The 45,577-nt window shown below is 72.0% G+C and carries 44 protein-coding genes and 1 pseudogene (1 of these 45 only partly in view); 26 read left to right on the top strand and 19 right to left on the bottom strand.

Annotated elements, in window-relative coordinates:
* Positions 1–381: 381 nt before the first annotated feature.
* Positions 382–1,023, bottom strand: a complete 642-nt coding sequence (locus F1615_RS24125; protein WP_149551154.1) for a DNA-3-methyladenine glycosylase — start codon at positions 1,021–1,023, stop codon at positions 382–384.
* A gap of 158 nt (positions 1,024–1,181) precedes the next feature.
* Between F1615_RS24125 and F1615_RS24120 the strand changes: the two genes are divergently transcribed.
* The 3 genes from F1615_RS24120 (at position 1,182) to F1615_RS24110 (ending at position 3,263) form a co-directional block, all read left to right on the top strand.
* Complete coding sequence (locus tag F1615_RS24120) at positions 1,182–1,964, top strand: sporulation protein (RefSeq protein WP_149551153.1); 783 nt, start codon at positions 1,182–1,184, stop codon at positions 1,962–1,964.
* Between the two features lie 42 nt (positions 1,965–2,006).
* On the top strand, positions 2,007–2,546 hold the full coding sequence (locus tag F1615_RS24115) for a YbhB/YbcL family Raf kinase inhibitor-like protein (protein ID WP_149551152.1): 540 nt from the start codon (positions 2,007–2,009) through the stop codon (positions 2,544–2,546).
* Between the two features lie 210 nt (positions 2,547–2,756).
* A complete protein-coding gene (locus tag F1615_RS24110) occupies positions 2,757–3,263 on the top strand; it encodes an HNH endonuclease (protein WP_149551151.1) in 507 nt (168 codons plus the stop codon).
* Positions 3,264–3,352: 89 nt separating this feature from the next.
* On the opposite strand, the gene F1615_RS24105 is transcribed toward F1615_RS24110, so the two are convergent.
* From F1615_RS24105 to F1615_RS24095, 3 genes and pseudogenes are all read right to left on the bottom strand, one after another.
* A complete protein-coding gene (locus F1615_RS24105; RefSeq protein ID WP_149551150.1) occupies positions 3,353–4,300 on the bottom strand; it encodes an SPFH domain-containing protein in 948 nt (315 codons plus the stop codon).
* Positions 4,301–4,448: 148 nt separating this feature from the next.
* Positions 4,449–4,880 carry an NfeD family protein gene (locus tag F1615_RS24100; RefSeq protein ID WP_149551149.1) on the bottom strand — a complete coding sequence of 144 codons (432 nt, stop codon included), beginning with the start codon at positions 4,878–4,880 and terminating at the stop codon, positions 4,449–4,451.
* Positions 4,881–5,241: 361 nt separating this feature from the next.
* Positions 5,242–5,772 (bottom strand): annotated as a pseudogene (locus tag F1615_RS24095) (ABC transporter ATP-binding protein); the annotation flags it as partial.
* 162 nt (positions 5,773–5,934) lie between these two features.
* Between F1615_RS24095 and F1615_RS24090 the strand changes: the two are divergent.
* Positions 5,935–6,717 (top strand): hypothetical protein, encoded by a 783-nt coding sequence (locus tag F1615_RS24090; protein ID WP_149551147.1) that lies wholly within the window; start codon positions 5,935–5,937, stop codon positions 6,715–6,717.
* A gap of 276 nt (positions 6,718–6,993) precedes the next feature.
* Here F1615_RS24090 and F1615_RS24085 read toward each other — a convergent pair whose 3' ends face one another.
* From F1615_RS24085 to F1615_RS24075, 3 genes are all read right to left on the bottom strand, one after another.
* Complete coding sequence (locus tag F1615_RS24085) at positions 6,994–7,239, bottom strand: chaplin (protein WP_030833995.1); 246 nt, start codon at positions 7,237–7,239, stop codon at positions 6,994–6,996.
* A 158-nt stretch (positions 7,240–7,397) separates the two neighbouring features.
* Complete coding sequence (locus tag F1615_RS24080; RefSeq protein ID WP_149551146.1) at positions 7,398–8,039, bottom strand: response regulator; 642 nt, start codon at positions 8,037–8,039, stop codon at positions 7,398–7,400.
* On the bottom strand, positions 8,032–9,177 hold the full coding sequence (locus tag F1615_RS24075) for a GAF domain-containing sensor histidine kinase (protein WP_149551145.1): 1,146 nt from the start codon (positions 9,175–9,177) through the stop codon (positions 8,032–8,034). Before F1615_RS24075 ends, F1615_RS24080 begins: the two co-directional genes overlap by 8 nt.
* A 245-nt stretch (positions 9,178–9,422) precedes the next feature.
* Here F1615_RS24075 and F1615_RS24070 point away from each other — a divergent pair, with 245 nt between their 5' ends.
* The 3 genes from F1615_RS24070 (at position 9,423) to F1615_RS24060 (ending at position 12,268) form a co-directional block, all read left to right on the top strand.
* Positions 9,423–10,121, top strand: coding sequence for an SDR family NAD(P)-dependent oxidoreductase (locus F1615_RS24070; protein ID WP_149551144.1), 699 nt, complete (start codon positions 9,423–9,425; stop codon positions 10,119–10,121).
* Positions 10,118–11,161 (top strand): S-adenosylmethionine:tRNA ribosyltransferase-isomerase, encoded by a 1,044-nt coding sequence (locus F1615_RS24065; protein ID WP_149551143.1) that lies wholly within the window; start codon positions 10,118–10,120, stop codon positions 11,159–11,161. Before F1615_RS24070 ends, F1615_RS24065 begins: the two co-directional genes overlap by 4 nt.
* Before the next feature lie 360 nt (positions 11,162–11,521).
* On the top strand, positions 11,522–12,268 hold the full coding sequence (locus F1615_RS24060; protein WP_149551166.1) for a transglycosylase SLT domain-containing protein: 747 nt from the start codon (positions 11,522–11,524) through the stop codon (positions 12,266–12,268).
* A 90-nt stretch (positions 12,269–12,358) separates the two neighbouring features.
* Here the strand turns inward: F1615_RS24060 and F1615_RS24055 are convergent, their stop codons facing one another.
* Positions 12,359–14,872: an FHA domain-containing protein gene (locus F1615_RS24055; RefSeq protein WP_208818390.1), complete on the bottom strand. Its 2,514-nt coding sequence runs from the start codon at positions 14,870–14,872 to the stop codon at positions 12,359–12,361.
* Between the two features lie 240 nt (positions 14,873–15,112).
* On the opposite strand from F1615_RS24055, the gene F1615_RS24050 reads away from it, so the two are divergent.
* The gene (locus F1615_RS24050) at positions 15,113–16,930 is read left to right on the top strand and encodes a streptophobe family protein (protein WP_167533836.1); all 1,818 of its coding nucleotides are present in this window, start codon (positions 15,113–15,115) and stop codon (positions 16,928–16,930) included.
* Positions 16,931–17,303: 373 nt separating this feature from the next.
* Entirely contained in the window at positions 17,304–18,512 is a 1,209-nt protein-coding gene (serB, locus tag F1615_RS24045) for a phosphoserine phosphatase SerB (protein WP_149551140.1), read from the top strand.
* A gap of 110 nt (positions 18,513–18,622) precedes the next feature.
* Here the strand turns inward: serB and F1615_RS24040 are convergent, their stop codons facing one another.
* From F1615_RS24040 to F1615_RS24025, 4 genes are all read right to left on the bottom strand, one after another.
* Complete coding sequence (locus tag F1615_RS24040; RefSeq protein ID WP_149551139.1) at positions 18,623–19,141, bottom strand: SixA phosphatase family protein; 519 nt, start codon at positions 19,139–19,141, stop codon at positions 18,623–18,625.
* 65 nt (positions 19,142–19,206) lie between these two features.
* On the bottom strand, positions 19,207–19,413 hold the full coding sequence (locus tag F1615_RS24035) for a hypothetical protein (protein WP_149551138.1): 207 nt from the start codon (positions 19,411–19,413) through the stop codon (positions 19,207–19,209).
* A 177-nt stretch (positions 19,414–19,590) separates the two neighbouring features.
* A complete protein-coding gene (locus F1615_RS36885; RefSeq protein ID WP_006132620.1) occupies positions 19,591–19,707 on the bottom strand; it encodes an SGM_5486 family transporter-associated protein in 117 nt (38 codons plus the stop codon).
* 210 nt (positions 19,708–19,917) lie between these two features.
* Positions 19,918–21,228 (bottom strand): CynX/NimT family MFS transporter, encoded by a 1,311-nt coding sequence (locus F1615_RS24025; protein ID WP_149551137.1) that lies wholly within the window; start codon positions 21,226–21,228, stop codon positions 19,918–19,920.
* A gap of 70 nt (positions 21,229–21,298) precedes the next feature.
* Here F1615_RS24025 and F1615_RS24020 point away from each other — a divergent pair, with 70 nt between their 5' ends.
* A complete protein-coding gene (locus F1615_RS24020) occupies positions 21,299–21,991 on the top strand; it encodes a FadR/GntR family transcriptional regulator (RefSeq protein WP_149551136.1) in 693 nt (230 codons plus the stop codon).
* Here F1615_RS24020 and F1615_RS24015 read toward each other — a convergent pair.
* The 3 genes from F1615_RS24015 to fabG all read right to left on the bottom strand — a co-directional run bounded on the left by F1615_RS24015 (position 21,969) and on the right by fabG (position 23,959).
* On the bottom strand, positions 21,969–22,316 hold the full coding sequence (locus F1615_RS24015; RefSeq protein WP_149551135.1) for a hypothetical protein: 348 nt from the start codon (positions 22,314–22,316) through the stop codon (positions 21,969–21,971). The genes F1615_RS24020 and F1615_RS24015 overlap by 23 nt on opposite strands.
* A gap of 164 nt (positions 22,317–22,480) precedes the next feature.
* Positions 22,481–23,248: an enoyl-ACP reductase FabI gene (gene fabI, locus F1615_RS24010; RefSeq protein WP_149551134.1), complete on the bottom strand. Its 768-nt coding sequence runs from the start codon at positions 23,246–23,248 to the stop codon at positions 22,481–22,483.
* Positions 23,249–23,254: 6 nt separating this feature from the next.
* Complete coding sequence (fabG, locus tag F1615_RS24005; RefSeq protein ID WP_149551133.1) at positions 23,255–23,959, bottom strand: 3-oxoacyl-[acyl-carrier-protein] reductase; 705 nt, start codon at positions 23,957–23,959, stop codon at positions 23,255–23,257.
* 292 nt (positions 23,960–24,251) lie between these two features.
* Between fabG and F1615_RS24000 the strand changes: the two genes are divergently transcribed.
* The 3 genes from F1615_RS24000 to tyrS all read left to right on the top strand — a co-directional run bounded on the left by F1615_RS24000 (position 24,252) and on the right by tyrS (position 28,587).
* Positions 24,252–25,775 (top strand): TldD/PmbA family protein, encoded by a 1,524-nt coding sequence (locus F1615_RS24000; protein ID WP_149551132.1) that lies wholly within the window; start codon positions 24,252–24,254, stop codon positions 25,773–25,775.
* Positions 25,776–25,857: 82 nt separating this feature from the next.
* Positions 25,858–27,252: a metallopeptidase TldD-related protein gene (locus tag F1615_RS23995; protein WP_149551131.1), complete on the top strand. Its 1,395-nt coding sequence runs from the start codon at positions 25,858–25,860 to the stop codon at positions 27,250–27,252.
* 66 nt (positions 27,253–27,318) lie between these two features.
* Complete coding sequence (gene tyrS, locus F1615_RS23990) at positions 27,319–28,587, top strand: tyrosine--tRNA ligase (protein WP_149551130.1); 1,269 nt, start codon at positions 27,319–27,321, stop codon at positions 28,585–28,587.
* 71 nt (positions 28,588–28,658) lie between these two features.
* Here tyrS and F1615_RS23985 read toward each other — a convergent pair whose 3' ends face one another.
* Positions 28,659–28,943 (bottom strand): GlsB/YeaQ/YmgE family stress response membrane protein, encoded by a 285-nt coding sequence (locus tag F1615_RS23985; RefSeq protein ID WP_149551129.1) that lies wholly within the window; start codon positions 28,941–28,943, stop codon positions 28,659–28,661.
* A gap of 246 nt (positions 28,944–29,189) precedes the next feature.
* Between F1615_RS23985 and F1615_RS23980 the strand changes: the two genes are divergently transcribed.
* Both F1615_RS23980 and F1615_RS23975 read left to right on the top strand, forming a co-directional pair.
* A complete protein-coding gene (locus F1615_RS23980) occupies positions 29,190–29,588 on the top strand; it encodes a DUF3099 domain-containing protein (protein WP_149551128.1) in 399 nt (132 codons plus the stop codon).
* Between the two features lie 245 nt (positions 29,589–29,833).
* Positions 29,834–30,058, top strand: coding sequence for a hypothetical protein (locus F1615_RS23975; RefSeq protein ID WP_149551165.1), 225 nt, complete (start codon positions 29,834–29,836; stop codon positions 30,056–30,058).
* 21 nt (positions 30,059–30,079) lie between these two features.
* On the opposite strand, the gene moaA is transcribed toward F1615_RS23975, so the two are convergent.
* From moaA to F1615_RS23960, 3 genes are all read right to left on the bottom strand, one after another.
* A complete protein-coding gene (gene moaA / locus F1615_RS23970) occupies positions 30,080–31,069 on the bottom strand; it encodes a GTP 3',8-cyclase MoaA (RefSeq protein ID WP_149551127.1) in 990 nt (329 codons plus the stop codon).
* A 158-nt stretch (positions 31,070–31,227) separates the two neighbouring features.
* The gene (locus F1615_RS23965) at positions 31,228–32,856 is read right to left on the bottom strand and encodes a solute symporter family protein (RefSeq protein WP_149551126.1); all 1,629 of its coding nucleotides are present in this window, start codon (positions 32,854–32,856) and stop codon (positions 31,228–31,230) included.
* Positions 32,853–33,209: a DUF485 domain-containing protein gene (locus F1615_RS23960; RefSeq protein ID WP_149551125.1), complete on the bottom strand. Its 357-nt coding sequence runs from the start codon at positions 33,207–33,209 to the stop codon at positions 32,853–32,855. Before F1615_RS23960 ends, F1615_RS23965 begins: the two co-directional genes overlap by 4 nt.
* 267 nt (positions 33,210–33,476) lie before the next feature.
* Here F1615_RS23960 and F1615_RS23955 point away from each other — a divergent pair, with 267 nt between their 5' ends.
* From F1615_RS23955 to F1615_RS23905, 11 genes are all read left to right on the top strand, one after another.
* Entirely contained in the window at positions 33,477–35,006 is a 1,530-nt protein-coding gene (locus F1615_RS23955) for a S8 family serine peptidase (RefSeq protein WP_149551124.1), read from the top strand.
* A gap of 59 nt (positions 35,007–35,065) precedes the next feature.
* Positions 35,066–36,604 carry a S8 family peptidase gene (locus tag F1615_RS23950; RefSeq protein WP_149551123.1) on the top strand — a complete coding sequence of 513 codons (1,539 nt, stop codon included), beginning with the start codon at positions 35,066–35,068 and terminating at the stop codon, positions 36,602–36,604.
* A gap of 119 nt (positions 36,605–36,723) precedes the next feature.
* A complete protein-coding gene (locus F1615_RS23945; RefSeq protein WP_149551122.1) occupies positions 36,724–38,100 on the top strand; it encodes a CoA transferase in 1,377 nt (458 codons plus the stop codon).
* 86 nt (positions 38,101–38,186) lie between these two features.
* A complete protein-coding gene (locus F1615_RS23940; protein WP_149551121.1) occupies positions 38,187–39,194 on the top strand; it encodes a CopD family protein in 1,008 nt (335 codons plus the stop codon).
* Positions 39,195–39,313: 119 nt separating this feature from the next.
* Complete coding sequence (locus F1615_RS23935; protein WP_149551120.1) at positions 39,314–40,297, top strand: DEDDh family exonuclease; 984 nt, start codon at positions 39,314–39,316, stop codon at positions 40,295–40,297.
* Between the two features lie 91 nt (positions 40,298–40,388).
* Positions 40,389–40,622 carry a hypothetical protein gene (locus tag F1615_RS23930; protein ID WP_149551119.1) on the top strand — a complete coding sequence of 78 codons (234 nt, stop codon included), beginning with the start codon at positions 40,389–40,391 and terminating at the stop codon, positions 40,620–40,622.
* A gap of 51 nt (positions 40,623–40,673) precedes the next feature.
* Positions 40,674–41,510, top strand: a complete 837-nt coding sequence (locus F1615_RS23925) for an SURF1 family protein (RefSeq protein ID WP_208818389.1) — start codon at positions 40,674–40,676, stop codon at positions 41,508–41,510.
* A 188-nt stretch (positions 41,511–41,698) separates the two neighbouring features.
* Positions 41,699–43,255, top strand: a complete 1,557-nt coding sequence (locus tag F1615_RS23920; protein ID WP_149551117.1) for a sodium:solute symporter family protein — start codon at positions 41,699–41,701, stop codon at positions 43,253–43,255.
* Positions 43,252–43,857: a sigma-70 family RNA polymerase sigma factor gene (locus tag F1615_RS23915; RefSeq protein WP_388238879.1), complete on the top strand. Its 606-nt coding sequence runs from the start codon at positions 43,252–43,254 to the stop codon at positions 43,855–43,857. Before F1615_RS23920 ends, F1615_RS23915 begins: the two co-directional genes overlap by 4 nt.
* Positions 43,854–44,219 (top strand): hypothetical protein, encoded by a 366-nt coding sequence (locus tag F1615_RS23910; protein ID WP_149551116.1) that lies wholly within the window; start codon positions 43,854–43,856, stop codon positions 44,217–44,219. The genes F1615_RS23915 and F1615_RS23910 overlap by 4 nt, the downstream gene beginning before the upstream one ends.
* Before the next feature lie 33 nt (positions 44,220–44,252).
* Positions 44,253–45,577: the 5' portion of a glycoside hydrolase family 15 protein gene (locus F1615_RS23905; RefSeq protein WP_149551115.1), read on the top strand. The gene runs 457 nt beyond the window's last position; only the first 1,325 of its 1,782 coding nucleotides appear in the window; its start codon is at positions 44,253–44,255; its stop codon lies beyond the right edge, outside the window.

The raw sequence follows: 45,577 nt of genomic DNA, 5'->3' as shown, positions 1-45,577 counted from the left end.
GGCGTTGACTTTTGGCACGCTGTTGAGTTCTCAAGGAACGGACGCTTCCTTCGTACTCACCCTCTCGGGCTTTCCTCCGGGCGCTTCCCTTCGGTGTTTCCGACTCTATCAGATCCTTTCGGCCCTGATTCCCAGTCGGCGGGTTTTGTCGTCGAGCCTGTGGCTTTCGCCTGTCGGCCTTTCGACATTCACTACGTTAGCCGATTCCCCCGCTCGATTCATAATCGAGCTAGGCGGTTCTGAATTCAGACATGAGGACACGCCGAATTCAACCCCGCTGAGGGGTGATCGTAGGTAGTGGGTTGGCCGCTTCCGGCTGCAGGCGATCGCCGTACCCGGTTCAAGCGGCTCGGGCCACATTACGCACCTTCCAAGGTCGAGTCAACTCCGTCGACGCCGCGGAGCGTGGGCCCGGTACGGGCTCACCGTGGCGTCGTTGGCGACCCAGTAGCGCCACGGGTGCACGGCTCCCTCGCCGGAGACTCCGGTGCGCGGGCCGTTGCTCACCTGGTCGGAGCGGACGGGGGTCCCGGTGAGGACGCGGAGCGGGGTGTCGGCTGCGGCGCAGGCGTCCGTACCGTTGAGCGAGCGGTCGACGCCGAGGGCCGTCGCCAGACGGGCCGGGCCTTTGGCCAGTTCCTTGTCGTTGCGGGCCGAGAGGCGACGGGTGCGGGCGAGCTCGGCGCCCTCGATGATCTCGCCGGCCCGGAGCAGCACGGCGCTCGCCCGGCCCTCGGGACCGCACACCAGGTTCATGCAGAACCACATGCCGTAGGTGAAGTAGACGTACACGTGGCCGGGCGAGCCGAACATCACCTCGTTGCGGGCCGTGCGGCCGCGGTAGGCGTGGGAGCCCGGGTCGTTCGGTCCGTCGTAGGCCTCGACCTCGGTCAGGCGGAGGGCGATCGGACCGTCCGGGGTGCTGCGGACCAGGATCCGGCCGAGGAGATCGGGTGCGACCTCGAGGACGGGCCGGTCGAAGAACTTCCTGGGCAGGGGCGTACGGTCGGGGGTCGCGATCATGCCGTCCGAGGGTACTGGAGACGGGGCGTGCCACGGGGTGGTCACCGGGCGCCGTACTCGTCAGGGTGTGGAGGACGGAACCGGCCACGGCCGGATCGCGTTGATAGGGATCAGCGGTCCTTACGCAGAAGCGATGGCAGGACGACAGAGGGAGAGACATGGCGTTCAAGAAGCTGCTGGCGAGTCTGGGAGCCGGCGGAGCCTCGGTCGAGACGGAGCTGCACGAGGTCAACGTCGTTCCGGGCGGGGTCGTCCAGGGCGAGGTGAGGATCCAGGGCGGGTCCGTGAACCAGCAGATCGAGGGTCTGTCGGTCGGGCTGCAGGCCAAGGTCGAGGTGGAGAGCGGCGACCAGGAGTACCGGCAGGACATCGAGTTCACGAAGTCGCGGCTGGGTGGCGCCTTCGAGCTCCAGGCGGGTGCGGTGCACGCGGTGCAGTTCGGCCTGGAGATCCCGTGGGAGACGCCGATCACGATGATCGACGGGCAGGCGCTGCGCGGGATGAACATCGGTGTGACCACCGAGCTGGAGATCGCGCGAGCCGTGGACTCGGGTGACCTGGACCCGATCAACGTGCACCCGCTGCCGGCGCAGAAGGCGATCCTGGACGCGTTCATCCAGTTGGGCTTCCGGTTCAAGAGCGCCGACATGGAGCGCGGCCACATCCGGGGCACCCGGCAGAAGCTGCCCTTCTACCAGGAGATCGAGTTCCTCCCGCCGCAGCAGTACCGGGGTCTGCACCAGGTCGAGCTGAGCTTCGTGGCCGACGAGCAGGCCATGGACGTGGTGCTGGAGATGGACAAGAAGCCGGGTCTGTTCAGCGAGGGCAGTGACACCTTCCGGTCCTTCAAGGTCGGCCTGAACGACTATCAGGGGACCGACTGGACGGCGTACCTCAACCAGTGGCTGTCGGAGGTCGGCAGCAGGCGCAACTGGTTCTAGGCTCGGTTCGGACCGAACGCTGAACGATCAGGAGGTACCGAGGTGACCGAGCTCAAGCGGCGGCCGCTCCCCCACGACTTCCATCCGCCCGTGCCGTCGTTCACGGTGACGAGCGACGACGTGAAGGAAGGGGCCACGCTCAGGGACGCTCAGGTTCACGCGGCCGGCAACACCTCACCGCACCTGCGCTGGGAGGGCTTCCCGCCGGAGGCCAGGAGCTTCGCCGTGACCTGCTACGACCCGGACGCCCCGACGGGCAGCGGGTTCTGGCACTGGGTGGTGTTCGACATCCCGGCCTCGGTGACCGAGCTGCCGGCGGGCGCGGGCAGCGGCACGTTCGAGGGATTGCCGGAGGGCGCCGTACAGGTGCGCAACGACTACGGCAGCAAGGACTTCGGCGGTGCCGCGCCGCCGCCCGGGGACGGGCCGCACCGGTACGTGTTCACGGTGTACGCCGTGGACCAGGAGAAGCTGGGTCCCGACGCGGACGCGTCTCCTGCCGTGGTGGGCTTCAACCTGCGGTTCCACACGATCGCCCGCGCCCAGCTGATCGGTGAGTACGAGGTGCCCGCGGAGTCCTGAGCCCGGTCCGGGCGGCCCCGGCCGTTCACGGAACGTTTGCCCGCCCCTGGTCTTGGAATTGATCAGGGGCGGGCAGTTTTGTTGCCGGGGGTCGCGGGGGTCACCTCCCGCGGGAGCAGCAGATATTGCGTTGTCCATCCCGGCGTGCCCGGCCAGAGTTGATCCCAGCCCGCCGAGGGGTGGGCCGGTGCACACGGGAGGTGGGCTGGTATGCGGGACACGCTGGTGCTGAACGCGAGCTTCGAGCCGTTGTCGACGGTGACGCTGAACCGAGCCGTCGTTCTGGTGCTTCAGGACAAGGCCGTCGTCGAGCAGGCCCACCCCGAACTGCGGATGCGTGGAGCCGCGGTCGACATACCGGCGCCCCGGGTGATCAGGCTCTGCCAGTACGTGAGGGTGCCGTTCCGAAGACAAGCGCCCTGGTCGAGGCGGGGTGTCCTGGTGCGGGACCGGCACCGGTGCGCGTACTGCGGGCGGCGGGCGACGACCGTGGACCACGTGGTGCCGCGGTCGCACGGGGGTCAGGACACGTGGCTGAACACGGTGGCGTCGTGTGCGGAGGACAACCACCGGAAGGCGAACCGGACGCCCGAGCAGGCGGGGATGCCGCTGCTGCGTGAGCCGTTCGAGCCGACGCCGGCCGATGCGATGCTGCTGGCGCTGCGCGCCGAGGAGTTCGAGGCGTTGCCTGAGTGGTTGGCGTCGGACGCGGCGTGAACGGCTCCGCCGTAGGGGCGTGGGTCGCTGCTCGACTGCGGGTGCATGGTGGCCTGTCGTGCAGTTCCCCGCGCCCCTGAGGGAGTTGCCTAGTCGATGGACGGGTTCTCGCGGCGTTCCTGGGCGGGGACGTTGGCCGGGGCCGAGTTGCCGTTGCCGCCCATCGCGCCGAAGTTGCCCATCGCCCCGGACAGGCCCTTGAGGGCGTCACCGATCTCGCTGGGGACGATCCAGAGCTTGTTCGCGTCGCCCTCGGCGATCTTCGGGAGCATCTGGAGGTACTGGTAGGAGAGCAGCTTCTGGTCCGGGTCTCCGGCGTGGATCGCCTCGAAGACCGTCCGGACGGCCTGGGCCTCGCCCTCGGCGCGCAGGGCCGCCGCCTTGGCCTCGCCCTCGGCGCGCAGGATCTGGGACTGCTTCTCACCCTCGGCGCGCAGGATCTCGGACTGCCGGACACCTTCGGCCTGGAGGATCGCGGCGCGCTTGTCCCGGTCGGCGCGCATCTGCTTCTCCATCGAGTCCTGGATGGAGGTGGGCGGTTCGATCGCCTTGAGTTCGACGCGGTTGACGCGGATGCCCCACTTGCCGGTGGCCTCGTCGAGGACGCCGCGCAGGGCCGCGTTGATCTCCTCGCGGGAGGTGAGGGTCCGCTCGAGGTCCATGCCGCCGATGATGTTGCGGAGTGTGGTGACGGTGAGCTGCTCGATCGCCTGGATGTAGCTGGCGACCTCGTAGGTGGCGGCGCGGGCGTCGGTCACCTGGTAGTAGATGACGGTGTCGATGTTGACGACCAGGTTGTCCTGGGTGATCACCGGCTGGGGCGGGAACGGGACGACCTGTTCGCGCAGGTCGATGCGGTTGCGGATGGTGTCGATGAACGGGACCACGATGTTGAGGCCCGCGTTGAGTGTCCGCGTGTAGCGGCCGAAGCGCTCGACGATGGCGGCGCTGGCCTGTGGGATGACTTGGATCGTCTTGATCAGGGCGATGAAGACCAACACCACCAGGATGATCAGGACGATGATGATCGGTTCCATCGTCGGTTCCCCGAACCCTTCTTAGCCTCGGCGCCTACGGCAGATCGTGTACCTGTGGACGATCTCGCAGTTGAAGATCTTGCTGGTCGAGTCTGTCAGACCATCGGTGCAACTGGGGGCTTGTTCGCCCCAGTTGTGTCGTGGCGGGTCACATGACGATCGCCGTGGCTCCCTCGATGTCCACGACGTCCACTTCCTCGCCTGCTTCATAGGCGCGGCCGGTGTCGAGGGCGCGTGCCGACCAGACCTCGCCGGCCAGCTTGATCCGGCCGCCCGCTCCGTCGACACGCTCGAGCACCACGGCCTGTTTGCCCTTCAGGGCGTCCACGCCGGTGGCGTGTTGGGGCCGCTGGGCCCGGTGTCTGCTGGCGATGGGCCGTACGACGGCGATGAGCGCGGTCGAGACGACGGCGAAGACCGCGACCTGGGCGACCGCGCCGCCGCCGAAGATGCCCGAGACCACTGCCGCGGCGACGGCACCCACCGCGAGCATGCCGAGTTCGGGCATCGCGGTGATCACGAGAGCGATGCCGAGTGCCGCCGCGCCGATCAACCACCACAGCCATGCGTCGATGTCCACCTGGCCATGGTAGGACCGCGCACCCGGTCACCGACAGGGCACCGATCAGTTTGAACGCGCCGCGTGGCTCCGGGTTTTGCCCATCGGGGAGGGTTCAGGACATCGGGAGGCCCTGGGCGGTCCAGCGGTCGCCGACCTGCTCGACGACGAGCGGGAGGCCGAAGCAGAGGGAGAGGTTGCGGGAGGTGAGTTCGAGTTCCAGCGGGCCGGCCGCGAGGACCCTGCCCTGGCGGATCATCAGCACGTGGGTGAAGCCGGGGGCGATCTCCTCCACGTGGTGCGTGACCATGATCATGGAGGGGGCGATCGGGTCGCGGGCGAGCCGGCCGAGACGGCGTACGAGGTCCTCCCGGCCGCCGAGGTCGAGGCCGGCGGCGGGCTCGTCGAGGAGCAGCAGCTCGGGGTCGGTCATCAGGGCGCGGGCGATGAGGGTGCGCTTGCGCTCGCCCTCGGAGAGGGTTCCGAACCTGCGGTCCAGGTACTCGGACATGCCGAGGCGGTCGAGGAAGGCGCGGGCGCGCTGCTCGTCGATGTCCTCGTACTCCTCCTGCCAGCCGGCGGTCATGCCGTAGGCGGCGGTGAGCACGGTCTGCAGGACGGTCTGCTGCTTGGGCAGCTTGTCGGCCATGGCGATCCCGGCCATGCCGATGCGGGGGCGCAGCTCGAAGACGTCGGTGCCGGGGGTGCCGAGGGTCTCGCCGAGGATGGTGGCGGTGCCCTTGCTGGGGTAGAGATAGCTGGAGGCAACGTTGAGGAGGGTGGTCTTGCCGGCGCCGTTGGGGCCGAGGATGACCCAGCGCTCGCCCTCCTTGACCGACCAGGAGACCTGGTCCACCAGAGCCCGGCCCTCACGGACCACGGATACGTCCTGAAGCTCCAGAACATCGCTCATGAGCGCGTTGTCTCCCCTTGCAGTGTGGCCGGTCTCGGCTGTCGCGTACGCCTGTGCGTCGGTCCGCCGCACCCGTGGGCGCAGCCCTCCATGAAATCTACGCCACTGGTCGCGCCGGGCATTCCATCGGTCCGGTTCTCGGGCGCTGTCTAGGCTGGGGGCATGCTCTCGGAACCTCGCTCTGGACGCCTTGCCGCATGGGGAAATGCCCTTCTCGCCGGACTTGTCTCGCCGGATGACGCCGTGCTCGCCGTCGTCGCGGAGGACGCGGTGCACCGGGTGGAGGGGCTGCCGGGCGAGTCCGCGCCCGTGGGGCTCACTCTGGCGCTGGGGCGGCTGCGGGCGCTCGGGGTGACCGGCCTGCGGGTGGCGCTGCCGGCGCCGGGGCATCCGCTGGGGCTGAGCGGGCCGCCGGAGTTCAATGCGCGGGCGCTGGAGGCGGAGGAGGCGGTGGTCTGTTCCGGGGCCGCGTGGGGGCTGGTGCCGGAGGTGTCCGAGGCCGGGCCCTCGGGTGATGCGCATGTCGAGGTGGTCTGGCACTGTCTGCCGGTCCGGGAGGCGCCGCCGGCCGATGTGCCCTCGCTGGGGGAGGCGGAGCGGGAGCTGGCGGAGGCGCTGCGGGAGGCGACCGAGGTGCTGACGCGGCTGGATGTGGCCGGGTCGGGGCCGGTGGCGGAGGCGGCGATCGATGCGTACCGGGCACGGGCGCTGCGGGGGCGGGAGGTGCTGGCGCCGGGGTATCCGCCGCGGGCGGTGCGGGTGCTGGAGTTGGCGCAGCGGGTGGGCGCGTTGGTGTCGCTGGCGGGGGCTCATGGGCACGGGGGTGCGGTGAGTGCGTCGGAGATGTCGGCGCGGGCTGTTGCCTTGCGGCCGGTGGAGCGTACGGCTCGGCGGGCGCAGGTCGCTGCGTACAACTCCGTTGTGGAGGAGCGGGGAGTGGGGTGAGGTTGCCCCCGGGGGACGTCCGGCGTGTGGGGGTGCGCAGGCCCGGTGCCCGCAGGGTGCCCGGCGTAGGTACTGGCCGGGGGGTTGCGCAGCCCGGCGCTTTCGGGGTGCCGTCGCGCCCACCCGTGCCGCCCTGGGGGTACCTCCCAGGCCTTTGAGGCACTGGGGGAGGCACGACTGCCCGCGGGAACGCGGGAACGGGGGTGGGCGGGAGCGGGGGTGGGTGGGCCCCGGCGCTCGGTGGGGCGGGCGGCCGGGGCTGTGCCGGGGTGGGCGTCAGTGGTTGACGGCGGTGTTGCCGAAGGCCGGGTTCAGCAGGCCGATGACGTTGACGCTGTTGCCGGACACGTTGACCGGGACGTCGACCGGGACCTGGACGACGTTGCCGGAGACGACACCCGGGGAGCCCACGGCCGTGCCGTCGGCGTGGCTGCCGTCGGTCGCGGAGGCCATTCCGGTGCCGGCGGCGAGCAGTCCACCGGCCACCATCGTCACGGCCGCTGCCTTCTTCAGGTTCTTCACTTTCCGAGCCCTCCTCGCGGTGACTGCGGCAGGCGCCGCAGCGTGCACTGGAGAACGGCCGGCGCGGACGATGGATACGGCCGTCCGGGGGACATTCCCACTACGGTATGAATCTCGGATCGGAGGGGAACCTTCCGCCCGGTCGGGGGCGTCCCGGGTCAGTCGCTGAGACCGTGGCGCACGGCCCACAGGGCGGCCTGGGTACGGTCCGCCAGGTCGAGTTTCATCAGGATGTTCGACACGTGGGTCTTCACGGTCTTCTCGGACAGCACCAGGGCGCGGGCGATCTCCCGGTTGGCGCGGCCGTCCGCTATCAGGCCGAGCACCTCGCGCTCCCGTTCGGTGAGTGACCCGGCGCGCCCCTGGCCGGAGTTGCCCTCCTCCTGGGACAGCAGCGCGCCGGCCACCTCCGCCTGGAGGAGGACGTGCCCGGCGTGCACGGAGCGGATGGCTCCGGCGAGCGCGTCGGGGTCGACGTCCTTGTACACGTAGCCGGCGGCGCCCGCCCGCAGGGCCGGGACCACCGTGCGCCGTTCGGTGAAGCTGGTGACGATCAGTACGCGCGCGGGGTGGTCGAGTTCACGGAGCCGGCGCAGCGCGTCGACGCCGTCCATGCCCGGCATCCTGACGTCCATGAGGATGACGTCGGGCGCCAACTCCCCTGCCAGGGCGACTCCTTCCGCGCCGTCCGCGGCCTCGCCGACGACCTCGATGTCGTCCTGCACCTCCAGGAAGGTGCGCAGGCCCCGGCGTACCACCTGGTGATCGTCGACCAGCAGCACCTTGATCGGTTCAGCCACCGGGGACCTCCATCTCGATCGTGGTGCCCTTGCCGGGCGCCGATTCCACGGTCAGCGTGCCGCCGACCCCGCTCGCCCTGTCCCGCATGGAGACCAGGCCCAGATGTCGGCCGGCGCGGCGGACGATCCCCGGGTCGAACCCGCTGCCGTCGTCGCTGACCCGCAGGACGGCTCCGCCGCCACGGCGGTCCAGGGTGACGTCCACGTGGTCACCGCCGGAGTGCCGCAGGGCGTTGTGCAGCGCCTCCTGGGCGACCCGCAGCACCGCCTCCTCCTGGGCGGCGGGCAGGGCGCGTACGCCGTGGCCGGTGAAGGTCACGCGCGCGGTGTGGGCGCGGTCCAGGACCTGTATCTGTGTGCGGAGGGTGGCGACCAGGCCGTCCTCGTCGAGGGCCGCGGGGCGCAGCTCGACGACGGCCGCGCGCAGTTCGTCGGCGGCCTCGGCGGCCAGGGCCGCCACCTGCTGGAGCTCGCCCTTGGCGCGGGAGGGGTCGCGGTCGACCAGGCGGGCGGCGGCCTGGGCGGTGAGCCGCAGGGAGAACAGTTTCTGGCTGACGGCGTCGTGGAGCTCGTGGGCGAGGCGCGAGCGTTCCTCGGCGATGGTCAGTTCACGGCTGCGTTCGTAGAGCCGGGCGTTGGTGAGGGCGATGGCGGCGTGCTGGGCGAAGATGCCGAGCAGTTCCTCGTCGTCCTCGGTGAAGCCGCAGGTGCCCTCGGGTCTGGAGCACCGCTTGTTGGCGAGGAACAGGGCGCCGATGACCTCGTCGCCGTCGCGGATGGGCAGGCCGAGGAAGTCGGCCAGCTCGGGGTGGGCATGGGGCCAGCCCTCGAAGCGGGGGTCGCGGCGCACGTCGGCGAGGCGCTGCGGCGCGGCCTCGTTCAGCATCGCGGCGAGGATGCCGTGCTGGCGCGGGAGGGGGCCGATGGCCTTCCACTGGTCTTCGCTGACGCCGTCGACCACGAACTGGGCGAAGCCGCCGTGATCGTCGGGCACGCCGAGGGCGGCGTACTCGGCGTCGAGGAGTTCGCGGGCCGAGGCGACGATCGTCTTGAGGACGTCGCGCACCTCGAGGTGCCTGCTCATGGCCAGCAACGCGGAGCTCACCGCGGCGAGGCCGGACCGGGGACCGTGGCTCATGTCCTCACGGTACCGGCGGGTTCTGACAGCACGGATCGGGCAGCCGGTGGCCGTCGGCCGGGCGATGGTCCTAGGTCCCGGGTCCGGTGTCGTGTGCGGTGGCGTAGGACCGGGGCCCCGGGTCGGCGCCGTAGGCCGAACGGACCCGGTCGGCTGCGTCCCTGGCCCGAGGCGACGGCGGCCGGCCGGTCCCTACGTTGAGGGGACGCCGATCACGCGGCGTCGACGACGAGGGGACGGTTGCCATGCCGGTTGCGATCATCACGGGGGCTTCGAAAGGGCTCGGGGAGGCGCTGGCCCTGGCGCTGGCGGAGCGTGGCTGGGATCTGGTGCTGGACGCCCGGGGGCCGGTTCCCCTGGCGGAGGCGGCGGGGCTGGTGTCGGCGCACGGCACGCGCGTGACCGCGCTGCCCGGGGACGTCACGGACGCCGGGCACCGCGCGGAGCTGGTGGCCGCGGCGTGGCGGCTGGGCGGGGTGGACCTGGTGGTGCACAACGCCAGCGCGCTGGGCGCCGAGCCGCTCGTACGCCTGGAGGACCTGCCGCTGGAGGGGCTGCGGCGGGCGCTGGAGGTGAACGTGGTGGCGGCGCTGGGGCTGGTGCAGGAGGCGCTGCCGCTGCTGCGGGCCGCGCCGGCGGGCGCGGTGCTCGTGGTCAGCTCGGACGCCGCGGCCGAGGCGTATCCGACCTGGGGCGGGTACGGGGCGTCCAAGGCGGGCCTGGACCAGCTGGCGGCGGTGCTGGCGGCGGAGGAGCCGGGACTGCGGGTGTGGGCGGTCGATCCCGGCGACATGGCGACGGACCTGTATGCGGCGGCCGTACCGGACGACGACGATCCGCGGCCGGAGCCGGCCGCCGTGGTGCCCGCCTTCCTGCGGCTGCTGGACGAGCGGCCGCCGAGCGGTCGCTACGGTGCTCCGGCGCTGCTGGAGGAGCGGCGGTGACGCTGACCGTTCGGGTGCCGGAGGAGCTGTCCGCGCGGGTGCCGGTGGAGCAGCGCGGGCCGGGTCTCGACCGGGACTCGGTGCGGCTGCTGGTGTCGCGGGGGACGGAGGTGTCGCACCACGCCTTCGTGGAGCTGCCGCGGCTGCTGCGGGCGGGGGATCTGCTGGTGGTGAACACCTCCCCCACGCTGGCCGCGGCCGTGGACGGGTGGACCGGGCACGCGCGCGTGGTGGTGCACTTCTCCACGCGCGGCGACGACGGGCGCTGGGCGGTCGAGCTGCGCGATCCCGACGGGCACGGCACCACGCGTGCGCGCGCGGGTGCGCCCGCGGGTACTGAGGTGCGCCTGGCCGGGGGTGCGCGGCTGGTGCTGGAGGAGCCGCTGGACGGGCGGGGCGAGCGGCTGTGGTGGGCACGCGTGTCGCGGGACGTGTTCGGGGTGCTGCGGGAGCACGGGCGGGCCATCCGGTACGCCTACACGGAGCGGGACCAGCCGTTGTCGGCGTACCAGACGGTGTTCGCGCTGCCGTCGCCGGACGGTGCGGGGAGTGCGGAGATGCCGAGTGCGGGGCGTCCGTTCACGGCGCGGATGGTGGCGGAGCTGGTGAGCCGCGGGGTGCAGTTCGCGCCGGTCACGCTGCACACCGGGGTGGCTTCGGCGGAGGCGCACGAGCCGCCGTATCCGGAGCGGTACGTGGTGCCGGAGCCGTCGGCGCGGCTCATCGGCGCGGTGCGGGCGGGGGGTGGCCGGGTGATCGCGGTGGGGACGACGGCCGTACGGGCGGTGGAGTCGGCGGCCGGGGCGGACGGGGTGGTGCGGGCCCGGGCGGGGTGGACCGACCTGGTGGTGACGCCGGAGCGGGGGGTGCGGGTGGTGGACGGGCTGCTGACCGGGCTGCACGAGCCGGAGGCCTCGCATCTGCTGATGCTGGAGGCGGTCGCGGGGCGGGCGGCGATCGGCCGCGGGTACGAGGAGGCCCTGCGCGGGCGCTATCTGTGGCACGAGTTCGGGGATGTGCACCTGGTTCTTCCGCAGTGACCCGGCCCTCCTCACGCTGAGCATTGCTCACGCAACCAAGGGTGAGACGGAGGGGTCTCCGATGTGAGGCCGGGCATAGGGCGCACATCACGTACGAAGGGGAGTAGGAGAGACATACCGCCCGCATGAGCGGCGCGTACTGCCCAATCTGCCCCGATTTGTCCCTCCCTGATCCACTACCCGGCTTCGTACGTCACACCTTTGCCCCGCCATTTTGCGGCCGCTAAGAATGGCTCCGTCGCTCAGCGCCGTGGGTTTCGAATCCTTCGAATCCGCGGCGTTTGTGCCGGAAGAACCGAGTCCCCACCGGACGTGAGCGACCTCCGCGCTATTCGAAGAGGTCCGTCCCGCATGTCTCACATGTACAAGAACTTCCTCACCCGTGGTCACAGTCGTGCCCTGACCCGTCACCACAAGCTCGCCGCCGCCGGTGTCGCCGCCTTCGGTGCCGCCGCCATCGGTCTCTCGGCCGTTCCGAGCGACGCGTCCACGACCACCACGACCGAGACGGCCGCCGCCCCCACCGCGAAGGTCGCCTACAGCACCGAGCGGATCCAGGACGTCAAGGCCGACGTCACCGACCAGCTCGCCGGCGCCAGCCTCAAGGCCGAGCAGATCGCGGCGAAGAAGCAGGCCGCGGCCGAGGCCGCCGCCAAGAGGAAGGCCGCCGCTGCCGCCGCGAAGGCCAAGGCCGAGGCCAGGGCCGAGAAGGCCCGCCAGGCCGAGGAGGCCGCCAGCCGTGCCGCCGAGCGCGCCGAGGTGAAGAAGGCCGCTCCCAAGACCTACGGCAACGACCTGGACGGCTGGATCCGCGAGTCCCTGGCCATCATGAAGAAGCACGGCATCCCCGGCTCCTACGAGGGCATCCACCGCAACATCATGCGGGAGTCCTCCGGCAACCCGAAGGCGATCAACCTCTGGGACATCAACGCCCAGAACGGCATCCCGTCCAAGGGTCTGCTGCAGGTGATCCCGCCCACGTTCGCGGCCTACCACGTCCCGGGCACGTCGAAGAACATCTACGACCCGGTGGCCAACATCACCGCCGCCTGCAACTACGCGGCGGACAAGTACGGCACCATGGACAACGTCGACAGCGCGTACTGAGGTCGGCGCGGACCTCTTCACGCGAACACAGACGCCGAAGGGCGGCACCCTCCTGACGGGGTGCCGCCCTTCGGGGCCGTACGGGGCGGACTACTTGCGCATGACCTCCGGCTCGTGGCGGCGCAGGAAGCGGGCCACGAAGAAGCCGCAGATCACGCCGAGGACGAGCAGCGCGCCCATGTCCATCGCCCAGGCCCCGACCGTGTGCTCCCACAGCGGGTCGGTGTCGCCGGCCGTCTCCGGCGGGCTGATCCTGTTGAAGTCCAGCGTGGCGCCCGAGGCGGCGACCGCCCAGCGCGACGGCATCAGGAACGAGAACTGGTTGACGCCGATCGAGCCGTGCAGCGCGAAGAGACAGCCGGTGAACACGACCTGGATGATCGCGAACATCACCAGCAGCGGCATGGTCTTCTCGGCGGTCTTCACCAGCGAGGAGATGATCAGGCCGAACATCATCGAGGTGAAGCCGAGCGCCATGATCGGCACGGAGAGCTCCAGCATCGTGAAGCCGCCGAAGACCAGCCCCTCCTCCGGGATCTCCCGGCTGGAGAAGCCGATCACGCCGACCAGCAGACCCTGCAGCACGGTGATCATGCCGAGCACGAACACCTTGGACATCAGGTACGCCGAGCGGGACAGGCCGGTGGCGCGCTCCCGCTCGTAGATGACCCGTTCCTTGATCAGCTCACGCACGGAGTTCGCGGCGCCCGCGAAGCAGGCGCCCACCGCGAGGATCAGCAGGACCGTGGTCGCCGTGCCGTTCGGGATGATCCGCCCGGTCTGCGGGTTGGGCGGGTTGGGCAGCAGGCCCTTGTCCGCGTCGATGAGCAGGCTGACCGCGCCGAGGACCGCGGGCAGGATCACCATCAGGGCCAGGAAGCCCTTGTCGGAGGCGATCACCGAGACGTAACGGCGCACCAGTGTGAGGAACTGCGACATCCAGCCCTGCGGCTTCGGCGGCTTCATCGCCTGCATCGCCGGGACCTGTACGGACTGCGGAGCGACCGCGTCGATGTCCGCGGCGTACATCTGGTAGTGCTGCGAACCCTTCCAGCGGCCCGCCCAGTCGTAGTCGCGGTAGTTCTCGAAGGCGGAGAAGACGTCGGCCCAGGTGTCGTAGCCGAAGAAGTTCAGCGCCTCCTCGGGCGGGCCGAAGTAGGCGACCGAGCCGCCCGGCGCCATCACCAGAAGCTTGTCGCAGATCGCCAGCTCGGCCACCGAGTGCGTCACGACGAGGACGGTGCGGCCGTCGTCGGCCAGACCGCGCAGCAGCTGCATGACGTCGCGGTCCATGCCCGGGTCGAGGCCGGAGGTCGGCTCGTCCAGGAAGATCAGCGACGGCTTGGTGAGCAGCTCCAGGGCCACGGAGACACGCTTGCGCTGGCCGCCGGACAGGGACGTGACCTTCTTGTCCTTGTGGATGTCCAGCTTGAGCTCGCGGAGCACCTCGTCGATGCGGGACTGGCGCTCGGCGGCCGTGGTGTCGGCGGGGAAGCGGAGCTTGGCCGCGTACGTGAGGGCCTTCTTGACGGTCAGCTCCTTGTGCAGGATGTCGTCCTGCGGGACCAGACCTATGCGCTGGCGCAGCTCGGCGAACTGCTTGTAGAGGTTGCGGTTGTCGTAGAGGACCTCGCCCTGGTTGGCGGGGCGGTAGCCGGTGAGCGCCTTGAGCAGGGTGGACTTGCCGGAGCCGGACGGGCCGATGACCGCGATCAGCGACTTCTCGGGAACGCCGAAGGAGACGTCCTTGAGGATCTGCTTGCCGCCGTCGACCGTGACGGTCAGGTGGCGGGCGGAGAAGGACACCTCACCGGTGTCGACGAACTCCTCGAGCCGGTCGCCGACGATCCGGAACGTCGAGTGGCCGACGCCCACGATGTCGGTGGGGCCGAGCAGCTGCGAGCCGCCCTTGGCGATCGGCAGACCGTTGACGTACGTGCCGTTGTGCGAGCCGAGGTCGCGGATCTCCATGCGCCCGTCGGGCGTCGAGTGGAACTCGGCGTGGTTGCGGGAGACCTGGAGGTCGGAGACGACCAGGTCGTTCTCCAGCGCACGGCCGATGCGCATCACGCGGCCGAGGGAGAACTGGTGGAACGTGGTGGGGCTGCGGTCGCCGTAGACCGGCGGCGCCCCCGCGCCGCCGCCGGGCCCCTGCTGCTGCGGGATGTGCGGCGCCGGCTGCTGCGGTGCCGCCTGCTGCGGCTGCTGCCAGCCGGGCTGCTGCTGCGGTGCCTGCTGGGCCCAGCCGGCGTTCGCGCCCTGGGCGGCGTACGGCTGCTGCTGCGGCTGGGCCTGCGGCGTGGCGCCGGCGCCGGCGCCGGACAGCGTCACGCGCGGCCCGTCGGTCGCGTTGCCCAGGTTCAGCACCGTGTCGGAGCCGAACTCCAGGTGGTGGATGCGTTGCCCCTGCACGAACGTGCCGTTGGTGCTGCCGTGGTCCTCGATGACCCAACTGCGCCCGTTGAAGCTGATCGTGGCGTGACGCCAGGAGACCCTGGCGTCGTCGAGCACGACGTCCCCCTGCGGATCGCGTCCGAGGGTGTAGGCCCTGGACGGATCGAGCGTCCAGGTCCGTCCGTTTGATTCCAGTACGAGTTCCGGCACTCCATGCCCCACTGAGTTGTCCCCCGATTTTCCCCCATCGCAGGGAGTCTAGGGATGTCGAACATCGGGGGGAACTATTTCAGGCTCGGCCCTCTGACCGAAAGTCGGGCCTTGTCACGAGCGCGCGACAAGGCGTCGACGGTGTGCGCCGGCGGGGTTGAAACCGGCCCGGTAGGTGGTAAACCACGCGAGGGGGACATGCGCGGCCTTCTCACCGCGCCGCGGATCGGGGGGTCTGCCATGAGTACTGCGACGGGTGCCGGCGCCGAGGGGCCCGGCGCGCGCGTGCCGTGGGCCGACGTGGTGATGTCCGCGGTCGCCGCGGTGAGCTGGTCGTTGATCGGGATGGCGGGGACCGCGGCGCTCGGGCTGCGCCTGCTGGAGGCGGACGCGGCCGGTTCGCTGGGTCCGATGACCGCCGCGGTGGTGGCGCTGGGGGCCGGGGGGTCGGTCACGCCGTCCGGCGACGTGTCCGCCTTCGGGCTGTCGGGCGCGGAGGCCGGCACGGCCGTACAGGTCGCTCCCCTGGGCGTGGGCCTGGTGGGGGCGCTGCTGCTGTCGCACTTCTTCCTGCGGTCCCTGCGGGCGGCGGGAGTTGTGGTCTCCCCCGGCGAAATCCTCGCCCGCGCGGGCGCGGTGGTGGCGCTGTTCGTGGCGATGACGGGCGGACTGGTCCGGGCGGGGCACGACGTCGTCACCATCGACGGGGGTTCCCTGGGGCTGGACGACCTGCCGGGCGCGGGCGGAGGAGGGATTCCCGGTCTGGGCGACGTCGGAGGACTGCTGCCGGACCGGGTCGGTGACCTCGTCGACGCCCGGGCGGCGGTCGGATTCACCGTCGACACGGTGCCGACGCTGCTGGGCGGCCTCGCCTGGTCGGCCGGTGTGCTGCTCGTCGCGCTGCTGGCGTCCCGCCGTACGCCCCTGCCGCGGGGCTGGGACGCCGTGCACCGTGCCGTACGGCCGGCGGTCTCCGCCGTGGTCACGGTGCTGCTGGTGGCGGTGGCGGCCGGCCTCGCGGCGGCGGGGTACGCGGCGATCGGCGACGACCACCCCCGGCGGATCGCGGGCGCGGCGCTGCTGGGGGCGCCGAACGGGGTGTGGCTCGGGCTGCCGATCGGTCTGTTCGTCCCCTGGGACGGGCGGGCGAGCGGGGTTCTGCTCGGTGTACTGCCCCACCCCGTGGACGACCTGCTGCGGGCCGGCTCCGGGCAGCCCGTCACGCTGGGGCGGCTGGCCGGACTCGACGGGCGGGTGTGGCTGCTGGGGGTGGCCGCCGCGCTGATGATGCTGCTGGCGGGGGTGCTGACGGCGGTGCGGACGCCGGTGGCGGCGGGGCAGCCGGGAGCGGCGGGCTTCGCCGGACGGTGTGCGCTGCGGCTGGGCGCCGCCACGGCGGTGGCGCTGCCGCTGCTGGTCCGGCTGACGGAGGTGTCCGCGAACGCGTCTCTGTCCGTGCTGGGCTTCGACGCGTTCGGCGCCGGGATCGAGCTGCGCGGGCATCCGGGCACGGCGCTGCTGCTGGGCGCGGTGTGGGGTGCGGGCGCGGGCGCGGCGGGGGCGCTGGCGGCATGGGCGAGCGGGGCGGCGGGGGCCCGGGCGGCGCCCCTGGCACGGGGTGACAGGAAGGACGGGGAGCCGGTACGCGGGACGACGCGTGAGGACACGGTGTGGGAGTTGGGGCGGCGGGAGGACGGACGCGGTGCGCCGGCGGGGCCGTACGCGCCGGGGGCTCCCCACCGGCCGCCGGATCCGGACACCAACCCGTACCTGCGGGTGCCGCCCGGGTCGCTGAGCGGCCCCGGGGATTCCCTGCCGCCGGGACCGACTCCTCACGGTGGTGGGCGTGGGAACCCCGAGGACGTCTCCGGTGCGCCCACCGTGATCGGGCCCGTCGGACTGCCCGGGCCGCCCGGACGCCGGCCACGACGGGGCCCCGGGCCTCGGGGTGGGAACGGGCCGGCGGGCGGAGGACGTCCGCCGTTGTGGCCGGACGAAGGACCCCCGCCGCCCCCACCGCCCCCACCGGCACCGCGCGGGCCGGACGGCGGCCGCTGACCCGTGCCCGTCCCGCGGCACCGTGCACGGGGGGAGCGGCCGAGTGAAGCGGCCGGTCGACGGCCCGCGGACACGGACGCCGGGCGAACGGCGGACGGACAGCGGACGGACAGTGACGGGCGGCCGGCCGACGGAGGTGGCCGGTGGGCACCGGGCCGACGACAATGACGGAGGGGCCCGCTGACGGCCGTCCGCGGCCGGTGCGCACCGGTGTACCGCCGGGTCGGCGGACGGGCGAGAGGGGTGAAGCGCGGGTGCTGCATGAGCGGCTCGTGGGTGCGCCGGCGGCGGGAACGCCGGAGCCGTGTGCGCTGTCCGGCTGGCGGACCTCGGAGGCGGGGGGCACTGCGTGCCGGATACGGTGGGAGGCACCATGAGCGCATCGCAGACCTCCGACGTCCCCACTCTGCTTGTCAAGATCTTCGGCAAGGACAGGCCGGGCATCACGGCCGGCCTCTTCGACACCCTCGCCGCCTACTCGGTCGACGTGGTCGACATCGAGCAGGTCGTCACCCGTGGCCGCATCGTGCTGTGCGCGCTCGTGAGCGAGCCGCCCGAGGGGCTGGAGGGGGACCTGCGGGCGACCGTCCACAGCTGGGCGGAGTCGATGAAGATGCAGGCGGAGATCATCTCGGGCAGGGGCGACAACCGTCCGCGCGGGCTCGGCCGTTCCCTGGTGACCGTGCTGGGCCACCCGCTCACCTCGGAGGCGACGGCGGCGATCGCCGCCCGGATCACCAAGGCCGGCGGCAACATCGACCGCATCTTCCGGCTCGCCAAGTACCCGGTGACGGCCGTGGAGTTCGCGGTGTCCGGCGTGGAGACGGAGCCGCTGCGGACCGCGCTGGTGACCGACGCGGCGCGCCTCGGCGTCGACATCGCCGTGGTCGGGGCGGGGCTGTACCGGCGGGCGCAGCGCCTGGTCGTCATGGACGTGGACTCCACGCTGATCCAGGACGAGGTGATCGAGCTCTTCGCCGCGCACGCCGGCTGCGAGGACGAGGTCGCCGAGGTGACGGCGGCCGCGATGCGCGGGGAGCTGGACTTCGAGCAGTCGCTGCACGCGCGCGTGGCGCTGCTGGAAGGGCTGGACGCCTCCGTGGTGGACAAGGTGCGCAGCGAGGTACGGCTGACGCCGGGCGCGCGCACGCTGATCCGTACGCTGAAGCGCCTCGGCTATCAAGTGGGTGTGGTCTCGGGTGGTTTCACCCAGGTCACCGATGATCTGAAGGAGCGGCTGGGGCTGGACTTCGCCCAGGCGAACACCCTGGAGATCGTCGACGGGAAGCTGACCGGCCGGGTGACGGGCGAGATCGTGGACCGGGCGGGCAAGGCCCGGCTGCTGCGCCGGTTCGCGGCCGAGGCGGGGGTGCCGCTGTCGCAGACGGTGGCGATCGGTGACGGTGCGAACGACCTGGACATGCTGAACGCGGCGGGTCTGGGTGTCGCCTTCAACGCCAAGCCGGTGGTGCGCGAGGCCGCGCACACGGCGGTGAACTTCCCCTTCCTGGACACCGTCCTCTATCTGCTGGGTGTCACGCGCGAAGAGGTCGAGGCGGCGGACACGCTCGGCGTGGACTGAGCCGCGGGACCGGCCCGGCCACGGGTCGTGCGCGGGCCCGGCACCGACGGACGCCGATGGTGCCGGGCCCCTGCCGTGCCGGGTGGGTCACCCGGCCGGGGCGCCGGGTGTCACTCGGACGGTGCCCAGTAGTCGGCCAGGGTGGCGACGCCGGGCTCGACGGACTTCCAGGAGCCGGTGAAGGTCAGCACGGCGAAGGCGGCGGCCGGGTAGCCGCGGCGGCTCATGCGCTCGCGGGCGTCGCCCTCGGCCGCGCCGGCCAGGATGTCGGCGAGTCCCTGGATGCCCGGGTTGTGACCGACCAGGAGGACGTTCTGCGCGTCGTCGGGGGTCTCGTTGAGCAGGGCGATCAGATCGCCGGGCGAGGCCTCGTAGATCCGCTCCTCGTAGACGGTCTTCGGTCGCTGCGGGAACTCGTGGACCGCGAGCTTCCAGGTCTCACGGGTCCGGACCGAGGTGGAGCACAGGGCCAGATCGAAGGCGATGCCGGTATCGGCGAGCCTGCGTCCGGCGACCGCGGCATCCGTACGGCCCCGCTCGGCGAGGGGGCGCTCGTGGTCGGACACCGGGGGCCAGTCGGCTTTCGCATGCCGGAAAAGGACAATCCTGCGGGGTTCTGCGACGCTCATGCACCCCAGCTTCGCACGAAACAGGCCACGGGGCGCAGGGAGTTGACCGGCGCTTCCGGGGGCGTTCAGCGGGCCATGAGCTGCTGCGCGCGCTCGACGAGGTGGGCGATCCCGGGCTCGCCTGCGGCGGCGTGGGCGTCGGAGGGGTTGAGGACGAGGGTCAGCAGCGCCACGAAGGCCAGCGTGGGCAGGGCCAGGGCCCACCACGGCAGGCGGGTGTCGACGCCGCCCCGGGGGGCCGGGTGGGGCCGGGTGTGCGTGTGCGCCGGCATGGGGGCCTCCGCTCTTCGTGTGGTCCGTGGTCCGCCCGTACGCGGCCACATCTCGAAGGTACGGATCGTCCGGGCCTCAACCCATCCGGTGATCCACCCACTTGACCCTGAGCCTGGCCCCCTAGGGGATGGGGGTGCCAGCACCACCATGGGCCCCGGGCGGGGCGGCGGAGGCCGTCACGGCGCGAGGACGGTGGCGATCACTCCGATGACGATGAAGATGGCGAAGAACGCGCCGAAGACGAGCAGCATCTTCTTCTGGCCGTTCTGCGGATTCGGGTCGAGGACTGGCATGCGGCAAGTTTCGCACCCTTCTCGCCTGCGGCGGGCCTCGGGGGCACGGGTGGGGGGTCACGGCGGGTGGGCCGGCCGTATGTCGCCCCGCCGCCCCTTCCCGTCCCGTCCCTGGGGGCTCCGCCCCCGGAACCCCGTTCGCGCCCGCGCGGCGGAGCCGCACATCGGCACAGCCCCGCGCCCCTGGGGAGGCGGGGGTGGCCGGGGTGGTCAGGGGGCTGTCGCCTCGTCCTCCACCGTGCGGTCGCGGCCCGCCAGGACGCCCACGGCCATCTGCGGGATCATCAGGCCGGCCATGAGGGCGATCGGCAGCCCCCAGCCGCCGCTGTGCTGGTAGAGCACGCCCACCAGGAGCGGTCCGGGGATGGAGATCAGGTAGCCGGTGCTCTGCGCGAAGGCCGACAGCTGGGCCACGCCCGCGCTGGTCCTGGCGCGCATCCCGACCATGGTGAGCGCCAGGGGGAAGGCGCAGTTGGCGATGCCCAGCAGGACGGCCCACGCCCAGGCGCCCGCGGCCGGCGCGAGGTACAGACCCGCGTATCCCACGAGGCCGCTGACGCCCAGCGCGAGCACGATGGGGCCCTGGTGGGGCAGCCGGGTGGCGAGGCGGGGTATGACGAAGGCCAGCGGTACGCCCATCACCATGGTGACGGCGAGGAGCAGCCCGGCCGTGCCCGCGGGGACGCCCGCGTCCCGGAAGATCTGCGCCATCCAGCCCATGGTGATGTAGGCGGCGGTGGCCTGGAGGCCGAAGAAGACGGCCAGCGCCCACGCGGTGCGGCTGCGGGTGATGCGCAGCGCGGGCGTCCCGGGCCCGTCCCCGTCCCGCGCGGGTGTGCGATCGGCCGCCGCCCCGCGCCGGTCCCGTACGAAGGGGATCCACGGCAGTACGGCGGCGGCCGCCAGGGCCGCCCACAGGGCGAGCCCGGACCGCCAGTGCCCGCCCAGCGCGCCGGTCAGCGGCACGGTGACCGCCGCCGCCGTGGCGGTGCCCATGGCGAGGGCCATGGAGTACAGGCCGGTCATGGTACCGACCCGGTCGGGGAACCAGCGCTTGACGATGACCGGCATCAGGACGTTGCTGACGGCGATGCCCATCAGGGCGAGGGCGGTGGCCGCGAGGAAGGCCGCCGTGCCGCCGGTGTACGGGCGTATCAGCAGGCCGGCGCCGATGGCGGCCATGCCGGCGCACACCACGGCCCCGGCCCCGAAGCGGCGGGCCAGGCGGGGGGCGGTGACGCCGAAGACGGCGAAGCACAGCGGGGGCACGGAGGTGAGCAGTCCGGCGACGCTCCCGCTCATGCCGAGTCCGTCGCGGACCTCCTCGAGCAGGGCGCCCAGGCTGGTGATGGCGGGGCGGAGGTTCAGCGCGGCCAGCACGATGCCGACGACGAGCAGCCGCGTCCGCCACGGGCGCGTGGTGTCGTCGCCGGGGGCGTTCCTGCCTCCGGGCGCGGCCGGCGTGCGTGCGGTCGTGGACGTGAGCGTCCGGGTTTCCTCGCGAGCCATGAGGTCCATCATAGAATCATGGGATGATTGGTTGTCCATGCCGAGGTCGCCGTGCGGCGCCCCTGCCGTGCGAAGGTGTGTCATGCCCCTGAGTCATCCGCGCCGTTCGGCGCTCTCCGAGCAGGTCATCGCCGCCCTGCGGGCGCAGATCACCTCGGGCGAGTGGCCGGTCGGCGCGCGCATCCCCACCGAGCCGGAGCTGGTCGAGCAGCTCGGGGTGGCCCGCAACACGGTCCGGGAGGCCGTCCGCGCGCTGGCGCACAACGGGCTGCTGGACATCCGCCAGGGTTCGGGCACCTATGTGGTCGCCACGAGTGAGCTGGCCGGCGTGATGCACCGCCGCTTCGCCGACGCCGACCCCCGGCACATCGCCGAGCTGCGTTCGACCCTGGAGTCGGCCGCGGCCCGGCTGGCCGCCGAGCGCCGTACGGAGAAGGACCTCAAGCAGCTGGAGACCCTGCTGATGCGCCGGGAGGAGGCCTGGGAGTCGGGCGAGGCGGAGGCGTTCGTGGCCGCGGACGCGACGTTCCACCTGGCCGTCGTCGCCGCCTCGCACAACGACGTGATGACCGCGATGTACGCGGACCTGAGCGAGGTGCTGCGGGACTGGCTGCGCGACGACGTGGGCGGCGACATGTCCCCCGAGACGCACATGGACCACGGGCGACTGGTGGACGCGATCCGCGCGAGGGACGCGGCGACGGCGGCCGAGGAGGCCGCCGCCTATCCGTTCGCGTGCCGTCCGGGGCGGCTCAGTCCGCCCTCCGGTGGCTGACCCACGCCGAGCCGACGTCGCTCCAGCAGCGTCCGGTCAGCTCCACGGTCTGCGCGGGCCCGGCGTCCACCGGGGAGCCGTCACTGTCCAGGTCCCACCAGCGGGCGCATTCGACGTGCAGGGTGACTTGGTCGGTGGCCGGATAGGGGTTGTGGCAGTACGCGGTCACGCGGGAGCCGTCGACGCGGATCCGGCACGAGGCGCCGAACAGCTCACCGGGATCCGCATCGGCGGGGTGCACGCGCGCGTGCGGTGTCGCCTCGTGCGGCAGGACCAGCACGAGGGCGGCCGCAGCGGCCGCCGGGGCCAGGCGGAACAGGCGCACAAGGGGACCTCCTCGGCCGGGCTGGGGAGGGGGGACACGCGGTGGACGCGTACTCCACAGTGCCCCGCCGGCCTCCCGCCCCGCCCGCGCTGCTGAGCCGATCGGGTGACACGCCGAAGGGCCCGCGCCCCCTCCTGGGACGCGGGCCCTCGTCAGGCGTCCGGTCAGGCGCCGATGGCGTGCAGACCGCCGTCCACGTGGACGATCTCGCCCGTGGTCTTCGGGAACCAGTCGCTCAGCAGGGCGACGACACCGCGGCCGGCCGGCTCCGGGTCCTTGAGGTCCCACTCCAGCGGCGCGCGGCTGTCCCACACGGAGGCCAGCTCGCTGAAGCCCGGGATGGACTTGGCGGCCATCGAGCCGAGCGGGCCGGCCGAGACCAGGTTGCAGCGGATGTTCTGCTTGCCCAGGTCGCGCGCCATGTAGCGGCTGGTGGCCTCCAGGGCGGCCTTGGCCGGGCCCATCCAGTCGTACTGCGGCCAGGCGTACTGCGCGTCGAAGGTGAGGCCGACGACCGAGCCGCCGTTCTGCATCAGCGGCAGGCAGGCCATGGTCAGCGACTTCAGGGAGAACGCCGAGACGTGCATGGCCGTGGCGACCGACTCGAACGGCGTGTTGAGGAAGTTGCCGCCGAGCGCGTCCTGCGGCGCGAAACCGATGGAGTGCACGACGCCGTCGAGGCCGCCGAGCTCCTCGCCGACCACGTCGGCCAGGCGGCCCAGGTGCTCCTCGTTGGTGACGTCGAGCTCGATGACCTTGGCGGGCTTGGGGAGCTTCCTGGCGATGCGCTCGGTCAGGGTGGGCCGCGGGAACGCGGTCAGGATGACCTCAGCGCCCTGCTCCTGGGCCAGCTTGGCGGTGTGGAAGGCGATGGACGCCTCCGTCAGCACACCGGTGATCAGGACGCGCTTGCCCTCGAGAATTCCGCTCATGGTGTTTCAGTGACCCATTCCCAGTCCGCCGTCAACGGGAATGACGGCTCCAGTGATGTACGAGGCCTCTTCCGAGGCGAGGAACCGCACCGTCGCGGCGATCTCCTCGGGCTGCGCGTACCGGGCGAGCGGCACCTGCGCGAGGATCTTCGTCTGCTGCTCCTCGGTGAGCTCCCGGGTCATGTCGGTGTCGACGAAGCCGGGCGCGACGACGTTGAAGGTGATGTTGCGCGAGCCGAGCTCACGGGCGAGGGAGCGCGCGAAGCCGACCAGGCCGGCCTTGGAGGCCGCGTAGTTGGCCTGACCCGCGGAGCCCAGCAGCCCGACGACCGACGAGATCAGTACGACGCGGCCCTTCTTGGCCCGCAGCATGCCGCGGTTGGCGCGCTTGACGACCCGGAAGGTGCCGGTGAGGTTGGTGTCGACGACCGAGGTGAAGTCCTCCTCGGACATGCGCATCAGGAGCTGGTCCTTGGTGACGCCGGCGTTGGCCACGAGGACCTCGACGGTGCCGTGCGCCTCCTCGATCTCCTTGTAGGCCTGCTCCACCTGCTCGGGGTCGGTGATGTCGCACCGGACGGCGAGGAAGCCCTCCGGCGGCTCCCCCGAGCGGTACGTGATGGCGACCTTGTCGCCGGCGTCGGCGAACGCGCGGGCGATGGCGAGGCCGATGCCCCGGTTGCCTCCGGTGACGAGAACCGAGCGGCTCAACGGATCACCCTTTCGATAGCGGTCTGGTTCACCCGCCCGGACACCCTCATGACAGGCGGCTTCCCCGAAAACCTATCGGTCCGGGCCCGCCGCGGGACATTGGGGCACCGACAGTGGCCGACGGGAGTCACTGTCGGGTCCCTACAGAAGGCGCCGGGCTCCCGGCGGAAACATGTGGTCCGGCACCGGCCGACGCGACATGATGCGCACCGGCCGCCTTGCGGATCCCGAGAACCGGACACTGAAGCCGAACACTGAACCGAACATCGAAAGCCGACAGGAAGAGACGTAGGTGCCTCATAGCATTGACGAAGCCTTCACTGCCCTGCCCCTGCGCGCCCTCGCCGACGCCGCGCTCGCGCGGGCGCGGGCGCTCGGGGCGGAGCACGCGGACTTCCGCCTGGAGCGGGTACGCAGCGCGTCCTGGCGGTTCCGGGACGCCAAGCCGGCCGGGTCGTCGGACACCACCGACCTCGGATACGCGGTCCGCGTGGTGCACGGAGGGACCTGGGGGTTCGCGTCCGGGGTGGACCTGACCCTCGACGCCGCCGCCAGGGTCGCCTCGCAGGCGGTGGCGATGGCGAAGCTGTCCGCGCAGGTCATCCGGGCGGCCGGGTCGGACGAGAGGGTGGAACTGGCCGGTGAGCCGGTGCACTCCGAGAAGACCTGGGTGTCCTCGTACGAGATCGATCCCTTCACCGTGCCCGACGAGGAGAAGGCGGGCCTGCTGGCCGAGTGGAGCGCGCGCCTGATGGCGGCGGGCGGGGTGGACCACGTCGACGCCTCGCTGCTCACCGTGCACGAGAACAAGTTCTACGCCGACACCGCCGGGACCGTGACGACGCAGCAGCGGGTCCGGCTGCACCCGGTCTTCACGGCGGTGTCCGTGGACGACTCCAGCGGTGAGTTCGACTCCATGCGCACGGTCGCGCCGCCCGTGGGCCGTGGCTGGGAGTACCTGCGGGGCACCGGCTGGGACTGGGACGAGGAGCTGGGGCGGATCCCGGAGCTGCTCGCCGAGAAGATGCGGGCGCCGAGCGTCGAGGCGGGGCTGTACGACCTGGTGGTGGACCCGTCCAACCTGTGGCTGACCATCCACGAGTCCATCGGGCACGCCACCGAGCTGGACCGCGCCCTCGGCTACGAGGCGGCCTACGCCGGCACCTCGTTCGCCACCTTCGACCTGCTGGGCAGGCTGAAGTACGGCTCAGAGCTGATGAACGTCACCGGTGACCGCACCGCCGAGCACGGGCTGGCCACGGTCGGCTACGACGACGAGGGCGTCGAGGCGCAGTCCTGGGACCTGGTGAAGGACGGCACGCTGGTCGGCTACCAGCTCGACCGGCGGATCGCGAGGCTGACCGGCTTCGAGCGGTCGAACGGGTGCGCGTTCGCGGACTCCCCCGGCCATGTTCCGGTGCAGCGCATGGCCAACGTGTCGCTGCGGCCGGACCCGGCCGGGATGTCGACGGAGGACCTGATCGGGGGCGTCGACCGGGGCATCTACGTGGTCGGTGACCGGTCGTGGTCGATCGACATGCAGCGGTACAACTTCCAGTTCACCGGGCAGCGGTTCTACCGGATCGAGAACGGGCGGCTGGCGGGGCAGCTGCGGGACGTCGCGTACCAGGCCACGACCACCGACTTCTGGGGTTCCATGGCCGCCGTCGGCGGTCCGCAGACGTACGTCCTGGGCGGTGCCTTCAACTGCGGCAAGGCCCAGCCGGGGCAGGTCGCGGCGGTCTCGCACGGCTGCCCGTCCGCCCTCTTCAAGGGGGTCAACATTCTGAACACCACGCAGGAGGCCGGTCGATGAGCGTCAGCACCGGGATCGGCCGGGGGTCCGGGGGTCGTCCCCCGGGAAAGCACAGTCTGAACACCACGCAGGAGGCCGGTCGATGAGCGCGCGTACCCACCAACCGCACGAGATCGTCGAGCGCGCTCTCGAACTGTCCCGGGCCGACGGCTGTGTCGTGATCGCCGACGAGGAGTCCACCGCCAACCTGCGCTGGGCCGGCAACGCGCTCACCACGAACGGCGTCACGCGCGGGCGCACGCTCACCGTGATCGCCACGGTGGACGGCGCCCGGGGCACGGCCTCCGGGGTGGTGTCCCGGTCCGCGGTGACGGTCGACGAGCTGGAGCCCCTGGTACGGGCCGCCGAGGCCGCCGCGCGGGGTGCCGGTCCGGCCGAGGACGCGCAGCCGCTGGTCACGGGGGTGGAGCCGTCACCCGACTTCACCGAGGCGCCCGCGGAGACCTCCTCCGCCGTGTTCGCCGACTTCGCCCCGGCGCTGGGCGAGGCGTTCGCCCGCGCACGGGCCGGCGGCCGGGAGCTGTACGGCTTCGCCAACCACGAGCTGGTCTCCAGCTACCTCGGCACGTCGGCGGGGCTGCGGCTGCGGCACGACCAGCCGAACGGCACGCTGGAGCTGAACGCCAAGTCGCCGGACCGTACGCGGTCGGCGTGGGCGGGGCGGTCCACGCGGGACTTCAAGGACGTCGACCCGGCGGAGCTCGACGCCGAGCTGGCCGTACGGCTGGGCTGGGCCGAGCGGCGTCTCGAGCTGCCCGCGGGCCGGTACGAGACGCTGCTGCCGCCGACCGCGGTGGCGGATCTGCTGATCTACCAGCTGTGGTCGGCCTCCGGGCGGGACGCGGCCGAGGGGCGCACCGTGTTCTCGAAGCCGGGCGGCGGCACCCGGGTCGGCGAGAAGCTGACCGACCTGCCGCTGACCCTGCGCAGCGACCCGAACGCGCCGGGTCTGCAGTCGGCACCGTTCGTGATCGCGCACTCCTCCGGCGGCGACCAGTCGGTGTTCGACAACGGGCTGCCGCTGAACGCCACCGAGTGGATCCGCGCGGGCGAGCTGGCGCACCTGACCACCAGCCGGCACAGCGCGGGCCTGACCGGCCTGCCCGTGGCACCCGGGATCGACAACCTGATCCTGGACGGGGGCGAGGACCGCTCGCTGGAGGAGATGGTCGCGGCCACCGAGCGGGGGCTGCTGCTGACCTGCCTGTGGTACATCCGCGAGGTCGATCCGGCGACGCTGCTGCTCACGGGGCTGACCCGGGACGGCGTCTACCTCGTCGAGAACGGCGAGGTCACCGGCGAGGTCAACAACTTCCGGTTCAACGAGTCGCCGGTGGACCTCCTCGGGCGGGCCACCGAGGCGGGCCGTACGGAGAAGACCCTGCCCAGGGAGTGGGGTGACTGGTTCACCAGGGCGGCGATGCCCGCGCTGCGCGTGCCCGATTTCAACATGAGCTCTGTCAGCCAGGGCGTATAACCTCGTAGGCGTTCGCTCCCGGCCCTCACCCGGCCGGCCGAAGATCATCAAGGAGACACGAGAACCGTGACGGACATCGTCGACGAGCTGAAGTGGCGTGGCGTGATCGCCCTGTCCACTGACGAGGACGCATTGCGCAAGGCGCTCGCGGACGGTCCCGTCACGTTCTATTGCGGTTTCGACCCGACCGCGGCCAGCCTGCACGTCGGCCACCTGGTCCAGGTCCTCACCATGCGCCGCCTCCAGCGGGCGGGCCTGCGCCCGCTGGCGCTGGTCGGCGGCGCCACGGGCCAGATCGGCGACCCGCGCCCGACGGCCGAGCGCACGCTGAACGACCCGGAGACGGTCGCGAACTGGGTGACCCGGCTGCGCGCGCAGATCGAGCCCTTCCTGTCCTTCGAGGGCGACAACGCCGCGACGATGGTGAACAACCTCGACTGGACCGCCGGCATGTCGGCCATCGAGTTCCTGCGGGACATCGGCAAGCACTTCCGCGTCAACAAGATGCTGACGAAGGACTCGGTCGCGCGGCGCCTGGAGTCCGCCGAGGGCATCAGCTACACGGAGTTCAGCTACCAGCTGCTGCAGGGCATGGACTTCCTGGAGCTCTACCGGCGCCACGGCTGCACGCTCCAGCAGGGCGGCAGCGACCAGTGGGGCAACCTCACGGCGGGCCTGGACCTGATTCACCGGCTCGAGCCGCACGCCGGCGTGCACGCGCTGGCGACCCCGCTGATGACCAAGGCGGACGGCACCAAGTTCGGCAAGACCGAGGGCGGCGCCGTCTGGCTCGACCCGGAGATGACGACGCCGTACGCGTTCTACCAGTTCTGGCTGAACGCGGACGACCGTGACATCTCGTCGTACATGCGGATCCTGTCCTTCAAGTCCCGCGAGGAGCTGGAGGAGCTGGAGAAGCAGACGCGGGAGCGTCCGCAGGCCCGGGCGGCGCAGCGCGCGCTGGCGGAGGAGCTGACGACGCTGGTGCACGGCGCCGGCCAGACGGCCGCCGTGATCGCCGCGTCCAGGGCCCTGTTCGGCCAGGGCGAGCTGGCGGAGCTGGACGACCGGACGCTGGCGGCCGCACTGTCCGAGGTGCCGCACGTCGAGGTGGCCGAGCTCGGTCCGGTGGTCGACCTGTTCGCCGAGGTCGGCCTGGTGCCGAGCAAGTCGGCCGCGCGGCGCACGGTGAAGGAGGGCGGCGCCTACGTGAACAACGTCAAGGTCACCGCCGAGGACGCCGTCCCCGGCAAGGAGGACCTGCTGCACGGGCGGTGGCTGGTGCTGCGCCGCGGCAAGAAGAACCTGGCGGCGGTGGAGGTCTCGGCCGGCTGAGCCGGCGGCTTCGTCCAGGGGCGGTCTCCGGCGGGCGCCGAGGCCGTCCCTTCGCCCTCACCCGGCGACGGTCAGACCCGTTGCCCTCCGTGCTTCCTGCGCTTCATCGTGGTGTACAGCATGTCCACGAAGAAGACGATCACGATTGCCGCGACCAGCTGGAAGATGTGCCGGCTCCAGTCGATGCCGCTCGTCTCCTCCACCCCGAAACCCCGCGCGATGGCGTTGCCCGCGACGGCTCCGATCATGCCGCAGATGGTGGCCAGCCACAGCGGGATGTGCTGTTTGCCGGGGATCACGGCCTTGGCGATCAGGCCGAGCACGAATCCCACGATGATCGCCCACAACCAGCCCATGGATGCCTCCTCGTACGGCTTGACGCGAGCATTGTGACCAGTGTCGGACGAGACGTCCTACGCCGCATGTCGGGTTCGGGTGTACACGCCGCGGCGCAGGCCGTGGGCCGGGGCGGGGGCCGCCCCGGGCTCGTGACCCGCGCGGGGGCGGCGTACCGTGGAGCTGTCCGGGCCCGATGTCCCCGACCGGGTCGCGGGACGGTCAGCGGGCGGGAAGAGTCCGATGGGGTCGGGTGGTGGAATGTGATGCGGAAGCACCAGGACAGTGGCAGCGGCCAGGTTTTCCGGATCACCGGTGCCCGGGCGGGCCTCCAGGAGGATGTACGGGCGCGGCAGCGCCGTTATGTGATCTCGATGACCGTCCGCACCATCTCGGTCATCCTCGCGGCGACGCTGTGGAACGTGGAACGGCACGTCGCGATCGTGGCGCTGGTGCTCGGGGCGGTCCTGCCGTACGTCGCGGTGGTGATCGCCAACGCCGGGCGCGAGAACGCGCCGTCGCTGCCGTCGACCTTCGTGACGACACCGATGAAGCCGACGATCGCACCGCCGCGGACGAATGACGGTTCGGCGGAAGCCGATGCGGAAGATGTGGCGTCGGAGCACGTGCCGGGCGCACGAACGGAGCGGCCCGAGCGGTCGTGAAGATCGGGGCGTGAGGGGAAACGGGGTCAAGCGGAAGACGCTTACCCGCCAAGCTCAAGAAAAGCTCAGATCAATCATGTGCTTCCGGTGCCGGGGGCGGGGTGACCCGTGACATACTTCGTACGCGCTCCGCATCCCCCGTCGGAGCGACGGACCGACGCCGGGCAGCTCCCCCCGTGGCTGCTCGGCGTCGCCTTTTCCCCGGCACGTCGTACTGCGCCGATCGGGTTAGGGTCGGCGGTGTGATGACGCCCGGTCCCGAGACCCCGATCTGTTCCGCCAAGGGCTGCCGTGCCGCTGCCGCCTGGGTGCTGGCGTGGAACAACCCGAAGCTGCACACGCCCGAGCGGCGCAAGACGTGGCTCGCCTGCGAGGAGCACCGCGAGCATCTGTCGCAGTTCCTGGGCGTGCGGGGGTTCCTGAAGGACGTCGTCCCGTTCGCGGAGTGGGAGGCCCCCGAAGGGGCCTGAGTCCCTGTCGTCCCGGTCCGTTCAGCCGCCGATGGCGGACATGGGGCGGTCCGGCTGGACGAAGGCCGGGTCGTCCAGGCCCGCGCCCGCCTTCTTGCCCCACATGGCGTGTTTCCAGATGCGGGCGATCTCCTCGTCGGGGGCGCCGGAGCGCAGGGCCGCGCGCAGGTCCGTCTCCTCGGTGGCGAACAGGCAGGTGCGTATCTGTCCGTCGGCGGTGAGACGGGTTCGGTCGCAGGCGGCGCAGAAGGGGCGGGTGACGGAGGCGATGACACCGACCCGGTGCGGGCCGCCGTCGACCAGCCAGCGCTCGGCCGGTGCGCTGCCGCGCTCCTCGTCTCCCTCGGGGGTCAGTTCGAAGCGGGTGCGCAGGGAGGCCAGGATGTCCCCGGCGGTGATCATGCCGTCGCGCTTCCAGCCGTGCTGGGCGTCCAGGGGCATCTGCTCGATGAAGCGCAGCTCGTAGTCCTGCTCCACGGCCCAGGCGAGGAGGTCGGGGGCCTCGTCGTCGTTGAGCCCCGGCATCAGGACCGAGTTGACCTTGACGGGGGTCAGGCCGGCCTCACGGGCCGCGTGGAGGCCGTCGATGACGTCCCGGTGGCGGTCGCGGCGGGTGAGGGTCTTGAAGACGTCGGGACGCAGCGTGTCCAGGGAGACGTTGACCCGGTCCAGGCCGGCCGCCTTCAGGGCGGCCGCGGTGCGCCGCAGGCCGATGCCGTTGGTGGTGAGGGACGTCTGCGGGCGGGGTTCCAGCGCGGCGACCCGCTCGACGATGCCGACGAGGCCGGGGCGGAGCAGGGGCTCGCCGCCGGTGAAGCGGACCTCTTCGACACCGAGGGAGGTGACGGCGATGCCGACGAGGCGGACGATCTCGTCGTCGGTGAGCAGATCCGGCTTGGCCAGCCACTGCAGCCCCTCCTCGGGCATGCAGTACGTGCAGCGCAGATTGCACCGGTCGGTCAGTGAGACCCTCAGGTCGGTGGCCACTCGGCCGTAGGTGTCGATGAGCACGTGGGCCCCCTCCCTCGACGCGGATCACTCCTGTCTCGCACCTGCGAGCCTACGTGACGCCACCGACAACCCGCGTCGACCCGATGCGACGAGATGCCGGACGGCCGCGTCGTACGGACCTGCAGGGGTCCCGCGACGCGGCCGTCCGGAGGGCTGGATCAGTGGGCGCCGGTGCCGGTCAGCGACCGGACCTCCAGCTCCGCGTACTTCTTGGCGTCCGGCTCCTCCTTGGACAGGACGGTGCCGAGCCAGCCCATCAGGAAGCCGAAGGGGATGGAGATGATGCCGGGGTTCTTCAGCGGGAACCAGGCGAAGTCGACGTCCGGGAACATCGCCTTGGGGTCGCCGGAGACCACGGGCGAGAAGAGCACCAGGCCGACGGCCACGATGAGACCGCCGTAGATCGACCACAGGGCGCCCTGGGTGGTGAACCGCTTCCAGAACAGGCTGTAGAGGATGGTCGGCAGGTTGGCGGAGGCGGCGACCGCGAAGGCCAGCGCGACCAGGCCGGCCACGTTCAGGTCACGGGCGAGGGCGCCGAGCGCGATGGAGACCACACCGATGAGGACGGTCGCCCAGCGGGCCGCCCTCATCTCCTCCTTCTCCGTGGCCTGCCCCTTGCGGATGACGTTGGCGTAGATGTCGTGCGCGAAGGAGGACGACGAGGCGAGGGTGAGGCCGGCGACCACGGCGAGGATCGTCGCGAAGGCGACCGCAGAGATGGTGGCGAGCAGGATGGCGCCCCAGGCCGAGTCGACGCCGCCGAGGTGCAGGGCGAGCAGCGGGGCGGCCGTGTTCCCGGACGGGTTGGACGCGATGATCTCCTCCTGGGAGATCAGGGCGGCGGCGCCGAAGCCGAGGGCGATGGTCATCAGGTAGAAGCCGCCGATGATGCCGATGGCCCAGTTCACGGACTTACGGGCGGCCTTGGCGTTGGGCACCGTGTAGAAGCGGATCAGGATGTGCGGCAGACCGGCGGTGCCGAGCACCAGGGCGATGCCGAGGGAGATGAAGTCCAGCTTGGTGGTGCCGTCGGCGCCGTACTGCAGGCCGGGCTCGAGGAAGGCCTCGCCCTTGCCGCTGTTCTCGGCGGCGCTGCCCAGCAGGTCGGAGATGTTGAAGTTGAACTTCAGCAGGACCAGGAACGTAATGAGGATCGTGCCGCCGATGAGCAGCACGGCCTTGACCATCTGGACCCAGGTGGTGCCCTTCATGCCGCCGATGGAGACGTACACGATCATCAGGACACCGACGAGCGCGACGATGAGGATCTTGCCGGCGTCGGAGGTGATGCCGAGCAGCAGCGAGACGAGGACGCCCGCGCCCGCCATCTGGGCCAGCAGGTAGAAGATCGACACGACGATGGTGGAGGTGCCGGCGGCGGTGCGCACGGGGCGCTGGCGCATGCGGTAGGCGAGGACGTCGCCCATCGTGTAGCGGCCGGAGTTGCGCAGTGGCTCGGCGACCAGGAGGAGGGCGACCAGCCAGGCGACCAGGAAGCCGATGGAGTACAGGAAGCCGTCGTAGCCGAACAGGGCGATGGCGCCCGCGATGCCGAGGAAGGACGCGGCCGACATGTAGTCGCCGGAGACCGCGAGTCCGTTCTGGAAGGCGCTGAACTGGCGTCCGCCGGCGTAGAAGTCGGCGGCGTCCTTGGTCTGCCGGCCCGCCCAGATGGTGATGCCGAGGGTGGCGACGACGAACAGCGCGAACAACGTGATGATCAGGGCGCGGTGTTCGCTCGCCTCGTTCGCGGCGAGGGTGACATGGGTGATCGAGGGGCTCATGCGCCGCCCTCCATACGGGTCTTGATGGCCTCGGCCTTGGGGTCGAGCTTGGCGGCGGCGTGCCGGGAGTACCACCAGGCGATGAGGAACGTGGTGACGAACTGCAGGACGCCGAAGACGAAGGCGACGTTGATGTTGCCGAACAGCTTGGTGCCCATGAAGCCGCCCGCGTAGTTGGAGAGCAGGACGTACAGCAGGTACCAGATGATGAAGGCGATGGTCAGCGGGAAGGCGAAGGAGCGGTAGGAGCGGCGCAGTTCACCGAACTCAGCGCTCTCCTGCACCTCGGTGAACTCCTCGGGCGTGGGGAGTTTGTGTTGTTCTGTCGAGGGGGGCGGTGCTTCGGCGGCCACGGAGTCTCCTCGCGTTGCGGTTGGGGTCGGGCGGGGACGAAAGGCGAGTGTCCTCGCGCTTCCTGTCCAAGGGCACGGCGCCACGCGAGGACCGGTTCAACGGACGGCGGTTCTTTTCCGGGACCGTTTTCCGAAGTCGTTGCCGCAAATGATTGCTGGCCAGCGAGCGCGCGGGATAGCTTCACCCTGCACCACCCCGTCATGTACCTGCCCGAGCACCACCCCGTGTCTCGGGCCGGTTTCGTTTCCGGATGATGTGGAGATCCCATGGCTCATCTGCGTTCCAGACGCCGGCTCGCCCTCGCCGTACCCGTCGTGCTGTCCCTGACCGCCTCGCTCGGCTTCCTGCCGGCGGCGGCCACGGCGGCCCCCCAGACGGCGTCGGCCGAGCAGGCGGCGGACGCGCCCACCTTGGCGTACGTCGTCAACACCGAGGTGGACCGCCGCACGATCGCCTCGGTGAAGCGGGCGATCGCCGCGGCCGGCGGTACCGTCGTGATCTCGTACGACAAGATCGGTGTGATCGTCGTCCACTCGGCGAACCCCGGCTTCGGCGGTGAGATCCGCGAGGCGCGCGGGGTCGTGTCGGCCGGCGCCACCCGCACCGCGCCCCTGACCCGTGCCGGGACGACGGACGAGGGCGCCGCCGACTACGTGACGGCCGCCGAGGCCGCGCGGACCGAGGCCGCCTCCGCGCAGACCCCCGGCAGCGAGCCGCTCGAGGCCGACCAGTGGGACCTGCGGGCCATAGGCGCGGACAAGGCCGCGAAGATCAACCCGGGCAGCGGCAAGGTGACCGTCGCCGTGATCGACACCGGTGTCGACGACACCCACCCGGACCTCGCCCCGAACTTCTCCGCGTCCCAGTCGGCCAACTGCGTCGGCGGCAAGGCGGACACCAGCGAGGGCGCGTGGCGGCCGTACACGGACGACGACTACCACGGCACCCATGTGGCCGGTGAGATCGCCGCGGCCCGCAACGGCATCGGCGTCGCCGGTGTCGCGCCGGGTGTGAAGGTCTCGGGCATCAAGGTCAGCGATCCCGACAACGGCCTGTTCTACCCGGAGAACGTCGTCTGCGCGTTCGTGTTCGCCGCCGACCACGGCGTGGAGATCACGAACAACAGCTACTACGTGGACCCGTGGCTGTACAACTGCATGGACGACCCGGACCAGAAGGCGATCGTCGACGCGGTCAACCGGGCCCAGCTCTACGCGCAGCGCAAGGGCACCCTGCACCTCGCCTCGGCCGGCAACTCCAACCACGACCTTGACTCCGACGCCATCGTCGACGACTCCAGCCCCGACGACTCCACGCCGGTGACGCGGACCATCGACCCGCACGAGTGCTTCGACGTGCCGACCCAGCTGCCGGGCATCGTCACGGTCAGCGCGACGGGCGTGCACAACCTCAAGTCGTACTACTCCACGTACGGCAAGGGCGTCGTCGACGTCGCGGCGCCGGGCGGCGACCGCCGCTACCAGCTGCCGGACACGCCGTCGAAGGACGGCCGCATCCTGTCCACCATGCCGAACGGCGAATACGCCTTCCTGCAGGGCACCTCGATGGCCTCGCCGCACGCCGCCGGTGTCGCCGCGCTGCTGAAGTCCAAGCACCCGTGGGCCTCCCCTGCGGTGCTGCAGACGCTGCTCAAGGCGCAGGCGAACAACCCGGGCTGCCCGGAGTCGTACGACCAGGACGGTGACGGCACGCAGGACGCGACGTGCGAGGGCGGCGACCGGGTCAACGGTTTCTACGGCTTCGGCATCGTCGACGCGCTGCGCGCCGTCAAGTGAGCCCGCGGTCCCGCACTCACCGCCCGTCCGCCCGCACCTGTGAACGAACTGGAGACTTCATGACAGCGCCTCACCCGCGCCACCGCCGTGCGCTCGTCATCCCGGCCGGGATGGCCATGGCGACCGCACTCGCGTTCCTGCCGAACACCGCGGCCACCGCGGCCCCGGCCGACGGCCGGCCGGCCGCGGCCGCGGCCGACGCCGACGGGACCCCGCTCAGCTACGTGGTCAACGTCCGGGGCGGGCACGGCGCGCCGGCGCACGTGAAGAAGGCGATCGCCGAGGCTGGCGGCACGATCGTGACGTCGTACGACAAGATCGGCGTCATCGTCGTCCACTCCTCGAACCCCGACTTCGCGAAGACCGTCCGCGAGGCGCGCGGCGTGCAGTCGGCCGGTGCCACCCGCCACGCGCCGCTGCCGTCGGCGGCCACCACGGACATGGGCACCCCGAAGGTGCTCAGCGCCTCCGAGGTCGCCGAGGCGAAGGCCGAGGCCGCCGAGGGCCAGGACCCGCTCCAGGGACTCCAGTGGGACCTGCCCGCCATCAAGGCGGACCAGGCGCACGAGAAGTCGCTGGGCAGTTCGAAGGTCACCGTCGCCGTCATCGACACCGGCGTCGACGACACCCACCCGGACATCGCACCCAACTTCGACCGGGACGCCTCGGTCAACTGCGTGGCGGGCAAGCCGGACACGAGCGAGGGCGCCTGGCGGCCGAGCGCGGAGGAGAGCCCGCACGGCACGCACGTCGCGGGTGAGATCGCCGCCGCCAAGAACGGCGTCGGCATGACCGGTGTCGCGCCCGGCGTGAAGGTCTCGGGCATCAAGGTGTCCAACCCGGACGGCTACTTCTACACCGAGGCCGTGGTGTGCGGCTTCATGTGGGCGGCCGAGCACGGGGTCGAGGTCACCAACAACAGCTATTACACCGACCCGTGGTACTTCAACTGCAAGAACGACCCGGACCAGAAGGCGCTCCTCGAGGCCGTCACCCGGGCCTCGCGGTACGCGGAGCGCAAGGGCGCGGTCAATGTGGCCGCGGCCGGCAACGAGAACTACGACCTCGCGGCCGACGAGATCACCGACCCGGTCTCCCCGAACGACGGCACGCCCTCGGACCGGGTGATCGACCCGTCCGAGTGCCTCGACATCCCGACGCAGCTGCCGGGCGTGGTGACGGTCGCGGCGACCGGCGCCAAGGGTCTGAAGTCGTCCTTCTCCAACTACGGCCGGGGTGTCGTCGACATCGCCGCGCCCGGCGGCGACTCGACGAAGTACCAGACTCCGGCCCCGCCCGCCACGAGCGGACTGATCCTGGGCACGCTGCCCGGTGGCAAGTGGGGCTACATGGCGGGTACGTCGATGGCGTCCCCGCACGTCGCGGGTGTCGCCGCGCTGATCAAGTCGACGCACCCGTACGCGCCGCCGGCGCTGGTGAAGGCGCTGCTGTACGCGCAGGCCGACGCGACCGCGTGCACGGACCCGTACGACATCGACGGCGACGGAAAGGTCGACGCGGTGTGCGAGGGCCCGAAGAACCGCAACGGCTTCTACGGCTGGGGCACCGCGGACGCGCTGGACGCGGTGACGCGGTGACGCGGTGACGTCACGTCAGTCGTGACAGCGAGGGCCGGGCGGATGCGCCCGGCCCTTTCCGCTGTCCGGGGTCCGCCCCGGACATGAGGGAGATCGAACCGGTGCCGCATAGTGTGATCATGACCGATACCGCGTCCGTCTGGTCCGCCCTGGGCGGCGATCCCGCGCTCCTCCAACGCCTGACGGCCGTGGAACGGCCCGGTGTGCTGGGTGCCCGGCTCCCGGTACGGGAGGCGGCGCGCGCCTGTGCGGGCGCGTGCGCGCTGGCCGCCGCCGAGCTGGGAGCCCGGCGGACGGACGGCGGCGGGGTGCCGGCGGTGCGCGTGGACGACGGGGCGGTGGCCACGGCGTTCACCAGCGAGCGGCACCTGCGGATCGACGGGCGGACTCCGGAGACCTTCGCCCCGCTGTCGCGGTTCTGGCGCACGGCCGACGGGTGGGTGCGCACGCACGCCAACTATCCGCACCACCGGGCCCGGCTGCTCGCCGCGCTGGGCGTGGCGGAGGACCCGGACGCGGTGGCGGCGGCGCTCGCGGAACGCTCCGCGGCCGAGATCGAGGAGACGGTGTCCGCTGCGGGAGGCCTCGCCGTCGCCCTGCGTACGCCCGGGGAGTGGGCGGCGCACGGCCAGGGGGCGGCGGTGCGGGGCCGCCCTCTGGTGGAGCGCGCGCGGCTGGACTCGGCGCCCGCGCGGGTGCTCACCCGGGTGGGCCGGGATCCCCTGCTGCCCGCGGCCGGGCTGCGGGTGCTGGACCTCACCCGGGTCATCGCGGGACCGGTCGCCACCCGCACGCTCGCGCTGCTGGGCGCCGACGTCCTGCGCGTGGACTCCCCCGGGCTGCCCGAAATCCCCGACCAGCACGCCGACACGGGCTTCGGGAAGCGGTCGGCGCTGCTGGACCTGGGCGCGGACCGGGAGACCCTGGAGGAGTTGCTCGGGTCGGCGGACGTGGTGGTCACCGGGTACCGTCCGGGCGCCCTGGACCGCTTCGGGCTGACCCCCGGGGCGCTGGCCGCGCGGCGGCCCGGAGTGGTGGTGGCCGAGCTGTCGGCGTGGGGGGCGTACGGGCCCTGGGGCGGCCGGCGCGGATTCGACAGCCTGGTTCAGGTGGCCACGGGCATCGCCGTGTTCGAGGGGGCGCAGGGGCGGCCGGGCGCGCTGCCGGCGCAGGCGCTCGACCACGGTACGGGCTATCTGCTGGCGGCCGGTGTGCTGCGGGCGCTGACCGAACAGACGGACGAGGGCGGGAGCAGGCTCGTCCGGGTGGCGCTGGCGCGCACGGCGGGGTGGCTGCTGGAGGAGGCGGGGCGCGAGGGCGCCGCGGGTGGGCGGAGGGCCGGTGACGACCTGGACCCCGGGCCGTGGCTCGCGGAGGCGGACGGCCCGCTGGGCAGGCTGCGTTACGCCCTTTCGCCGGTGACGTTCGCCGACGGTCCGCGCGACTGGGCGCGGCCGCCGGGGGGTTGGGGCACGGATACGGCACGGTGGCGCTGACGAACCGGCGCGGCGAAACGGGAGCGCAAGGGTCCCATGGGGGCCCACACTTGCCCCGAACTGTCAGATCTTGTGAAGATCCTGGGGTGACTCTGACGAAACCGAGGTCCGGGGCGACCGGTGCGCACAGGGGCGCCCGGCGTCCCGGCACCGGGCGGGCCGTTGCCGTGCTCGTGCTGGTCGCGCTGGGCGCGCTGATACCGCTCCTCGGCCCGTCCCCCGCACTGCACGGCACCGGGGAGGCCGACGCGCCCGGCACCGGGGGCATAGCCCTGCTGCGCACGGTGCTGTTCGCGGCGCTGTCCGTCCCCGTCGGCGAGCTGTTCGTACGGCGGCTGGTCCGCTCCGTGCCCGGCGCTCCGGCCGCGCTGCCCCGCAGTTGGTCCACGGCCGCGAACTCCGCCGGCTTCGTGGCCGCCCTGGGACTCGCCTCCGTCGTGGCCACCGGCAACCTGGTGCCCGACGGCCTCGCCGACATCGACGTCGGCGGCCTCTACGACTCCCGGGACGGCAAGCTCGCCCTCCTGGAGGTCAACGGCTTCCTCGCGGCGGCCCTGTGCGCCGCGTCCGGGCGTCCCGGCACACAGGTGTGGCCCCTGGCCGCGATCGTCGTCGCGGAGGCGCTGCGTGCCCATCCGACGACCGAGTACGGCCCGATGACCGGCTCCGGGCTGACGCTGGTGCACCTGACCTGCGCGTCGCTCTGGGTGGGCGGTCTGCTGTACGCGCTGCGCACGCTGAGGCTGTGGCAGAAGGGGGAGGCGGGCGCCGCGCTGCTGGGGCGCTACGCGCGCGTGGCGGCCGTGCTGCTCGCCGCCATCACCGCGACGGGGGTGAGCAGTTCGCTGCGCCGGATGCCGCCGGAGACGGTCCTGGAGCAGCTGACGGACACGGCGTACGGGCGTGTCCTGCTCGCCAAGGTGATCCTGATGGCCGGTGTCGCCGCGCTCGCCCTGTGGGCCCGGATCCGGCTGGCCCGCGCGGCCGACCCGCTGAGCGCGAGTTCGCCCGCGCGGGCGGAGGTGTACGTACTCGCCCTGGTGGTCGCCGTGTCGGGACTGCTGACGGCGCTTCCGGTGCCGATCCGCTGGTGACCGGGCGCCGGTGACCGGCTTCGGGGTCCCGTCCGGACATGTCCGGAATCCGAACGGGCGCCCCGCGCGGGGCACCTGACGGACAGGAGTGTCAGTCGCGGCCCGTATCCTCGTGAACCATGCTCGAAGACCTCACCGCCGCAGCCTCCTCCCCCACCGCGTGGCCGGCCGCGTATCCCCGGGGATACGCGGTCGTCGACGTGGAGACCACGGGGCTGGCCCGGGACGACCGCATCATCTCCGCGGCCGTCTACCGGCTGGACGCGCGCGGCGAGGTCGAGGACCACTGGTACACGGTGGTCAACCCGGAGCGGGACCCGGGCCCGGTGTGGATCCACGGCCTGACGAGCGACGTGCTCGAAGGGGCACCCCTCTTCCGGGACGTCGCCGCGGAGTTCGCGACCCGACTGGAGGGCCGGGTGCTCGTCGCCCACAACGCCGTCTTCGACTGGCAGATGATCGCCCGGGAGTACGCCCGCGCGCGCGGCGAGGCACCGGTGAAGCAGCGGCTGTGCACCATCGCCCTCTCCAAGGAGCTGGGGCTTCCGCTGCCCAACCACAAGCTGGAGTCGCTCGCCGCGCACTTCGGTGTCGTGCAGCAGCGGGCGCACCACGCGCTGGACGACGCGCGCGTGCTGGCGGAGGCGTTCCGGCCCAGCCTGCGGGCCGCGGCGGCGGGCGGCGTGCGGCTGCCCCTGCACGAGTGCCGGCCGCTGACCGAGTGGACGGACCGGCCCCGCATCGGGCACCAGGCGGGCCCCGGGGGTTACCGGCCGGCCAGTTGGCGCCCCTCCCGCAAGCGGCCCGCGTGCCCCTACCCCAACCCCGGACGGTACGAACCGGGCAAGCGACTCAAACAGGGCATGCGTGTGGCGTTCTCCGGGGACACCTCCGTCGAGCGGGACCTGCTGGAGGACCGCGCGACCGAGGCCGGGCTGCATGTCGCCGGCAGCCTGTCCCGGCTCACGAGCCTCCTCGTCACCAACGACCCGGACTCGGGCACGTCGAAGGTGGTCAAGGCCCGGCAGTACGGCACGCCGGTCGTCGACGAGGCGGCGTTCGGCCAGTTGCTGGGGGATGTCGAACCCGCGTCGGAGGGCTGAGCGGGACACCGACCGTACGGACGGGTGATTGGCGGGCGACTCGCCCGCCGCCCGCTCGCCCGCGCCGGGCCGACGGCTCACCCTGTGGCGCATGGCGACATGCGAAGTCTGCGGCAACAGCTACGGAATGACCTTCGAGGTGCACGCGCAGGGCGCGGTGCACGTCTTCGACTGCTTCTCCTGTGCGATCCACCGCATGGCCCCGATCTGCGAGCACTGCCGGGTGCAGATCATCGGCCAGGGCGTCGAGGCCGACGGCCACTGGTACTGCGGCGCCCACTGCGCCCGCGCGGAGGGAAAGGCGGGGATCATCGACCGGGTCTGAAAGGACGTACCCGCCTGAATGCACCCCGCGACCGAGTTGTACGGTCGTGGGGTGCACCGCTTTCTGTTGTCCCGCCAATGGGTGATCATCACACTGGTGGCCCTGATCCTCGTCCCCACGATGATCTGGCTGGGCACCTGGCAGATGGACCGCTACGGGGAACGCTCCGCCCGGAACCAGCTCGTGGCCGACGCGCTGGCCGCCGATCCGGTGCCGGTGGAGCGGCTGGCCGCGCCGGGAGACGCCGTGACCCGCGCCGAGCGGTACCGCACCGTGACCGCCGAGGGCCGCTTCGACACGGACGACGAGGTCGTCGTCCGCCGCCGCACCAACGCCGACGACAAGGTCGGCTTCCACGTCCTCACCCCCTTCGTCCTGGACGACGGCAGGGTGCTGCTCGTCAACCGCGGCTGGATCCCCGCGGACGGGCCGAGCCAGACCGCGTTCCCCGAGGTCCCCGCACCGCCGCGCGGCGAGATCACGATCAAGGGCCGGCTCATGCCCGACGAGACGACCGAGGCGAGCGGCATCAAGAACCTCGAGGGCCTGCCCGAGCGTCAGATCATGCTGATCAACAGCGAGCGGGAGGCGCAGCGCCTCGGTGCCCGGGTGCTCGGCGGCTATGTGGCGCAGACGGCGCCCGAGCCCCGGGGCGGCACCCCCGAGCGGCTGGGTGACCCGGGCAAGGAGAACGCGGCGCTGAACTACGCGTACGCCGTCCAGTGGTGGCTGTTCGCGGCGGCCGTGCCGGTCGGCTGGGTGGTCCTGGTCCGCCGGGAGGCCCGGGAGCGGGCGCGGGCGGCGGCCGGGGAGACGGACGCCGGGGAGAGCGAACCGGAGGCGGTGCGCAACCCCTCCGCCGCCCCCGACCGGGCACACGCGCCGTAGCCGGGAACGTCCGCAGCGTGCTGTGACCTGCGCCGCTCTCCCGATGTGCGGCGTTCTGTGCGAGAGTGGCGCACCGGCCGGACGGGGTGCGCCGCGTTCCGGACGGATGTCCCGCCGGTCGCTGTCATCCGGACGGGCCGTCCGCGCAACTCTCCCCCGAGGGCACAGCACACCAAGGACGGTGACTCATGGCCGACGGCGCCATGACCGCGACGTTCCTCGCCGTGATCGGCGGGGCGTCGCTGCTCGCCGTCACCGCGCGACGGCTCCGGCCGAGCGACAGGCTGCCCTCGCTGGAGGGCTGGGCGCTCGCCGACCGGAGCCTCGGGGGCGGCTGGACCTGGCTGCTGCTCGGCGGGACGATCTACACGGCGTACACGTTCACCGCCGTCCCGGGTCTGGCGTACGGCAACGGCGCGCCCGCCTTCTTCGCGGTGCCGTACACGGTGATCGTCTGCCCGCTCGCGTTCGTGCTGCTCAGCCGGCTGTGGAGCGTGGCCCGGCGGCACGGCTACATCACCGCCGCCGACTTCGTGCGCGGCCGGTACGGCTCGCCGCCGCTGGCGCTGGTCGTCGCGCTCACCGGCATCCTGGCGACGATGCCGTACCTGGCGCTCCAGTTGCTCGGCATCCGCGCGGTGCTCACCGCGGGCGGGCTGTATCCGAGCGGTGCCACCGGGGACCTGGTGATGGTGGCCGTGTTCGCGGGGCTGGCCGTCGCCACCTACCGGCACGGACTGCGGGCGCCCACGGTGATCTCCGCGCTGAAGGCGGTGGCGGTGTTCGTCTCGCTCACCGCCGTGTGCTGGCTGGTGCTGAGCCGGTTCGACGGCTTCGGCGCGGTCTTCGACGGGGCCGCGCGCGCCCTCGGCGGCACGGACGCGGCGCACTCCCCGCTGCTGCTGTCACCGCGGCAGCAGCCCGCCTACGCCACACTCGCGCTCGGCTCCGCGCTGGCCCTGCTGATGTATCCGCACGTGCTCACCGCCGGGTTCGCCGCCGACGGTCCGCGCACCCTGCGCAAGGTGTCGGCGGGACTGCCCGCCTGGACCGCGCTGCTCGCCCTGTTCGGGTTCCTCGGCATCGCGGCCCTGGCGGCCGGGGTGCGGGCCCCCGAGGGCGGCGCCGAGGCGGCGGTGCCGATGCTGGTCGACCGGCTGATGCCGGGCCCGCTGGCCGGGCTGGTGTTCGGCGCGATCGTGGTGGGCGCGCTGGTGCCGGCGGCGGTGATGTCGATCGCCGCGGCGACCAGCTTCGTACGGAACGTGTACGTCGAGTACGTCCATCCGACGGCCACGCCGAAACGGCAGGTGCGGGTCGCCAAGGCGGTGTCGCTGACCGCCAAGCTCGGGGCCGTGGCGTTCGTGTTCGGGCTGCGCGACCAGGACGCGATCAACCTCCAGCTGCTCGGCGGGGTGTGGATCCTGCAGATCTTCCCGGCGGTGGCGGTCGGGCTGTACACGCGGTGGCTGCATCCGCGGGCGCTCCTCGCCGGGTGGGCCGTGGGCATGGTCGCCGGGACCCATCTGGTGGTGCGGGAGGGGTTCTCCTCGATCGTGCCGCTCGGCACCGGCACGCTGGAGATCTACGCCGGGGTCGCCGCCCTGCTGCTGAACCTGATCGTCGCGGTGGCGGGCACCGCGGCCCTCGCCCGCCTCGGCGTCCCGCGCGGCGCCGACGCCACCGACCTGCCGTCCCGCCTGATGGCCGGGCGGCGTCCGGAGACGGGAGCGAACAACACGTGAGACGCAGACAACAGCACCGGACCACTCTGCCGCTTGCCCCGGCGCCGCCCCCGCCTCCGGCCGCGGCCGGGCCGCTGGGCCCGGCCGTCACCGACCCGGCCGACCTGGAACGGGAGGCCGGGGTCGCCCGCCTCTTCGAGCTGCACTACTCCTCGATGCTGCGGCTCGCCGTGCTGCTCGGCGCCGACGACCCGGAGAACGTGGTGGCCGAGGCGTACTACCAGATCTACCGCAAGTGGCGGCGGCTGAAGGACGTGGCGGCGGCGGAGGCGTATCTGCGCTCCACCGTCTGCAATCTGACCCGGATGCGGATCCGCCACCTCCAGGTCGCCCGCCGGCACGAGGAACATCCGCAGGGCCCGTCCGACGAGACCGTGGCCTCCGCGGAGAACACCGCGCTGCTCCACGACGACCAGCGGGTGCTGATCGACGCGCTCCAGCACCTGCCGGCCCGGCAGCGCGAGGCGCTGGTGCTGCGGCACTGGCTCGGGCTGAAGGAGAGCGAGATAGCCGCCGCGATGGGGATCTCCCGTGGTTCCGTCAAGACGCACACCTCGCGCGGCATCGCCGCGCTGACCCAGGCGATGGAGGCCCGGCGATGACGCATCAAGACGCGACTCCGTCGCGTGGCACCGGCCCGGACCGCACGGACCACGACCGGGCCGAGCCGCCCCGTCCGCCGGGCGCGGAGCGCACCGAACGGGAACTGCGCGACGCCCTGCGGGCGCTGGCCGGCGGGGTGCGGCCGGACCCCGACGCCTACCGCACGGCGCGCGGCGAGTGGCTGCGCCGGGAACGCCGGCGGCGGCTCGTCCTCACCGTGCTCGTCGCCGTCGTCTTCGCGCTGGCCACGCTGATCGGCCTGTGGGTGCTCAACCAGGCACCCTCGGACCCCGGCGTCATCTTCTCCGGCAACGGCGCCGCGGCGGCCGACGGTCCGTCACTCCCGCGGCAGCGCCCCTGATTGCGGCCCCCGCCGGCCGGGCATCCGCACCCCGTGCACCGTATCGAGGACTACGCGCTCATCGGCGACGAACAGACCGCTGCCCTGGTGGGCGCGGACGGCTCGGTCGACTGGCTCTGCCTGCCCCGCTTCGACTCGGCGGCCTGCTTCGCCCGGCTGCTCGGGGGTGAGGACAACGGGCACTGGCGGATCGCACCGGCCGGTGCGGACCGGTACACCCGGCGTTCCTACCGCGAGGACACCCTCGTCCTGGACACCGAGTGGGAGACCCCGCAGGGGACGGTGCTGGTCACCGATCTGATGCCGCAGCGCCACGAAGCACCCGACCTGGTACGGATCGTGCAGGGCGTACGGGGCGAGGTGACCGTCCGCAGCACGCTCCGGCTGCGTTTCGACTACGGCTCGGTCGTGCCCTGGGTGCGCAGGGAGGACGGGCACCGGGTGGCGGTGGCCGGACCGGACTCGGCGTGGCTGCGCAGCGTGCCGGAGGTGCCCACCTGGGGCGAGGACCGGTCCACGGTCTCGGAGTTCACGGTGAGGGAGGGCGAGCGGGTCGCGTTCGTGCTCACCTGGCACCCCTCCCACGAGCCGCGGCCCCCGCTGGTCGACCCGTACGCCTCGCTGCGGCACAGCGTCGAGGACTGGCGCGCCTGGGCGGCGCACTGCTGTTACGACGGCCCGTACCGGGACGCGGTCGTCCGGTCGCTGATCACGCTCAAGGCGCTCACCTACCGCCCGACGGGCGGCATCGTCGCCGCGCCCACCACGTCGCTGCCGGAGGAGCCGGGCGGGGTGCGCAACTGGGACTACCGGTTCTGCTGGCTGCGCGACTCCACGCTGACCCTGAAGGCGCTGCTGGCCGCCGGGTACCAGAGCGAGGCGGAGGCCTGGCGCAACTGGCTGCTCCGCGCGGTGGCGGGCGACCCGGCGGACCTCCAGATCATGTACGGGCTCGCGGGCGAGCGGCGGCTGCCGGAGTTCGAGGTCCCGTGGCTGTCCGGCTTCGGCGGCGCCACGCCGGTCCGGGTGGGCAACGACGCCGTGAACCAGCTCCAGCTGGACGTGTACGGAGAGGTCGTGGACTCCCTGACCCTGGCCCGGCGTTCGGGGCTGTCGGCGCAGCCGGACGTGTGGGCGCTGCAGTCGGTGCTGCTGGAGTTCCTGCGCACGGCCTGGCGGCAGCCGGACGAAGGGCTGTGGGAGGTGCGCAGCCGCCGCCGGCACTTCGTGCACTCCAAGGTGATGGTGTGGGTGGCCGCGGACCGCGCGGTGCGCGCCATGGAGGAGTTCCCGGACCTCGAGGGCGACCTGGACGGCTGGCGTGAGCTGCGGGACGAGGTGCACCGGGAGGTGTGCGA

Source organism: Streptomyces marokkonensis (assembly GCF_008312835.1).
In the GTDB taxonomy this organism is placed as follows: domain Bacteria; phylum Actinomycetota; class Actinomycetes; order Streptomycetales; family Streptomycetaceae; genus Streptomyces; species Streptomyces marokkonensis_A.
Note: the sequence above shows the minus strand (reverse complement) of the source record. Positions and strands in the feature narration are given on the sequence as shown.

Coding starts and splice junctions, on each gene's coding strand:
- F1615_RS24125 (WP_149551154.1), bottom strand. CDS start 1,023: ATGATCGCGACCCCCGACCGTACGCCCCTGCCCAGGAAGTTCTTCGAC.
- F1615_RS24120 (WP_149551153.1), top strand. CDS start 1,182: ATGGCGTTCAAGAAGCTGCTGGCGAGTCTGGGAGCCGGCGGAGCCTCG.
- F1615_RS24110 (WP_149551151.1), top strand. CDS start 2,757: ATGCGGGACACGCTGGTGCTGAACGCGAGCTTCGAGCCGTTGTCGACG.
- F1615_RS24105 (WP_149551150.1), bottom strand. CDS start 4,300: ATGGAACCGATCATCATCGTCCTGATCATCCTGGTGGTGTTGGTCTTC.
- F1615_RS24090 (WP_149551147.1), top strand. CDS start 5,935: ATGCTCTCGGAACCTCGCTCTGGACGCCTTGCCGCATGGGGAAATGCC.
- F1615_RS24075 (WP_149551145.1), bottom strand. CDS start 9,177: ATGAGCCACGGTCCCCGGTCCGGCCTCGCCGCGGTGAGCTCCGCGTTG.
- F1615_RS24070 (WP_149551144.1), top strand. CDS start 9,423: ATGCCGGTTGCGATCATCACGGGGGCTTCGAAAGGGCTCGGGGAGGCG.
- F1615_RS24060 (WP_149551166.1), top strand. CDS start 11,522: ATGTACAAGAACTTCCTCACCCGTGGTCACAGTCGTGCCCTGACCCGT.
- F1615_RS24050 (WP_167533836.1), top strand. CDS start 15,113: ATGAGTACTGCGACGGGTGCCGGCGCCGAGGGGCCCGGCGCGCGCGTG.
- serB (WP_149551140.1), top strand. CDS start 17,304: ATGAGCGCATCGCAGACCTCCGACGTCCCCACTCTGCTTGTCAAGATC.
- F1615_RS24040 (WP_149551139.1), bottom strand. CDS start 19,141: ATGAGCGTCGCAGAACCCCGCAGGATTGTCCTTTTCCGGCATGCGAAA.
- F1615_RS24035 (WP_149551138.1), bottom strand. CDS start 19,413: ATGCCGGCGCACACGCACACCCGGCCCCACCCGGCCCCCCGGGGCGGC.
- F1615_RS36885 (WP_006132620.1), bottom strand. CDS start 19,707: ATGCCAGTCCTCGACCCGAATCCGCAGAACGGCCAGAAGAAGATGCTG.
- F1615_RS24025 (WP_149551137.1), bottom strand. CDS start 21,228: ATGATGGACCTCATGGCTCGCGAGGAAACCCGGACGCTCACGTCCACG.
- F1615_RS24020 (WP_149551136.1), top strand. CDS start 21,299: ATGCCCCTGAGTCATCCGCGCCGTTCGGCGCTCTCCGAGCAGGTCATC.
- fabI (WP_149551134.1), bottom strand. CDS start 23,248: ATGAGCGGAATTCTCGAGGGCAAGCGCGTCCTGATCACCGGTGTGCTG.
- F1615_RS23995 (WP_149551131.1), top strand. CDS start 25,858: ATGAGCGCGCGTACCCACCAACCGCACGAGATCGTCGAGCGCGCTCTC.
- F1615_RS23985 (WP_149551129.1), bottom strand. CDS start 28,943: ATGGGCTGGTTGTGGGCGATCATCGTGGGATTCGTGCTCGGCCTGATC.
- F1615_RS23980 (WP_149551128.1), top strand. CDS start 29,190: ATGCGGAAGCACCAGGACAGTGGCAGCGGCCAGGTTTTCCGGATCACC.
- F1615_RS23975 (WP_149551165.1), top strand. CDS start 29,834: ATGACGCCCGGTCCCGAGACCCCGATCTGTTCCGCCAAGGGCTGCCGT.
- F1615_RS23965 (WP_149551126.1), bottom strand. CDS start 32,856: ATGAGCCCCTCGATCACCCATGTCACCCTCGCCGCGAACGAGGCGAGC.
- F1615_RS23955 (WP_149551124.1), top strand. CDS start 33,477: ATGGCTCATCTGCGTTCCAGACGCCGGCTCGCCCTCGCCGTACCCGTC.
- F1615_RS23950 (WP_149551123.1), top strand. CDS start 35,066: ATGACAGCGCCTCACCCGCGCCACCGCCGTGCGCTCGTCATCCCGGCC.
- F1615_RS23945 (WP_149551122.1), top strand. CDS start 36,724: ATGACCGATACCGCGTCCGTCTGGTCCGCCCTGGGCGGCGATCCCGCG.
- F1615_RS23935 (WP_149551120.1), top strand. CDS start 39,314: ATGCTCGAAGACCTCACCGCCGCAGCCTCCTCCCCCACCGCGTGGCCG.
- F1615_RS23930 (WP_149551119.1), top strand. CDS start 40,389: ATGGCGACATGCGAAGTCTGCGGCAACAGCTACGGAATGACCTTCGAG.
- F1615_RS23920 (WP_149551117.1), top strand. CDS start 41,699: ATGGCCGACGGCGCCATGACCGCGACGTTCCTCGCCGTGATCGGCGGG.
- F1615_RS23910 (WP_149551116.1), top strand. CDS start 43,854: ATGACGCATCAAGACGCGACTCCGTCGCGTGGCACCGGCCCGGACCGC.